The following is a 56,143-nucleotide window of genomic DNA, read 5'->3' on the forward strand; positions in this document are numbered from 1 at the left end:
ACCACCAGCCTCGATCCGATGGCGGCGCGCCTGGTTGGGATGTCGTTTTCCACCGAGAAGGGCGAGGGCGCCTACCTGCCGCTTGCCCATCGTGGTGCGGATGCACCCGATCAGCTGGCAATGGACGAGGTGCTGAAGAAGCTCAAGCCCTGGCTGGAGTCGAACGCGCACGCAAAGGTGGGGCAGAATCTGAAGTACGACGCGCATGTGCTGCTCAACCACGACATTCGCCTTGGCGGCATTACCCACGACACCCTGCTCGAATCCTATGTGCTCGAGAGTGACCGCACGCACGACATGGATTCGCTGGCCAAGCGTCATCTCGGACTGACCACGATTCCGTACACCGACGTATGCGGCAAGGGGGCGAAGCAGATCGGATTCGATGAGGTCGCGGTCGATCGTGCCATCGAATACGCTGCCGAGGATGCCGACATCACCATGCGCCTGCACCGCAAGCTGTGGCCGCAGGTCGAGGCTGCGCCATCACTGGCTGCACTGTATCGGGAGATCGAGCTGCCCACGCTTGAGGTGCTGCTCGACATGGAGCGTACAGGCGTTCTCATCGACCCCTTCCTGCTCGCACAGCATGGCGAGGAACTCGGCCGCAGGCTGATGGTGCTCGAAGGCGAAGCGCACGCGCTCGCCGGTCAGCCCTTCAATCTGGGCTCGCCCAAGCAACTGGGTGAAATCCTGTTCGGCAAGCTCGGTTTGCCTGTGGTCAAGAAGACGGCCACCGGCCAGCCCTCGACCGACGAGGATGTGCTCACCCAGCTCGCTGAAGACTACCCGCTGCCCAAGCTGCTTCTCGAGCATCGCAGTCTGGCCAAGCTCAAGAGCACCTACGCCGACAAGCTGCCGCGGATGGTCAATCCGAAAACCGGCCGCGTTCATACCAGCTTCTCGCAGGCGACTGCCGTCACCGGCCGCCTTGCCAGCTCGGAACCGAACCTGCAGAACATTCCGATCCGCAGCGCCGAGGGGCGCCGCATCCGCGCGGCTTTCATCGCGCCGCGCGATCACCTGATTGTCTCGGCCGACTACTCGCAGATCGAGCTGCGCATCATGGCCCACCTGTCGTCCGACGCCCGTCTGCTCGAAGCCTTTGCCCAAGGTGAAGACGTCCACCGCGCCACGGCGGCCGAGGTCTTTGGTGTGACGCCCGACGAGGTCAGCAGCGAGCAGCGCCGCTACGCCAAGGTGATCAACTTTGGACTGATCTACGGCATGAGCGCCCACGGACTGGCAAAGAACCTCGGCATCGAACGCGCGGCCGCGCAAACCTGGATCGACCGCTACTTTGCCCGCTACCCGGGCGTTGCGGATTACATGGAGCGCATCAAGGCCGAGGCCAAGGACAAAGGCTACGTCGAGACCGTCTTCGGCCGTCGGCTCTATCTTCCCGATATCCGCGCCAGTCAGGCCGGGCGCCGGCAGGCCGCCGAGCGCGCTGCGATCAACGCGCCGATGCAGGGCACGGCGGCAGACCTGATCAAGAAGTCAATGATCGCGGTGCACGCCTGGCTGGCCGGCTCGACCCTCAAGTCACGCCTGGTGCTGCAAGTGCATGACGAACTGGTGCTGGAAGTGCCCGCAGATGAGCTGGATATCATCCGTGCCGAACTGCCGAAGCTGATGGGCGGCGTGGCCGATCTCGCCGTGCCGCTGCTGGTGGAGGTGGGGGCGGGGGATAACTGGGATGAGGCGCATTGATTTGCTCCGGCTTTCGGAGTGCGTCCGGCAGTCGCTCCTATTGAGATGCTGGCTGTGGACGGCTGATACAATTCGCCGCAACTCGTGACCGCGCCTGACTTTCTTGCAACTTGACGACCCGGGCGGTGTGTGAGGCGCGCTTTGTGGAATGCAGAGGGGCTCGCGTCGCGTCCCTATGAACAGGTGAACTGATTTGAAGACAATACTTGTTACCGGTGCCGATGGCTTTATCGGTTCGCACCTCACTGAGACCCTTGTGCGTCGGGGGTTCAATGTGCGGCCATTCGTTCTTTATAACTCGTTCAACTCGTGGGGCTGGCTCGACCATGCAGCGCCCGAGATTCGGGACGAGCTTGATGTTTTTGCTGGCGACATTCGCGATCCAAACGGTGTTCGCACTGCCATGAAAGGATGTGATGCGGTCCTGCATCTTGCAGCGCTCATTGCCATTCCGTACTCGTATCACTCCCCAGATACCTATGTCGACACCAATATCAAGGGTACCTTGAACGTACTCCAGGCTGCCCGCGAACTGGAGCTTTCACGTGTGGTGCACACCTCGACCAGCGAGGTCTATGGGACTGCGCGTTTCGTTCCGATTACTGAAGAGCATCCGCTACAAGGGCAGTCGCCATACTCCGCGTCCAAGATTGGAGCGGATCAGCTGGCCTATTCCTTCCATGCGTCGTTTGGCTTGCCCGTGGTGATCGCGAGACCCTTCAATACCTATGGTCCAAGACAGTCTGCGCGGGCTGTTATCCCAACTGTGATCGCCCAGATTGCAAGCGGCATGCGACGTTTGAAGCTGGGTGCTGTGCACCCCACTCGCGATTTCAACTATGTGGCAGACACAGTCAATGCGTTCATTGCAGCGCTTCAGAGTGATAAGGGTGTAGGCGAGGTTGTGAATTTCGGTTCGAACTATGAGATATCCATAGGTGATACGGTCAAGCTGATTGCCGATGTGATGGGTGTCGAGGTTGAAATCGAGACTGATGATGTCCGTCTGCGTCCGGCAAAGAGCGAAGTGGAGCGACTTTGGGCGGATAACGCCAAGGCGCAGAGTCTCTTCGGTTGGTCTCCGGCGTACGGCGGCATTGAGGGTTTGCGTCGCGGTCTTGCGGAAACTGCCGAGTGGTTCTCTGATCCATCGAATCTTTCCGGCTATAAACCCGGCACTTACAACATCTGACGCGCAGGGTGATGATGAGCGTGACATCTCCCGTGAAAGATTTCGTCGAACGTGTGACCGCAGTGCTCGGGGTCACGGAGGCGCCGCTGGCGCTGCATGAACCCGCTTTTTCCGGGAATGAACTGGCCTACGTCAGGGAATGTCTGGACACAGGCTGGGTGTCGACCGCCGGGAAGTTCGTCGATGAGTTCGAATCAAGGCTTGCAGAGCTGAGCGGAGCGAGACATGCGATTGCCGTGGTGAATGGCACCGCTGGATTGCATGCTGCGTTACACGTTTCGGGCGTGCTCGCCGGCGATGAGGTGCTGGTGCCGACGGTGAGTTTCGTTGCGACGGCAAATGCCGTTTCTCAATGTGGAGCAGTTCCGCATTTCGTGGATTGTGCTCCCGACACCTACGGAATGAGTCCTGCGGCCCTGGCGGAGCATCTGCGACAGGTTGCAGAACCAGCTGGTGGCGGTTTCCGCAACAGGCATACCGGGCGCAGGCTCGCAGCAATCGTGCCGATGCACGTGTTCGGTCATCCGGTGGACATCGAGCCTCTTCTCGACCTCGCTGCCCGCTACCGGATGCCCGTTGTGGAAGACGCGGCCGAAGCGCTTGGCGCCAGGATCGGAGATCGAAGTGCGGGGACGTTTGGTGTAGCCGGGGTGCTCAGCTTCAATGGCAACAAGATCATCACGACCGGCGGTGGAGGTGCGGTGTTGACAAACGATGCCGATGTCGCGCGTCGTCTCAAGCATCTGACGACCACTGCAAAGGCGGCGCATCGATGGGATTTCGTACACGATGAGGTTGCTTTCAACTACCGGATGCCGAATCTGAACGCGGCCTTGGGCTGCGCGCAGCTTGAGCGTCTGCCCGAGATTCTGCGCAGAAAGAAGGGACTGGCAGATGCTTACGCCCATGCGTTTGCGGACGCACCGGATTTCCGGTTCGTCGACGAAGTGCGAGGCCGCTCCAGCAACAACTGGCTCAATGCGATTGAGCTGTCGGCCTCGATGAGCGGTCGGCGTGACGAGTTTCTGGAGGCTGCTCGCGAAGCCGGCTATCAGTGTCGTCCGGTCTGGAGGCTGCTGCACCGGTTGAAGCCCTACGCAGCTTGTCCACGAATGGGTCTGTCGGTAGCCGAGTCCCTTGAGCAACGCATCATCAATCTGCCGAGCAGTCCGCAACTGTTTCGCGAGGTGGCGTAGAGATGTCCTCGCTGGAAGCGATTCTGCTCCTGGGGGCGGGCGGCCACGCAAGGGCATGTATTGACGTGATCGAACAAGAGGGCCGTTTCCAGGTTGCTGGCCTGGTTGGTTTGCCCGAGGAGGTTGGCAGGGAGGTTCTTGGCTATCCCGTGCTTGGTTCGGATGATGATCTACCGGCGTTGCTCGGTCAGTATTCAGCGGGCATCGTGGTGATCGGTCAGATCAAGACGCCAGTGCCGAGAATGGTGCAATTCGCGCATCTCAGGGCTCGTGGGCTGTGCGTGCCTGTCATGGTCTCGCCGCGTGCATATGTTTCCCGCCACGCGCGCGTGGGAGATGGCTCCTTCGTCTTGCATGGTGCGGTGATTAACGCGTCGGCGTCAGTGGGCGAGAACTGCATTGTGAACAGCCTCTCGCTGATCGAACATGACGTTCTGGTTGATGACCACTGCCACATCGCAACTGGAGCCAGAATAAACAGCGGTGTCCGGATTGGCGAAGGAAGCTTCATTGGCAGCGGTAGCCTGATCAGGCAGGGCGTAGTCATCGGGCGCAATTGCATCATTGGCATGGGACAGGTCGTGTTGAAAGACTGCCCCGACGGCACTCAGTTGCCTCAGAGGAGGATAAGTTGAAAACCCTGATCATTGCCGAGGCCGGCGTGAACCATAACGGTGATCTGAACATGGCACGGGCGCTTGTCGATGCAGCCGCCGAAGCGGGTGCAGACCTGGTGAAGTTCCAGACCTTCAGCGCAGATCGTCTTGTGACGACTTCGGCGCGTAAGGCCGACTACCAGATCAAGGCGACGGAGGCCGATGAGTCGCAGTACGAAATGATCCGGCGGCTCGAACTGTCACCGGCAATGCATGCGGATCTGATCGGACACTGCCAGCAGCGAGGGATCGAGTTCTTCTCCACCGCCTTTGATCTTGACAGTCTCGATTACCTGAACGGCCTTGGCATGCCCCGCATCAAGGTGCCGTCCGGCGAAATTACCAATCTGCCCTACCTGCGAAAGGTCGGCGCTTTTGGCAAGCACGTCATTCTGTCGACCGGCATGTCGACGCTGGGAGAGATCGAGGCTGCGGTGGATGTGCTTGAGCGGGCCGGAACATCCCGCGACCGTATTACGGTATTGCATTGCAACACCGAGTATCCGGTGCCGATGGCAGAGGTAAATCTGCGAGCGATGATCTCGATTCGCGAGGCGTTTGGGGTTAAGGTCGGCTTCTCTGACCATACCGAAGGAATCGAGGTTGCGGTCGCTGCCGTTGCGCTCGGTGCGTGCGTCATCGAAAAACACTTCACGCTCGATCGAAACCTGCCAGGCCCTGATCACCGGGCAAGCATCGAGCCTCAGGAGCTTGCGCACCTGATTCGTTCGATTCGGAACATTGAACTCGCAATGGGCGACGGGGTGAAACGCCCCGGTTTGAGGGAGAGTCAGAATATCCCGGTAGTCCGGAAGTCGCTGGTGGCAGTCAAGCAAATTCACGCGGGCGAGCTATTCTCGGCTGAGAATGTCGGCGTCAAACGGCCCGGCACGGGCCTCAATCCCATGCGATGGGATGAGGTCATCGGTCGCCGCTCCGTACGAGACTTTTCCGTCAATGAGTTGATTGAACTATGAGGCGGAAGGTTTGCGTCGTCACTGGTACGCGCGCGGAATATGGACTGCTTCACTGGTTGATGAGGGCCATCAAGGCGGAGCCGTCTCTTCAGTTACAGATCATCGCCACAGGCATGCATTTGTCGCCGGAGTTCGGGCTGACGTTTCGCGAGATTGAGCAGGATGGCTTTGAAATAGATCGAAAAGTCGAGATGCTGACAAGCTCGGACTCCTCCGTCGGCATCGCCAAGTCGATGGGTTTGGGGATGATCGGGTTTGCGGATGCCTTGAGCGAGTTGCGTCCGGATCTGATGGTCGTTCTGGGCGATCGATACGAGATTTTCTCAGCCGTTGCGGCTGCAATGGTTGCACGAATACCCGTGGCGCACCTGCATGGGGGGGAGGCGACGGAGGGTCTTGTCGACGAGGCGATCAGGCACTCGATTACAAAGATGTCTCACTTGCACTTTGTTGCCGCGCAAGAGTACCGGGATCGAGTGATTCAACTCGGTGAGCAGCCGGATTCCGTCCATCTTGTCGGCGGACTGGGCGTCGAGAACATTCGGCGGCTGGAATTGATGTCGCGTGACGAACTGGAGTCGTCCCTGGGCTTGAGATTCGGGCAGCGCAACCTGCTTGTCACCTTTCACCCCGTTACCCTGGAGGAATCGACGGCCGAGGCTCAAATGACGGCACTTCTTCAGGCTTTGGAGACGCTCGACGACACCCGGCTCATTTTTACGCTGCCGAATGCCGATTCGGGCGGGAGAGTCTTGATCGAGATGATCAATGACTATGTGGAGCATCACCCCGAGGCGTATGCCTTCACCTCACTCGGTTATCGCAGATATTTGTCATGTCTGGCCTATGTGGATGGTGTCGTCGGTAATTCGTCGAGTGGACTGACGGAGGTTCCGAGCTTCCGAAAAGCAACAATCAATATCGGTGATCGACAGCGGGGGCGTTTGCAGTCTGCGAGCGTGATTAATTGTGTCCCCGTGAGGATCGAGATCGAACAGGCCATCCGGAGGCTCTATTCCGACGAGTTCGCACAGGTCTTGAAGGGGGCCGTCAACCCCTATGGCGATGGCTGGGTAAGCGACAAGGTAGTCGAGGTTCTGAAGTCGGTCCCTCTTGACGGGCTCTTGAAGAAAAAGTTCTTTGATGTGTGCGTGCCATGAGAATCGTATTCATCGGGACCGTTAACTTTTCGCTGCGCGCACTTGAGCGGCTTTTGGACATTGGCGCAGATGTGGTCGGTGTCTGCACGTCCGTCGATACCGGCGAGAATTCGGATTATGCGGATCTGAGCGAAATCAGCCGTGTCAATCAGGTTCCTTGTCTCCATGTCAGCAATGTGAACTCAGCCGAGACGCTGGAGTGGATTCGCGCGAAGCGGCCGGACGTAATCTTCTGCCTCGGATGGTCCCGGTTGCTGAAACGCGAGTTGCTTGAGTTGGCGCCAATGGGAGTTGTTGGATTTCATCCGGCCTTGCTGCCGGCAAACCGCGGCCGTCACCCGATTATCTGGGCGCTGGTCCTGGGGCTTGAGGAGACTGGATCGTCTTTCTTCTTCATGAATGAAGGCGCTGACAGCGGACCACTGATATCCCGTCGAAGTGTCCCGATTCATTATGAGGATGATGCGGGAAGTCTGTACGAACGAATCACGGCATGCGCATTGAATCAGCTGGAAGAATTCGTCCCGTGTCTGGCAGACCCCGACTTCCCCTTGATGTCTCAAGATGATGCTCTGTCGAACACCTGGCGGAAGCGTGGCGCTGCGGACGGCAGGATCGATTGGCGCATGCCTGCCGAGGGCATCTACAATCTGATAAGGGGGCTGACCAGGCCGTATGTCGGCGCCCATTTCGATATTGATGGCCGGCAGGTGAAAGTCTGGAAGTCAGAGGTTGTGCGTGGCATGCCGAAGAATATTGAGCCTGGAAAAATCGTAGTCAATCCAGCGGCGCCGGGCGTGGTCGTTAAATGCGGCGTGGATGCGATTAGAATAATCGAGATGGAGAGCGGTGTGGACCTGGCCGCGGGGCGCTATCTATGAGAACGCTCGTGGTCGCTCCCCATCCTGACGACGAGATCCTGGGGTGTGGTGGAACCTTGCTGCGGAGAAAGGCCGAGGGCGGCACGCTGGGCTGGCTGATCGTGACGGGAATGACTGCCGAGGCCGGTTGGCCCATCGACCGCATTCAGCAGCGCAACGACGAGATCAAGACCGTCGCTGGGATGATCGGGTTCGACGAGGTGTTCAATCTCGGCCTTCCTCCCGCCGGTCTGGACGCGCTCCCGCTTGGAGATCTGGTGTCTTCCTTCTCGGAGGTATTCAAGTCGTTTGCGCCGGAGGAGGTCTTCGTTCCGCATCATGGAGACGTTCATTCGGATCATCGCGTCACGTTTGATGTCGTGGCGGCGTGCGCGAAATGGTTTCGCTACCCTTCGGTGCGCCGGGTTCTTGCTTATGAAACGGTATCGGAGACTGAGTTCGGGCTGTGCAGAGAAGACGCTTTTCATCCCAATTACTTTGTGGATATTGAGCCCTATCACGAACGCAAGCTGGAGATCATGGGTGTTTACCGCTCGGAGCTTGGCGTATTTCCCTTTCCACGTAGCGTCCGGGCGATGCGGGCCCTGGCGGAATGGCGCGGAGCCTCCGCGGGGTACATGGCCGCTGAGGCCTTTCAACTCCTGAGAGAGCGCCAGTGATGAGAGCCATCAGAGTATCTGAAGGCTGACAACGATGACCAGATCAAATCCTTCTGAACAACCATGGCGCAAGGCCTTGCTGGCAAGCGATGCGAGCTTGCAGCAGGCGATCAGTTGCCTGAATGAGTCGACGTCGCAGATCGTACTGGTCGTGTCGGCCGACGAGCGGCTGATTGGCACCCTCACCGATGGTGATATCCGTCGCGGACTGCTTCGCGGTCTGGGGTTGGACAGCCCGGTCGACTCGCTGATCAATCATGACCCGCTGGTCGTACCGCCGGAATTGGGGCGTGACGCCGTGCTGCAACTGATGCGGGCAAATCGCGTTCATCAGTTGCCGGTGGTCGATACTGACCGGCATGTCGTGGGCTTGCACCTGCTTGATGAGTTGATGGCTCCAAGAAGGCGGCGCAACCTGATGGTCATCATGGCGGGAGGGCAGGGCACTCGGCTGCGTCCGCACACCGAGAATTGCCCGAAGCCGCTCTTGCCCGTGGGCGGCAAGCCGATGCTGGAGCACATCATAGAGCGGGCCAAGAGCGACGGGTTCGGCCATTTTGTGCTGTCAATTCACTACCTTGGCCACATGATCGAAGAGTACTTCGGGGATGGGAGTCGCTGGGGTGTCAGTATCGAGTATCTCCGGGAGGACTCGCCTCTGGGAACGGCTGGTGCGATCAGTTTGCTGAATCCCCGTCCCGAGTTGCCGTTTGTCGTATCCAATGGCGATGTGCTGACCGACATTCATTATGGTGAGTTGCTCGACTTTCATTGTCGTCACGCGGCGAGTGCGACAATGGCCGTAAGGCTTCATGAATGGCAGCATCCGTTCGGCGTCGTGCGCACCGATGGCGTGGATATCGTCGGTTTTGAAGAGAAGCCTATTTCCCGAAGTCATATCAATGCTGGTGTCTATGTCCTTGAGCCTGCAGCGCTTGGATTGCTGAAGCGGGCGGAGCACTGTGACATGCCAACGCTTTTTGCTCGACTCAAGGAAGAGGCTGCGCGAACGATCGTTTATCCGATGCATGAACCCTGGCTTGACGTCGGGCGCGACGATGACCTCAAGCGCGCTCGTGCCGCGCATCCGAGAGCGGAGGGTCAGTGAGAGCGCTCGTCATCGGCTATGGTTCCATCGGGCAGCGACATACCAGGCTGCTCCGCGGACTCTGCTGCGACGTAGCCGTCCTCAGTCGGCGGGAGCTGGATTTTCCGTCCTGCTATACAGACCTGCTGCGGGCGTTGGCAGAGCATCGCCCCGAATATGTTGTGGTGGCGAATCCGACGAGTCTGCATCACGAAACCATCGAGGCACTGGCCGCTGCGGGATTTGCAGGGAAGGTGCTGGTCGAGAAACCCCTGTTCGATCACAGTCGTGCATTGATCGACGCCCCTTTCAGTCATCTCGCCGTCGCCTACAATTTGAGATTCCATCCGGTCATTCAGCGTCTTCGCGGATTGGTCCTCGGGGAGACAGTCATCTCCGTGCAGGCCTACATGGGACAGTACCTGCCGGATTGGCGGCCAGCATCCGACTATCGGCAGTCATATTCGGCGAGTGCCGCGCAGGGTGGCGGCGCACTTCGAGACCTGAGTCATGAACTTGACTATCTGGCCTGGATCTTTGGAGACTGGCAGTCAGTGACGGCGCTGGGCGGTCATCTTAGCGCCCTTGAGATTGACAGTGATGACCTGTTTGTACTGTTGATGCAGATGAGCAGGTGTCCGGTCGTTTCCGTTCAGGTGAGTTATCTCGATAGAACCGCACGCCGATGTATCGTCGTCAATACGGAGCGTCTGACAATAGAGGCTGACTTGATCGCAGGAACGATTTCCTGCGGCAATGAGCTCGAAACCCTGTTGGTAGGGCGCGACTTCACCTACGAGGCGATGCATCGGGCCATGCTTGGCGATGAGAACGCAACACTATGCTCGCTCGACGAAGGTCTGGCGACGCTGCAACTGATTGATGCTGCCGAGCAGGCCAACAGAAACAGGGAGTGGGTCATTCGATGAAGCGACTGTGTACGATTTGTGCCCGGGGAGGCTCAAAGGGCGTCAAGGGGAAGAACCTCAAGGTTCTTCTTGGAAAACCTCTTATTGCCCATAGCATTGATCAGGCACGAGCGTCGGGTCTGTTTGATCTGATTGCGGTAAGCAGCGATTCGGACGAGATTCTCGCAGTTGCTCAGGATTGTGGCGCAGACCTTCTTGTCAAGCGCCCGGACGAGCTCGCGACAGACCAGGCCGCGAAGTTGCCGGTCATCCGCCATTGCGTCGCTGAGGTTGAGCGGCTTACCGGCGATTCGTTCGAAACCCTGGTCGATCTGGACGCAACCTCACCATTGCGAACACCTGAGGATATTCGTGATGCGGTCGAATTGCTTGAGCGAAGTGGTGCGGGAAATGTCATCACGGCAATGCCGGCGCGCCGATCCCCATACTTCAACCTCGTCGAACTCGATCAGGACGGAATTGTTCATCTGTCAAAGTCACCCCGTAACGCAATCGTCAGGCGTCAGGATGCGCCCAAGTGTTATGACATGAACGCCTCGATCTACGTTTGGCGGAGGGCGGCGTTGTTCGGCAATGAGTCCCTGTTCAATCCAGATACCCGACTGCATGTAATGCCTGAAGAGAGGTCGATCGATATCGATTCGGAACTTGATTTTCGTTTCGTCGAGTTCCTGATGGCATCTGGAGTGAATGTAGTCGAGCGTTGAAAAAATGACGATTCAGTGGAGCGCAATGAGCAATAGCTGACCCGTCCCCAGGTTAATAGTATCTCAAGCATCTTGACATCAAGTCAGTGCCGGTCATCGATTCAATCTCCATCGGCCTTGGGTGCAGGCTGCCTGGAATATGTGTAAGGAGGTTGTCAATGCCTGCAGAAATATACAATGTGTTCTATGCAACTGATGAACTGAGTGAGTTGCTTTGCAAACAAATTCGGAACAACTTCTTTTTAAGTGAAAAAGATATAGTTGATGTTTCGTATGCTGTCAAATTGGCCTTGTTGCGGACGAAAAGGTGCTTTATAGAGAATAATAATAAATATTATTGGAGCGATTCTGGTGAGGTTGTATTTAATCCGTTTCATTCAGGACAGTACTCAATATTTCTGTACTTTGCATCGCAAGAGGCGGTGAAGTGCAATAATAGGTCTCTCGCGGATAGAATATATTATCTCAATAAAATGTTAAATGGGTGTGATATTTACTATGAGGTAATGTTGCCGGATGTTTTTTTTCTTGAGCATCCTGTTGCATCCGTTATGGGCAGAGCATCCTATGGAAACTACTTTGTTTTTCAGCAAGGCTGTACCGTCGGTGGTAATCATGGTTATTACCCGAGATTTGGTGAGTTTGTTTGGCTGTTTGCGAATGCGACTGTAATCGGTAATACGAGTATAGGTAGCAACGTATTTGTTTCTGCTGGAGCATTGGTCAAGGATGAGGTTGTTCCGGATAATACGATTGTATTTGGACAGTCGCCAAATCTTATTCTAAAGACGAAGCCTTCTGAGTATTTCTATAAATCAAGTCCTTTTAAAGCCCATAATGAAATTCTTGCTCGGCAATCCTGACCCAGGGTGGTTGCACTCGAAAATCATAACAGATGAATTCTGGGTATTCTGATTAAAATTTATTATGAAAAAGTTCGTAATACGAGCTTCAACCTGCACGGTGAGCCCATCGTCGTCACCATTGACGATGCGGATCGCACGTTCGAGCGCTCGGAGATTGATCATCTTCTCATCGGTGACCACATTCTCCTTTCCAAACGTAAAGGCTGAGTCATGACCGGAGAAGAAGTGCTCGGCGAGCGGCATGAAAGCAAAGTCGTAGTCGTAACGGGCGGTGCGGGGGTAATAGGGTCGAGATTCGTGCGCGCGATTGCCGATAGCGGGGACATTCCCGTTGTCGCCGATATCGATATGATGGCCGCCACGCAGCTAGTGGACTCATTGGCGCCGGAACAAGCTGCACGCGCTTGCGCGGCGCATCTCGATATCACGAGCAAGGATTCGATTACCGCTCTGATTTCGGAGGTGACTGGTCGCTATGGCCGTGTCGATGCAGTCGTCAACAATGCGTATCCAAGGAACCGGAACTACGGGCGCAAACTCGAGGACGTGACCTATACTGATTTCTGTGAGAACGTCGACTCACATCTTGGGGGCTACTTTCTTGTAGCCCAGCAATTCTGTCTGGCATTCCGGGCGCAAGGTGGTGGGAATGTGGTCAATATGTCTTCGATCTATGGGGTGATGGCGCCACGGTTCGAGGTCTATGCCGGGACTGAGATGACCATGCCCGTAGAGTATGCAGCGATCAAGTCTGGTGTTATTCATTTAACCCGCTATTTTGCTCAATACTTCAAGGGGGCGGGAATTCGAGTAAATTGCCTGAGTCCCGGGGGTATTCTCGCGGGGCAGCCTTCAGGCTTTCTTGATGCTTACAAAGAGCGATGTGCGTCGAAAGGAATGATCGACCCGGGTGACGTCGTCGGCGCGTTACTCTTTCTTTTGTCTGATGCATCACGCTACATCACCGGACAGAATCTCGTAGTTGACGACGGTTTTTCACTTTGAGCGTGGTTGAGCGGGGGGCGACCGTCCTGTCGGTCAAGCGTCGGCTTCTATTCTCGGTCGGCGCCAATATGGCGCGCGCTGCAATAAGTCTAATCGCGGGGCTGCTGGTTGCGCGCGGGCTTGGGCCATCGGACTACGGTAATCTTGCGTATCTCCTCGGGAGTTTCTGGGCTATTCGCGCCTTGCTCGACATGGGGTCGGGCAGCGCTTTTTATACCTTTATCGCGCAGCGCCATCGGGGGCGTCTCTACTACCTCGTGTACTTTGGGTGGCTGGGATTTCAGTTCGTTTTTTCAACTGCCCTCGTTATCCAATTGCTCCCGCAGTCGCTCGTCGACCGGTTCTGGCTTGGGCAGTCACGTGACCTTGTCGTGCTCGCCCTGTTGGCCACTTTTCTTCAGAATCAGGTCTGGCAAACGGTTGTGCAGATTCACGAAGCGGCCCGAATGACTGTCCGGATTCAGGTGTCGGGGCTCTTGATCATTTCAACGCATGTCATTTTGGTTTCGGCCATGCTGCTGGGCGACTGGTTGTCAGTCCGCTCGGTCTTGTCGGCCATCATCGTTGAGTATCTGGTTGCTGCCGCGTGGCTTTCCGGCGCACTACGAAGGGGAGTGGTGCGCAATGCTGACGACGGTGGCGCTGCGTCAGTGGGTGGAGTCGTTTCGGAGTATCTTGCGTACTGCAGGCCGATGATGATCATCGCAGTGTTTACGTTCTGTTATGAGATCACAGACCGATGGTTATTGCAGCGTTTCGGCGGATCCAGTCAGCAGGGTTTCTATCAGGTCGCAGCTCAGCTTTCCACCATAAGCCTGCTGGCGACCAGTTCGGTACTCAATATTCTTTGGAAGGAGGTTGCCGAGGCGTGCGCGCGCGGAGACAACGCGCGCGTGATCGTTCTGCATCAGAAGGCGACGCGATTTCTGATGCTATTGGCGTCAGGCGTATCCTGCTTCCTTGCCCCTTGGGCTGAAAACCTTGTCGTTGCCCTGCTTGGTGACGCCTATCATGCTGGATGGCCGGTGTTGTTTCTGATGCTCTTCTACCCGGTTCATCAGACAATGGGACAGATAAACGGGACATTGTTCATGGCAACCGGAAGGACCCATAGTTACATGAAGGTGACTGTTTCCGGTTTGGTTGTGAGCGTTCCAGTTTCGTACCTGCTGATTGGGCCGACCGATGGGGTGTGGGTTTCGGGTATGGGACTAGGAGCTTTGGGGCTTGCGCTCAAAATGGTCTGTCTGAATATTCTGTTCGTCAATATTCAGTCGTGGATGATTTGCCGGCAGTATCTGGCGGCTTTCCGTTGGTACTATCAGTTGCTGCCCATCGTGACCCTTCTGAGTGTGGGCTACGGCTCGATGTTCACCGTTCGGGTTCTTGCTCCTGGTCTGGCTGCTGGCATGGACAAGTCGGAGTTGTTTTTCGGAATGCTGGGAAGCGGATTCTTGTACGCTTTCATATTTGTTACGTTATTGATTTACGCGCCCTCCGTCGTTGGCTTGCGCAAGGATGAGATGGCGCCGGTCATAGAGAAAGTGAAGCATGGTGTGCGTGATATCTTGAGAAAATTGAAATGAACGAGAACTGGATTGTTAAGCAAACTCTGTCTGGTGTATCGCAATTCGATCAGTCAATGGTTAATTCGTACCCTGACTCGAACGAATATTTGCAGAACGCCAGGGCGTATCTGAATACAGTCGGTGAGGTCTGCAACTATGTCGACGCGTCGAAAAAGCTAGATTGGGCGGCCCTGCTGCCGCAGGGGGCCGAAGTGCTCGATCTTGGCTGCGGTGGTGGGTGGTTGACCGCCATGCTGTCGCGCGTTGACTCAGTGAAGACCGTCTATGCCCTCGATTCGAGTCAGCATTTCCTCCATAAATTGCTGCCTGAAGTCATGACTTTAATGGAGGGTAATGCTGAGAAGGTCGTTACGCTTGAGGCCTTGTTTCAACCGCTTCTCTTTGAGGAGTCGTATCTCGATGCAGTTGTGGCGTCTTCTGCGCTGCATCACGCTGATAACCTTGAGTCCGTGCTCAAGGGGATTCGCCGCGCACTGAAGCCGGGCGGCCTGCTTGTCATCCTTAACGAAACGCCACGTACGGGTTTGAGATTTCTCGTATCTGTGTTTGTGGCAAGTCTTCGAATCCTTCGTAACCTGGCTACTCGGCGCTATATGCCGGTTTCTCCCTCGATTTCATCTTCGGGCTATCTTTACGACCCAGATCTCGGTGACCGGGATTATCCGAGTTGGTATTGGCTTGAGGCTTTGAAGCGTGCAGGGTTTGCAGTTGAGGCGGTGATGGACACGGGTATGTCAACTGTGAAGGGGAGCAAGGGGCGACCATTGATTCATTTTGTGTGCAGGGCTGTCTGAGGTGTCATCCTTGGACAGGAGGCAGGAGTTCGAATTGGGCTGTGATGGAAACGTAATCGTTCCTGGATCATCATTCCGGAACGTGTTCATCGTCGACTCCAGAGCCGGCTGGTCGTCGGTAGTGCCCAACTTCGAGCCAGCGCTTGACTTGATCCTGACCTATGACTTTGGCCTGCTGCGGGATGTTCTGGCGCTTGGTGGTGTCGCGTACTACGTGGATCACCTGTGCTCCCAGTCTGTCATGCAGGAAAACAATTTCCTCATGTACAGGTTTTTCCATGACTGGCACCTGGATGAGGAGGGTAAAGACATATTTCGGTACAATGGGGTTGATTTCGGGTTCAGTTTTCGAATTCTGATCTGGAATGACTTTACGTTCTACGTGCGCAGTCGCATGTGTCTTGAGCAGTTGAGAGGCTTTTCCTATCAGAAGCTTTTTGTATGTTCGAATAACGACGTTATTGAGTCTGTCTTGCAGGACATGGCGCTGACTTGGTCGCGTCTTGCAACTGGTGGACGTTCGTCGCTGGATGGATATTTCTTTCCAATTCACCGATGGATGAACGAGCGTGTGCATGTCAGGCGTATCCGGCACCGCGTCCGGGATGCCGTGATTACCGTGCAGGGCATTTTGATGAGTGCCTGGGATAGCGTCGCGGGATGTTTCAGGCAGAGGGACAGGGTATTTGTTCAGGAGTACCATCCGACGCGCAAGTTGATGCAATGCCTGAGCAAGATGCCGGGCGTGCAGGTCCTCCAGGGACATTTTTCGGCCTCGAAAGGGGCTATGAAGTTTCTGCGTGAGCGGCCGATCCCAGTGTACGGGAATGTGGGCCGTTATCGTGGGGCAGCTTCGTCGCTGATATGCTCCTACCGCAAGAAACGTACGGCCCGTCTTGTACTCACGAATGGTGTTGATGTGACTGATGCGGTCAACCGGGCGATTGAAACGCGGATTTCGTCGAGCTTGCCCGAAACATTGCGTGCGCTTGACTGCGTGATTCGCTATCTCGATCGCCACCCCATCCGACTTGAGGTATTGATCGCAAACCTTGGACAGGTTGCAATGCTGGTTGACTGCGTGGCCAAGGCTCGAGGAGTCCCCAGTTATCTGATCATTAACGGGCTTCTGTGCAGCGCGTTTCTCGATGAAGGAAAGTATGCGGATGTGATCAATTCGTATTCTGAGAGTGTTCGGGATCACTATTTCCGTGGAATGAAGAACGTGATTTGTCTGGGCGATCCCCGAATGGACGATTACGCCATGGTGCCGCGGCGGAGTATCAACCGCGAGAATCCTGTCATCACGATTGGCGCATCCGGCTTCAGTAATACAGATCTTAATTCATACCTCGCGGTAGAGTTCGAGTTCCTCAACGACGTGCTTGAAGCGATCTGCAGGCTCAGGTCACGGGGAACGGGTGTCCGTGTGGTGCTGAAGGTGCGCGCCAATGGGTACAAGGAACTGTATCGCCGGTTCTGCGATGAGTATTTCGAAGGGTTGGTCGATAGCATCCTTGATCAGGTCCCGATGCGGGCTGTGTTGGATGAGACCGATTTCTATGTTTCGATCTACTCGCAGACCTTGTTCGAGGCGTCCTGTCTGGGTATCCCCTGCGTCTACCACAAGAACGACAGGCAGATTCTCGACGCGCCGTTCGATGGCAGATCCGAGTTGGTCACGACCCATTCTGCAGACGAACTTGAGGCGGCGATTTCGGACTTCATGCGAGGCGATGACCGGTATGACGCGTTTCTTGATAGAGGAACGATGGAAAGGTACATCGGACCGCTGGATGGTGAGAACCTGAAGCGCAATCTGAAGTTTATCGAAGGGCTGTTGAACGGAGATCGTAAGGAGCCATCCGCATGAGCCGCATCTCGACGTCACTTCGTCGCACTCTTTACGAATTTCGGCTTCGCCGCAGATTTTCCCGCAGTGTCATCCACGGCGGTGCGACGGTCGATGGGGAAAGTAGCCTGGGTGATTACGCGGTCCTTTTCCGGAACGCGAGATTGATCTGTTCCACGCTTGGCTCCTACAGCTATGTGCAGGAGAACACCCTGCTGCTTGGGGCTGAAGTGGGGCCTTTCTGTTCGATTGCTGCGAATGTGACGATTGGGCTTGTTAATCATCCTACGTCGCTCGTGAGTACAAGTCCCGTGTTCTATGACCGGTCGCAGCCGCTCCCCAGATTTTTCGCGAGCCAGAATGCAGCTCACGAGTCGATCCCGCGGACGGTCGTGGGCGCGGATGTCTGGATAGGAGAGCGGGCGATGATTCGGGCGGGGGTCAGTATTGGCGTGGGCGCGGTAATCGGTGCAGGCGCGATGGTGACCCGGGATGTGCCTCCCTATACAATCGCGGCCGGTGTTCCCTGCCGCCCGTTGCGGCAACGTTTTGACGCAACGCTGTGCGCGGGGCTGGCAGACTCTGAGTGGTGGACATTGAGCGAACAGAGGCTCTCAGAGCTTGCACCGTATTTTGCGAGTCCTGAGGTGTTCTTGACGATGCTTCGGAAGCAAGAGTGATGATTGGTCTTGTGCAGCGAATCCTGGCGAAACTGCGTAGTCTCTGGTTCGCATGTGTTCATGCTCCCCGCTTCGGCCGTTGTGGAAGGAATGTGTTGTTGTACGCGCCATTTCGTGTCAATGGGGGAGAACACATTGGCCTTGGTGATCGCACGGTCATGCAGCGTGGCGCCTGGTTGTACTGTGAGCCTTCAGAGGGTCAGTCGGGGCGTCTGCACGTCGGGTCCGGGTGCGTCTTCGGTTACAACAACCACATTACTGCCGTGCGTGACGTCGTCATCGAGGACCATGTGCTTACGGCGAACAACGTTTACATCTCCGATAACCTTCATTCCTATGAGGACGTTGGGGTGCCGATAATGCATCAACCCGTTCGGTTCAAGAACGCCGTGGTGATCGGAGAAGGAAGCTGGATCGGCGAGAATGTGTGCATCATTGGTGCGAGCGTCGGCAAGAACTGCGTTGTCGGCGCGAATTCGGTAGTGACGCATGACATTCCGGACTTTTCTGTAGCGGTCGGAAGCCCTGCGGTGGTCATTCGGTACTACGATCGATCTGCGGGCCGTTGGGAGAGCAAGGGCGTTTTGAGACAGGGCAAGGGATGAGCGGAAGAAAGATACTTGTAACGGGCGGGGCCGGGTTTATCGGATCGGCACTCGTACTTGCGCTGAGCGAGCGCGGGCACGAGGTGACGGTTCTCGACAATCTCGCACCTCAGATCCACGGCGCGGATCCCGAGCAGTCACCGCTTTTCAAGCGACTTGAAGGCAAGGCTCGCTTTGTTCGTGGTGATGTAACGGTCCGGACTGACTTGATGAAAGTTCTTCCGGGGGTGGATACGGTTGTACACCTGGCAGCTGAGACTGGCACAGGGCAGTCCATGTATGCGATCCAGCATTATTCCGAAGTGAATGTTGGGGGTACGGCACTGCTGCTGGACGTGATTGCGAATGATGGCTTCCCGGTAAAGCGACTGGTTGTGGCCTCTTCACGTGCCGTCTACGGCGAAGGTTGTTATCGCTGCGCCGTGCATGGCACCCTCCATCCCGAGGCTCGAAGCGCCGAGGAGATGGTCAAGGGGCAGTTCGAGCATCTCTGTCCCGTTTGTTCCTTGCCGTTGGAGGTGGTGCCGACAGATGAAGGTGCTGCTTTGCATCCCTCTTCCGTCTATGGGGTAACGAAGCTTACACAGGAACAGTTGGTGCTGACGGTGGGGAGGGCCCTGGGGATTTCGGCCCTCGCGTTTCGCTATCAGAATGTTTATGGACCGGGGCAGTCGCTGTCGAATCCCTATACGGGCATCCTCTCGATCTTCTCCACCCGCATTCGGAACGGTAGCCCCATCAATATATTCGAAGATGGTCGCGAGAGCCGCGATTTTGTCTTTATCGGCGATGTGGTTGATGCGACCGTCAAGGGGATCGAGCACCCGGAACCTCTGGTCGACGTCTTCAACGTCGGCTCTGGTGCAGCTACGGATGTGATGACGATTGCGCAAACCCTGCTCCGGCATCTGGGTGGGTGTTCGTCAATCAGCGTATCCGGCCAGTTCAGGATTGGCGACATTCGGCATAACGTTGCGAATCTTGAGAAAGTGAAACGTACCCTGGGATTTGAGCCAAAAGTTGGAATCGACGACGGTTTGAGCGCATTTGTTAACTGGGTGAAGGGCGAACAGATCAGTGGTGACCGCTATGAGGAGAGCCTGAACGAACTGCGTGCAAAAGGCCTGTTCAAATGACGCAGGAATCGGGCGTAGGGGTGGTTAGTGTCGTCGTTGCCAGTTATAACCATGCGGGATTCCTCCCCCGCAGAATGGATAGTCTTCTCGGGCAGACCTACCCGAACACAGAGATTCTGGTGATCGACGACTGTTCTCCGGACAATAGCGTCGACGTTCTCCGCTCGTATGAAGGGCGACCGGGCGTCCGCCTTCTCGTTCGCGATAAAAATGGCGGGTGGGTGGCGGTAAGCAACCAAGGCGTCGAGTTGACGACGGGCGAGTTTGTGCTGTTCGCAAACTGCGACGATGATTGTGATGCGCGCATGATTGAGCGCCTTGTCGATGCGATGAGGCAGCATCCATCTGCTGGCATTGCATTCTGTCGCAGCCTGATGGTTGATGAGGACGGAGCTGTGCTGGGTGACGACTTTTCGATTCGTGAAGATGCGTTCAGGGCCCGGTGTTCCGGCGACGTGTTGCTCCCCGGTTCCGAGGCGTCTCGCTTTCTGATGCACTCATGCGTTATTCCAAACCTTAGCGCTGCGCTTATTCGAAGAGATTGCTTTGACACCGTTGGCTATTTGTCTTCGGAGTACAAGGTTTGTTGCGACTGGGATCTCTTCTTCAGGATTGCCGCTCGCTACGATGTCGCATACGTTGCAGAGCCCCTGAACTATTTTCGTCAGCATCGCAGCACAATTCGAAGCGTCACAAAGGACCGGGTCGTCTTTGAAGAGTATTTCAGGTTGTTGCTGGGGCAGGTACGGACGCTTGAGCTGACTTCCTTTGAGAGAATGCGGTATCGAACCCATGTGATGTACCTGTGGGCTGTGCACGTGCTTTCTCCCTCTGCGAACGGCGTGTCTAATATCCCATACCACCTGAAGCGGATCATCCAGCTGGATCCTCCGGCCCTGGTTTTTGCGATCCCTGGAGGTGTCCTCAGGCTCGCTGAGTTGATGTTCAAGGCCCCCCGAAAACTGATTGGCTTACTTGGGACACGATAAGAACGATGACTAAAAAGATATTGGTGACTGGCGGGGCCGGCTTTCTTGGCTCTCACTTGTGTGAACGCCTTCTCGAAGCGGGACGCGATGTACTCTGCGTGGATAATTTCTTCACCGGTAGCAAGGATAATATTGCCCATCTGATGGGCAATCCCTACTTCGAGGTCATGCGGCATGACGTGACTTTTCCGCTCTACGTCGAAGTAGACCAGATCTACAATCTGGCTTGCCCAGCGTCTCCCGTTCACTATCAGCACGATCCGGTTCAGACGACGAAGACGAGTGTCCATGGTGCGATCAACATGCTTGGATTGGCAAAGCGAGTACAGGCGCGAATCCTGCAGGCGTCGACAAGCGAGGTTTACGGAGACCCCGAGGTGCACCCGCAGGTCGAGTCGTACTGGGGCAAGGTCAATCCTATTGGTATCCGGAGTTGTTACGACGAAGGAAAGCGTTGCGCTGAAACGCTCTTTTTCGATTACTGGCGCCAGCATCAACTGCAGATCAAGGTCGTACGTATTTTCAATACCTATGGTCCGCGCATGCACCCCAACGACGGTAGAGTGGTCAGTAATTTCATCGTTCAGGCGCTGAAGGGTGAGGACATCACGATCTACGGGGATGGCCAGCAGACCAGAAGCTTCTGTTATGTCGACGACCTGGTAGAAGTCATGATTCGCATGATGGACTCGGCTCAGGATTTTGTCGGACCTGTGAATATTGGGAATCCCTGTGAGTTCACGATGCTGGAACTGGCTGAGCAGGTTGTTCGGCTGACGGGTTCGAAGAGTCGGCTGATCTTCAAACCGCTGCCAGCCGATGATCCGAAGCAACGGCAGCCGGATATTTCCTTGGCGAAGCAGGTGCTTGACTGGGAGCCGAAAGTCGATCTGGCAGATGGACTGAAGGAAACGATCACCTATTTTTCGACGCGTCTGAAGGTCGCGTGAGTGGTGAGTAAGGTATTGGCAAATCCGCGGGTGACCGTCGTCATCCCCACATACAACCGCGCGGATGACCTCAGGCGGTGCCTCGACTCGCTGGCGCTGCAGACTCTGGACAACTTCGAGGTACTGGTCTGTGACGACGGGTCAACGGATCATAGTGCAAGCGTTGCGGACGAGTTTTCGGGGCGACTGAGTCTCCGCTTCGATACCGCGGACAACTTTGGCGGGCCGGCGCGGCCGCGCAATCGTGGTGTTTCCGGGGCCAGGGCTCCATATATTGCCTTTCTTGACTCTGACGACTGGTGGACGCCTGCCAAGCTGGAGAAGAGTGTGGCCGCACTCGACGCAGGTGCAGATCTCGTTTACCACGATCTGTTTATCGTTCGCGATACCGCTCAAACGGTTTTCAGCGAACGGATCGTATCGACGGAGCCCAAGCACCCCATGTTCAAGGCCTTGCTCTGCACCGGCATGTCTGTGCCCAATTCCAGTGTTGTCGTGCGCAGAGCGCTTATCGAACAGTTGGGCGGAATCACGGAAAACCGGGAACTCATTTCCGTGGAAGATTACGATACGTGGGTTCGGATTTCGAGACTGACTGAGCGCTTTGTCCGACTGCCCGAATGCCTCGGTTATTACTGGCTTGGTGGTGGGAACATATCGGCTGCTTCACCAAAGCAGATATCGCGCATTCGCACCTTGTATGCGCAGTATATTGATGAATTGCCGTTGGCTGACCGCCGCCGCGCAGAGGGATTTCTGGCCTACCGGAGCGGGCGGATTGCTCAGATGCATGGTGATGTCACGGGAGCACGTCGCAGTCTCCTGCGCGCACTTGTCCAACCACTCGACCTGAGCTATCGACTCAAGGCCGCCTATTTTCTGGCGCGCAGCATCTTGCCATGAGTCCAGTTCCACACCGAGTCAGCGTAGTCATCCCCTGTTACCGGGATGCTGCAACCTTGGGCCTCGCTCTTGCTTCGCTTCATGGGCAGACACGCCAGGTCGAAGAGATCATCGTGGTCAATGACTGCTCGCCCGAGACAGACCGTATTGAAGCCGTTCTGCAACGCTATCCTCAGGTTGTTTACATCAGGAATGAGCGCAATCTTGGGCTGGCCGCGTCGCGAAATGTTGGCCTGAACGCTGCCACGGGAGATGTGATTTCGTTTCTTGACGCCGATGACGAACTGCATCCGCAGAAAATCGAGTTTCAGCTTCGGGTTTTTCGACCGAAAATTGCCGTGACGTGTCAGGTCAGGCGCATAGGTGACAGCTGTGAGCTTGCCGAGACCGCCCACTGTGATAACGAATTCAAGGTGCGTGAGGTAGCGGAAAGCGACTCAATAGTCATGCGTAACAGTCTCACTGGCGCAGCGCTCATGATCTCCAGAGAGCTGTTGACAGAGTTTGGCGGCTATGACGAAAGTCTGCGTTCTTGCGAGGACTTTGATCTGTGGCTTCGGCTCCTCGATGGGGGGGTTAGTGTTGTCGACATCCAATTGCCACTGTATCTATATCGCCACAACGAATCCGGATTGTCGCGCAACAACCTCAATGTGTCGCGCTGGGAACTCCAGGTGCTCAGAAAGTACTTCGAGCGGCATGGGCAGCCTTTTCTTGGTACGCGTGCGGATGCACATATTTGGGCATTCTGGTTGCTCAAGCATCTTCTTCGATATGAGCGCTGCAGGGAAAGCGCGCTGAGGATGGAGGTTAGGCGCAATATCCAGCTGCTGTCGAAATACCCCGTTCTCGCTGCCCTGCTTGCATGCACTGAGCGCTTTCGCCTGCTACGGCCTGTTGTCGCAGTTGCTGACTTGCGCAGAGTGCTTTCGCGCGGATTTGCCTTCAATCGCCACCCGGTTTGAGATCATGAGCTCTAGATCGGATATGAAGTCTGAACTCGTTGAGCCACGCCTTCGCCGCGGGCTTTCATCAACGCGAATCCTCTTTGGGCTTCCGCATGAGCACTGCTGATAACCGAAAGAAGGTGGCGCTGGTCGCGGCGTCGGATATGACCGTGATTGCTTTTCTCCGTGCGCATATCGTGGCGCTTGCCGCAGACCACGACGTGACCGTGATTACCAATACGGCTGATCCTGAACGTATTTCTGCGGATGTTCGCGGCGTGCGGGTGATCTCAATCCCGTTTGCACGCCCAATCGCGCCGATGTTGGATCTTCAATGCCTGGCCCGCCTGACGCGTGTTTTCCATCGTGAGCGATTTGATCTTGTCTTTTCCGTAACCCCCAAAGGGGGGCTAATGGCGATGGTGTCGGGTTGCCTCGCGCGCGTGCCGTCTCGGATACATATGTTCACCGGGCAGGTATGGGCCACCCGGACCGGACTTGGGCGCACGTTGCTGAAAATGGCTGACCGGCTTATTGCAAGGTGTGCAACGCATGTTCTCGCTGACAGTGCGTCCCAGCGACAATTTCTGATTGATCAGGGCATTACGAACGATAAGCGCTCGGCGGTTTTGGCGAGTGGGTCGATCTCGGGAGTTGATGCCGTCCGTTTCAGGCCTTCGGTGGAAGCAAGGCAGGCGGTGCGCCGCTCTTTGGGCGTTGCAGAGGATGCGGTGGTTCTGCTGTTTGTTGGCCGCTTGAACCGCGACAAGGGCGTGCTCGATCTGGCCGCTGCGTTTTCTGCGCTGTCTGCGTCAATACCGGGTTGTGTGCTGTTGGTCGTGGGGCCCGACGAGGCCGGATTGCGGCACGAGGTCGAAGTGCTTGTTGGCGCCGCGGCTACGCTCCATTTTGTGGATTTTACCGACCATCCCGAGCACTTCATGGCCGCGGCTGATGTGTTTTGCCTGCCCAGCTATCGCGAGGGTTTTGGCACCGTCATCATCGAAGCAGGCGCCTGTGGTCTGCCGGTTGTGGCATCCCGGATCTACGGATTGACGGACGCCGTCGTGGAGGGGGAGACCGGCTTGATGCATGAGGCAGGAGATGTAGGCGGGCTGGTTGATGTGCTTGCACAATTGGTTCGTGACGCAGACCTTCGTGCACGTATGGGCAGGGCAGGGAGGGGGCGTGCGACAAACGAGTTCTCGGCAATGGTTGTAACGGGGGCGCTAACAGCTTTTATTGGAAGCCTGTTGCGCTCGGGTGCGGAGGGTCAGCATGAAACGCGCGTTTGATCTGACCATGGCCCTTCTCGCTATCATGCTGCTTTGGCCAGTGATGCTGCTGCTTGCGCTGATTATCTGGCGCTGTCTCGGAGCGCCGGTTCTTTTTCGACAGCTCAGACCAGGTTTGCATGGGCGGCCTTTCACTTTGTACAAGTTCCGGTCGATGTCGGATAAACGTGATGCCTCCGGCCGCTTGCTGCCCGACGAGGCGCGGCTGGGGGCCGTTGGACGGACGATTCGCAAGCTCAGCCTGGACGAGCTTCCTCAGTTGTTCAATGTCCTCAGGGGCGACATGAGTCTGGTCGGACCGCGCCCGCTATTGATGGAGTACATGTCACTTTATTCCCCGGAACAGGGGAGGCGGCATGAAGTTCGGCCCGGGATTACCGGTTGGGCCCAGGTTAACGGGCGAAATGCGCTATCGTGGGACGAGCGCTTTCGCCTCGATGTCTGGTACGTGGATCACCGTTCATTTGCGCTTGACTTGAGAATTCTGTTGATGACGATTGGGAGGGTGCTTGGCCGTCATGGCGTCAGCGAACCCGGGCGGGAAACAATGACTCCGTTTACCGGTAGCCAGCAGAAGGGGCGCAACGGTGAGTAGGAGGCTTGTCATTTTCGGGGCTGGAGGTCACGCAAAAGTCGTGGTGGACGCGATCGTGCAGCAGGGCGATTCCGTCGCGGGTGTTTTTGATGGTGATGCTGGGCGCCACGGTCAGGAATGGTTTGGATATACCGTACTCGGCGGTCTGGATGCGATGATTGATTTTGCTGCAAGTGAAGGCGTTGATGCGGTTGTCGTCGCGATTGGCGACAATCGAATCCGGTCAATGATGGGCGCTCGTATTGCCGAACGTGGTCTCCGCTTCGATTCTGTCGTGCACCCACGCGCCGTCGTATCTCCTTCGGCCCGGATCGGTGCAGGCTGCGTGGTGATGGCGGGGGCCGTTATCAACGCTGATGCGGTGATCGGAGAGCACGCGATCATCAATACCTGCGCCTCGGTTGACCATGACTGCTGGGTGGCAGAGGGTGCCCATATCGGACCAGGAGCAAGGCTATGCGGCGGCGTCAAGGTCGGACGGCGAGTGTTGTTCGGTGCTGGCGCGGTTGCGATTCCAGGGTTTTCAGTCGGCGATGATGCGATTGTTCCGGCCGGGGGCGTCGTGAGGGGAGATGTCCCCGCGCGAACCCGTCACCCCGACAAGATCAGGTCGTCGCAAAGCAATGAAGGTGAGTGAGTCAATGAGACGGTGTTCCGAGAAGGCCGGAGAGGCTGATGGTGTCATCGAGTTCGCCCCGTGGCCGCATTTTTCCGAGGACGAGATCGCTGCGGTCGGCAAGGTTTTGCGCTCCGGGCAGGTGAACTACTGGACTGGAAACGAGGGGCGCCAGTTCGAGGACGAGTTCGCCCGATGGGCTGAGTGTCAGTATGCGGTTGCGCTTGCTAACGGTACTGTCGCTCTTGATCTTGCACTCAAGGCGCTGGGTGTCGGGCCGGGTGATGAGGTCGTCGTGACCGCTCGTACTTTTCTGGCTTCGGTTTCCTGCATCATCACAGCAGGTGCGACGCCGGTTTTTGCGGATGTTGACCGTGACAGCCAGAACCTTACCGCCGATACGGTGCGAAGGGTGCTCACCGCTCGCACTCGAGCAGTGATCTGCGTGCATCTGGCAGGTTGGCCGTGTGACATGGATCCGATCATGGCCCTGGCTCGTGAGCATGACCTTGCCGTGATCGAAGACTGTGCCCAGGCTCACGGTGCCCGCTACAAGGGGCATCCCGTTGGGAGCATCGGCCACGTCGGTGCGTGGTCTTTCTGCCAGGACAAGATCATGACGACTGGTGGAGAAGGTGGCATGGTTACGACCAACGACCATGAGTTGTGGTCCCGGATGTGGTCTTACAAGGACCATGGAAAGTCCTGGGCCGCAGTCTACGAACGCGAACATGAACCCGGGTTTCGTTGGCTTCACGAGCAGTTCGGTACCAATTGGCGTATGACCGAAATGCAGGCGACAATCGGGCGCATTCAGTTGCGCAGGATGGCAGAGTGGTCGCGGCTGCGAAATCGTCACGCGCAAACGATATGGGATTGCGCGAAGACCGTTGATGGCCTCAGAGTCCCGGTGCTCCCGGAAGACTGTCGCCATGCTGCATACAAGTGCTATGTTTTTGTTGATCCTGCCCGCCTTGCTGCTGGATGGGGCCGCGACAGGGTTCTTGCGGAGATCAATGCGCTTGGAGTGCCCTGTCTTGTCGGGTCCTGTCCCGAGGTCTATCTTGAGCGGGCGTTTGATGCTACCGGATGGCGGCCATCCGTCCGTTTGCCTGTTGCAAAAGAGTTGGGTGAAACGAGTCTGATGTTTCTTGTGCATCCGACGCTTGATGAGGCCTCCGTCGAACAGACCTGCAACGCGCTCCGATCCGTGATGCAGGCCGCCACCCGCGAGGGCTGAAACGGCCGACGCTGTTAAGCGGCGTATTCCTTTCCTGCCCTGAACAGAATGTGTTTTTGCCGTTGCCGGAGGATGCTTGCCAATCTCAGGCCGGTTCGTTCATAAAAATATGATCCGATTCTTGCGCTCTGCGCTCGTATTTCTCTTCGACCTGTTTGCTGTCGCCATTGCGTGGTGCGGCGGCCTGCTGCTGCGGTTCAATTTCGACCTCCCCTCCGAGTATGTCAGATTGGCCTTCCTTGGGTTGGGTGGCTTGCTCGTCGTCCACGCCGTGGCTTGCCGCTGGGCTGGGCTTTATCGTGGCATGTGGGTATTTGCCAGCCTTCCCGACTTGAAACGGGTGCTAAAAGCGGTCGCTGTCTCTGGCGTGGCACTTTTGGTGTGGGTGGCGCTGGACAGGGGGGGCACAGCGATTCCGCGCTCAATGATCGTTCTTTACCCGGTGTTGCTGCTGCTTGTGATGGGTGGGGGGCGTGCGGCATGGCGGATGTGGAAGGAGCATCGGCTGTATGGTGGGTTGATAGCGCAAGGCAAGCCTGTTGTCATTGTCGGCGCAGGTCGGGGTGGCGCCATGCTGATGCGTGAACTCGAGCGAAGCCCGGACTGGCGTGTGGTTGCTCTGGTCGATGACGATTTGGGTAAATGGGGTATGGAGTTGTTCGGTATTCCCATCGTGGGCGGGCTGGGTGCCTTGCCCGAGGTATTGCGCGAATTCAAGGCCAGTCATGTGATTCTTGCCATGCCCTCGGCTGCGACCGAAACGTTGCGACGGGCAACGGATATCGGTGTGCGTGCCGGTGCGCATGTATTCACCGTTCCGGGGCTCGAAGAGTTGATGAATGGCCGGGTTTCGATCAGCGCCATGCGGCCGGTCGAGATCGAGGACCTGCTCGGTCGCGAACCGGTCAGCATCGATACCGAGAATGTCCAGGCGATGCTTGCAGGCCGGACCGTGCTTGTCACCGGGGCTGGTGGCTCTATAGGCAGCGAATTGTGCAGACAGCTTTCCCGGTTTGAGCCTGGCATCTTGATCCTGCTCGAGTCGAGCGAATTTGCTCTCTACTCGGTGGAGCAATGGTTCGCCAGAAACCGCCCGGATGTGCGGGTTGTGCCCCTGGCCGGCGACGTGAAGGACGGCGTGCGGCTGGAGGAGGTATTTTCGGCCTGGGCGCCACAGATCGTGTTCCATGCGGCGGCCTACAAGCATGTTCCGCTGATGGAGGTGGGTAACGCGTGGCAGGCGGTGCGAAACAATGTCCTGGGGACCCTTCAGGTAGCTACTCATGCGGAGCGCTATGGCGCTGAGCGTTTCGTCTTTATTTCCACGGACAAGGCCGTCAACCCGACCAACGTCATGGGAGCAACGAAGAGGCTGGCCGAGATGGTCTGTGAGGCGCTGCACAGCTTTGGCACGAAAGCGACGCAATTCGAGGTCGTCCGCTTTGGGAATGTCTTGGGTAGCACCGGCAGCGTGATTCCGAAGTTTGCCGAGCAGATTGCACACGGTGGTCCCGTGACTGTGACGCATCCTGAGATCAATCGCTACTTCATGTCCATCCCGGAGGCTGCCCAGTTGGTGTTGCAGGCTTCCGCAATGGGCCATGGGGGCGAGGTGTTCGTGCTCGATATGGGCGAGCCAGTCAAGATAGTGGACCTTGCGCGGAACATGATTCGATTGTCCGGCTACTCTGACGACGAGATCCGGATCGAGTTTACTGGTCTCAGGCCTGGTGAGAAACTGTACGAAGAGTTGCTCGCTGATGCAGAAGCGACGATGGAGACGCCTCACCCGAAACTGAGAATTGCGCGGTCAAGATCGGTTCCGGAAGCATTTCTGGACGAAGTTCGGGAATGGCTGAGTCAGCCGGCCCCCGTCTCTGACGACGATGTCCGGTCCGGGCTGAAACGCTGGGTGCCAGAGTATGTGCCGGCAAACCATGGTGTGAAGAGCGTCGAGTCGGGGCAGGCCCAGGTTCGCGAGCAGGTATAATCGTGCGCTTCTGATTGGCCCGTCGCTTCGAGGCCTTTCTCCGTATTCGAGGTTCTATACGTGGCGCTTACCATTCTCGGCCTTTCCGGCTCCCTGACGCACGACCCTTCCGCTGCGCTCTACATCGACGGCAAGCTCATCGCTGCCGCAGAAGAAGAGCGCTTCGTCCGCGACAAACATGCCAAGAACCGCATGCCCTACGAGGCTGCGAAGTTCTGTCTCGAATTTGCCGGGCTCAAGCCGGCGGACGTGCAGGTGGTGGCGATTCCGTTTGCGCCGATCAGCATCACCGAGAAGGCGCGGTGGCATTATGCCAAGCGTTACTGGTATGCGCCTGATCGCGGTCTTGATGCGATCCTGATGGGCAACCGCCGCTACTACCGTTACAAGCGGCGCATCGAATGGACCTTGCTGCAGCTTGGCTTCGATCTGAAAAAGGTCGAGATCGTGCCGGTGGAGCACCACCTTTCGCATGCGTCGAGTGCCTATCACTGCTCGGGCTTCAGCGAAAAGACGGCGATCATGGGGATCGACGGCAAGGGCGAGTACGCCACGACCTTCTTCGGTTACGGTGAGAACGGCAGGATCCACAAGATCAAGGAATTCTACGATCCCGATTCGCTCGGTGGTCTGTACGGTGCGATCACCGAATACCTCGGTTTCGAGATGCTCGATGGCGAATACAAGGTCATGGGCATGGCGCCCTATGGCGACCCGGACAAGTACGATTTTTCGCGGCTGGCGAAGTTCGAGAACGGCGAACTGGTCATCAATACCGACTACGCGAACGTGATCGGCTTCCGGCGCTACAAGGAAAAGGGCAAGGGCTATTACTTCTCACCCAAGCTGATCGACTGGCTTGGCCCGATGCGTGCGGGCGATGTGGCGGACGAGCCCTACATCCATTACGCGGCGAGCATGCAGAAGCTGTTCGAGGATCTGTCGCTGCAGATGATGGACTACTACCTGGGCGACATCCTGCGCGACACCGGAAAGCTGGCGTTTGCCGGCGGCGGCGCGCTCAACGTCAAGCTCAACCAGAAGATCATCGCGCGCCCCGAGGTGAAGGAACTCTTCGTGCAGCCGGCGTCAGGCGATTCGGGAACGGCCGTGGGTGCGGCGTCCTACGTGTCCGCTGCGCGCGGCGTGCCGGTCGAGAAGATGGAGCATGTCTATCTAGGACCGTCCTACTCCAATCAAGATGTGATCGCGGCCTGCGCCCGCCACCCTTCCAAACCGGAGTGGGTGCAGATCGATGACGTGCCGCAGCGCATCGCCCAGATACTTGTCGACGGCAATCCGGTGGCCTGGTTTCAGGGGCGCATGGAGTTCGGGCCGCGGGCGCTTGGCGGGCGTTCCATTCTGGGGTGCCCGAGTGCCGAGGGTGTGGCGGATCGCATCAACGAGCAGATCAAGTTCCGCGAGCGCTGGCGCCCGTTCTGCCCGAGCATGATCGACACGGTCGGGCCGCAGATGCTGCAGACAGACCACCCTGCGCCGTTCATGACCTTTACCTTCGAAGTTTCCGAGGAATGGAAGTCGCGCGTGCCCGAGGTCGTGCACGAAGACGGCACCTCGCGTGCACAGGTGCTCAGGCGCGAGTTCAATCCGCGTTATTACGATCTGATGCTCGAACTCGAGAAACTCACCGGGAACGGTGTGGCACTGAACACGTCACTCAACCGTCGCGGCGAGCCAATGATCTGCTCGCCGACCGATGCGTTGAACATGTTCTACGGTTCGGATCTCGAGTATCTGATCATGGAAGACGTGCTGGTGGTGAAGAAGGCCGGCTGAGCCGGTACGTGTTCAGACGCCCCAGACGACAGGCACTTTTTCCTTCTGTGCCTGTTGCAGCATGTCGAGCAGCGGCCATGCGCGCTGGGCGAGGCTGACGGGCGCGGCCATGCCGGTGCGGCCTTCCTCGCGGTCGGCTGCTTCTTCTGCTTCGGTGCGTTCGGTCTGACGGGCGCGATCTTCTTCGATCGCAGCCTGCAGGCTGGTGATGGCTGCGGGCAGCTGCTCCACGGTGACGATGCCCTTGGCGTCCGCTGGGTCCTTGCCCATCGCCGCGATGACCTGCTTGCCGGCGTCGCCAAGCATGATGACATCGGCGCTGGCGTCGGATTTGAAGATGATCAGCATGGTGTCGCTCCTCAGAGTCCCTTCACGGCGTAGATGCCCGGGGCATTGCGCCAGTATCCCTTGTAATCCATTCCGCACCCGAACAGGAAGCGGTCGGCGATGTCGAGGCCGCTGAAGTCGGCGCGCATGCCGGGATAGGCCTTGCGGTCGTGTTCCTTGTGCACCAGCACGGCCGACAGCACCTCGCTTGCGCCTTCGGCCTTGAGGTACTCGATGATGGCGTTGAGCGTATGGCCTTCGTCGAGGATGTCGTCGAGGACGAGTACCGTCCGGTTGCGCAGGTCCTGCGTCGGGCGCACGCGCCAGTCGAGCAGGGTGCCCTGGGTGGCATGTCCGTAGCGGGTCGCGTGAAGGTAGGCCACTTCAAGCGGGAAGGGCAGGCGCGTCAGGATGCGCCCGGCCAGAATCAGGCCGCCATTCATGACGGTGTACACCAGCGGGTTGCGGTCGGCGAGCCTTGCCGTGATCTCGGATGCCATGCGATCGAGTGCGCCTTCGACCGCCTCCTCATTGGCCAGACAGTCGGCTTCCTCACGGGCGCGTCGGATTTCATCCATGTTCATGGCGGTCTGCTTCTCTCTTGTTTGTGATGGCCGCGGGCGGCAATAGCAGGGGATTTTATCGCACTGGGGCCGCATCGCCCGACTGATGGACAAACTTGAAGGTAAACTGTCGCCTACTCCCTTCGTCTCAGGATTCTTCATGCCCGTCCACCAGATCAATCACCCCCTGGTCCGCCACAAGATCGGACTGATGCGGGAAGGCGACATCAGTACCAAGAAGTTTCGTGAACTCACAGCCGAACTGGCCCGTTTGCTTGCCTACGAGGCGTGCAAGGACTTTCCGCTCGAATCGGTGACCATCAATGGCTGGGCGGGGCCGGTAGAGGTTGAGCAGATCAAGGGCAAGAAGGTGACGGTCGTGCCCATCCTGCGTGCAGGGCTGGGGATGCTCGATGGGGTGCTGGACATGATCCCCAGCGCAAAGGTCAGCGTCGTAGGGATCGCACGTAATGAGGAAACCCTGCAGCCGGCGCCGTACTTCGAGAAATTCGTCGGACATCTCGGCGAACGCATGTCCCTGATCATCGATCCGATGCTCGCCACCGGTGGGTCGCTTGCGGCGACCGTGGACATGCTCAAGCGCAACGGTTGTGGCCAGGTGCGTGCTTTGGTGCTGGTTGCCGCGCCCGAGGGCATTGCGCTGATGCAGGAGCGTCATCCAGACGTCGAGATCTACACCGCGAGCATCGACAGTCACCTCAACGAGCACGGATACATCATTCCGGGGCTTGGTGACGCGGGCGACAAGATCTTCGGTACCAAGCACAACTGATCAGGCGCATTGTCCGCAGCCATGCCGGCGTCAGACCGGCGCTGTGTGACGATGCCGCGGCAAGTACTAAGGTAGTGACCGCAGCCGGTCTGCATGGCCGGCGCGCAAGGAGAATGGTAATGCGTGAAGTTCCCATCGAGTCTGCCGACCCATTGTGGCGGCAGGCGGTTTCTGGTGCCCAGATTCTTTTCGTGGCGTTTGGCGCGCTGGTGCTGGTGCCGCTGCTGACCGGCCTCAACCCCAGCATGGCCCTGCTTGGCGCGGGTGTCGGGACGCTCCTGTTTCAGCTCGTCACCGGGCGGCAGGTGCCTATTTTCCTTGGCTCCAGCTTCGCCTTCATCGCGCCGATCATCTACAGCATGCAGACCTGGGGTCTGCCTGCCACCATGGGTGCGCTGGCCTGCGTGTCGCTGGTGTATTTCGTTTTCTCCGGGCTGGTGTGGCGGCACGGTGCAGAGATTGTGCATCGATTCATGCCGCCGGTGGTGATCGGTCCGATCATCATGATCATCGGCCTGTCGCTTGCTGCTGTCGCGGTGAACATGGCGATGGGGCGGACGGGAGACGGCAAGGTCGAGCTCGTGCCGTATGGCACGGCGATGATCGTGGCCACGGTCTCCTTCGGGGCGACGGTGGTCGCTGCCGTTTTCGGGCGGGGCCTCGTGCGCCTGGTACCGATTCTGGTCGGTGTTGGCACGGGCTATGTGCTCGCTGCCGTGCTGGGGCTGGTCGATTTCGGCAAGATCGCCGCTGCGCCGTGGGTGGCGATGCCCGATTTCGTTGCGCCGACCTTCGAATGGGCTGCAATCCTGTTCATGATCCCGGTTGCGCTGGCACCGGCCATCGAGCACGTCGGTGACGTGGTTGCAATCGGGGGGGTGACGGGCAAGGACTATACCGACAAGCCGGGTCTGCATCGCACCCTCGCCGGCGACGGACTGGGCGTGCTGTTTGCCGGTCTGATCGGCGGGCCGCCGGTGACGACCTATTCTGAGGTGACGGGCGCTGTCACGCTGACCAGGAGCTTCAACCCCAAGGTGATGACCTGGGCTGCGGTGTTCGCGATCGTGATGGCCTTCTTCGGGAAGTTCAACGCCTTGCTGCAGTCGATCCCGGTCCCGGTGATGGGCGGCATCATGATGCTGCTCTTCGGCTCGGTTGCCAGTATAGGCCTCAAGACCCTGATCGCCGACCGCACCAACCTCGACGAGCCACGCAATCTCGTGATCGTTTCAGCGGTGCTGGTGTTCGGTATCGGCGGACTGGCGCTCAATCTTGACGGATTCAGCCTGCAAGGTGTGAGTCTGTGCGGCGTCGCTGCGATCCTGCTCAACCTGCTTTTGCCCAAAACCCGCGCGCAGTCCTGATACTCCAGCTTCGTCGGTGGCCGTGTCAGGCGCGGCTGCCGGCGAAGCTGCGCAACATGCGTTCGAGCAGGCGGCGTGCAAGCGGAAGTGCAAGCAGGCTGACCCGCGCGCCGGATCCGCCCTGCATGCGCCGGTACATCAGCCAGGCGATTCCAACCCGCTTGGCCAGCCGCCATGCCTGGCGTGGTCTGGTCGCAATCAGCAGCAACGCAGCGCCGGACAGGATCGGTGCCTGCTTGCGCGCCCAGCCTACGCCGTCGCGAACTTCGTCGACGGTATCGAGAATCGATTCGACGCCTTCGAGATGTCGCACCATATTGTCGCGCTGGCGCTCCGCATTGATCTGCAGGCGTTGCTTGCGCAGCGCAAATTCGATCAGCCGCGGGTTCATTCGTCGTCGCGGCGCAAGGCCGCGCGGTCGCGGGCCAGTTCGGCCAGACTCGATGCAAAAAGCCGTGAGCCGCGCCTGATCTCGCGTGCGGCATTGCTCGCCGTCAGCAGCGCAGCACCGATGCAGACGGCGGTGGCAATGCCCAGCGCGAGCAAGCGGTGCTCCTCCCAGAACAGCACGGTGAGAAACACCAGCAGGAAAACGATTCCAAAGGCCAGCAGCAGCGCAGAAACCACGATATTGAGCAACAGACCGCTGAGGCGAAGCTTTTCCTCCTGCACCTCAAGCGCGAGCAGCTCGAGTCGCGTCTGCGCCGTCTCCAGCCCGTGATCCAGAAAGCCGCGCAGGCTGTCCGCCAGGCGCGGTCTTCGTTTCTCGCTCACTGCGCCGGCTTACCTGCGGCCAGCCAGCAGGCCGAGCAGGAAGGCGACGCCCGCCGCGACGCCAACGGATTCCCATGGGTGGGCATGCACGTAGTCATCGGTCGCGTGTGCAGCCTTCTTCGTCTTGTCGAGAATGGCGGCTTCTGCATCGGCGATTCTGCCCTTGGCGTCGGACAGACGGTCAGTGAGGCGACTGCGCACATCGCCAATCTTGTCACCCGCCTGGCCCGCCGTTAGCTTCAGCAACTCCTCGGCGTCGGATACCACCAGCTTCAGGTCGGAAACGAGTTTGTCTCGTGAGGGATGCGTCGTGTCGGTCATTCTTTGCCTCCTTGCGAACTATGACGAATGCGCGGTTGCGCGGTGATGAGTCCACGCTATTCCGTTTCCGGCGAGATGGCAAATCGATTGGAAACGGGGAGTGTGCGGGGCGTCACACGACATGCTGTCCAGCGCTCGCCCGAAGCCTGATCGCTGTTTGTCGCCGCTTCGCCAGGCGGGGCTCTTCGTTGAGCCGCCTGGCATGACCGGCGTCAGAGGATCCAGTCGTAGTCGACGGTGAGCGGTGCGTGATCGCTGAAGCGCGCCTCCTTGTATACCGCGGCAGATCTGGCCTTTTCCGCAATGCCGGTGGTCGCGATCTGATAGTCGAGTCGCCAGCCCACGTTCTTGGCCCAGGCCTGTCCGCGGTTCGACCACCACGTGTAGCAGGTCTCTCCGGCGTCCGGATACAGGTTGCGATAGACATCGACCCAGCCCTGTTCGTCGAACAGCCGGCTCAGCCAGGCGCGTTCTTCCGGGAGAAAGCCGGAATTCTTCTGGTTACTCTTCCAGTTCTTCAGATCGATCTCCCTGTGAGCGATGTTCCAGTCGCCGCAGATCACGACTTCGCGACCGCTTGCGCGCAGGGCGGCGAGGTGGGGCAGGAAGCGCTCCATGAACGAGAACTTGATCTGGAGGCGGTCTTCCGAACTGGAACCCGATGGGAGGTACAGGGAGATGACCGAAAGGGCGCCGAAGTCGAGTTGCAGGTAGCGGCCTTCGGCATCAATGTCGGCAATGCCGAGGCCCTCCACGACGCGGTCCGGTGCGTGGCGGCTGTAGATGCCGACCCCGCTGTAACCTTTCTTTTCAGCGTAGTGAAACCATCCACTGAGTGGGGCTGGATTCCGCATCTGATCGCTCAGGTCTGGCTCCTGGGCCTTCAGTTCCTGCAGACAGACGATGTCTGCGTCCTGTTTTGCGAGCCAGTCGAGAAAACCTTTGCTGGTTGCAGAGCGGATGCCGTTGAGGTTGGCAGAGATGATGCGTAACATGGGCAGACTTCCAGTCATGTTGCAATGCAGGATTCGAATCGTGGATTTTAGCCGGGAATTCATTGCCCTCGCCTGTGAAAAGGGCGTGTTGCGTTTTGGGTCATTCGTGACCAAGGCGGGGCGTAACTCGCCCTATTTTTTCAATGCCGGCCTGTTTGACGATGGCGTGTCGTTTCGTGCCCTGTGCGGATACTACGCACATGCGATTCGTGACGCCGGCGTCGCGTGCGACATGTTGTTCGGTCCCGCGTACAAGGGTATCCCGCTGGTGGCGGGTACGGCGATCCGGCTCGCGGAAGATGGCGTCGGGCTGCCGTTCGCATTCAATCGCAAGGAGGCCAAGGATCACGGTGAGGGGGGAACGCTCATTGGCGCGCCGCTGGCCGGCCGCGTGCTGATCCTCGACGATGTGATCTCGGCGGGTACGTCGGTGCGTGAATCGGTCGAGATCATTCGTGCGGCCGGCGCCACGCCGGCTGGGGTCGTGATTGCGCTTGACCGCATGGAACGCGGCAAGGGCGTGCTGTCTGCAGTGCAGGAAGTGCAGGAGACCTTCTGCATCCCCGTGATTGCGGTAGCGACGCTCGATGACCTTATCGGCTATCTGGCCGACAGCCCCGACCTCGCTGCCAATCTTGATGCGGTCAAGGCCTACCGGGAAGCGTATGGCGTCGGCTCGACTCGTTGAACTCGTGCTTCTGACCGCGCTTGCCGCGCCTTTGGCCGCGGCGGCGCAGGGACGGACCATCTACTGCTGCGATGTGGGCGGTAGCCCTGTGTGCGGGGATATCCTCCCGGCTGCATGTTACGGACGAGGCTATCGTGAGCTCAGCACGAGCGGCACGCTGCGGCGTTACGTACCTCCGCCGCTGACGTCAGAGGAGATCGCCGAGCGCGACGAGGACGCGCGTCGTCGCAAGGAGGCCGAGGCCGCTGCGCTCAAGCAGCGACGGCTGGATCAGGCATTGCTGGAGACCTACCCCAGCGTCAAGGCGATCGCCGATCGTCGCGATCGCGCGCTGGCCGACATGGATCGCACGATTGCAGACTTGCGCGTGCGTGAGAAGGCGCTGATCGCGCGCAAGGCGCGCTTTGCGCAGGAGGCCGAGTCCTATCGCGGCCAGAACGTGCCGCCAGACCTCGCGGAAGATCAGCGCAACGTCGATGGAGAGATCGCTGCCCAGCGCTCGATCATCGACGCCAAGTTGCGCGAACGCGAGTCTCTCCGCCTGCGCTTCGAGGAAGATCGCCGTCGCTACCTTGAACTGACGGCCCCTGCATCCCGCCCGCGCTGACATCGCGCGGATTGCGCCCACGGAGGTCCAGATGAGCGCCATCGATTCCAAGGTGGTGAAAGCCGCCTGTCCACATGATTGCCCGGATACCTGTGCGATGGAGATCACCGTCGAACAGGGCAGGGCTGTGCGCGTTCGTGGTGCTGAGAAGATGCCGTTCACCAATGGCTCGCTGTGCACCAAGGTGTCGCACTATCTGGAACGTGTGTATTCCGACCAGCGTCTGCTGTATCCGATGAAACGTATCGGGCGCAAGGGTGAGGGGCGTTTTGAGCGCATCACCTGGGACGAAGCCCTGAACACCATTGCGGCGAAGTTCCGCGAGATCGCCGCCGACGATCCGCGCGCGATCCTGCCCTACAGTTACGCCGGCACCATGGGGCTGGTGCAGGGCGAGAGCATGGACCGTCGCTTCTTCCACCGTCTTGGCGCCTCGCTGCTCGATCGCACCATCTGCGCCTCGGCCGGCGCCGCTGGCTGGAAGGCGACGGTCGGTGCGGCCGTAGGGGCTGATCCCGAAGCACTGGTCGATGCCAGGCTGATCCTGATCTGGGGGGGCAACCCGGTGGTGTCGAACGTCCATGGCTGGCGTTACATGCAGGAGGCCAAGCGGCGTGGTGCGCGTTTGATCTGCATCGACCCCCGGCGCACCGATACCGCGAAAAAGTGTCATCAGCATGTCGCGCCCCTGCCCGGGACGGACGGCGCACTGGCGCTGGCAATGATGCAGGTGCTGATCGCCGAGAACCTGCTCGACCATGACTACATTGCGCAGCACACGATCGGCTTCGATGCGCTGGCCGAACGTGTTCGTGAACATACGCCCGAATGGGCGGCGTCAGTCACCGGTCTGGATGCAGAGGTAATCCGCAGCCTTGCGCGCGAATATGGGCGCGCGCAGCCGTCAATGATTCGTCTCAACTATGGCCTGAACCGCTGCGCGGGGGCTGGAATGGCGGTGCGCAACATCGCCTGTCTTCCCGCCCTGACCGGCGCCTGGCGACATGCTGCGGGCGGGGCGCTGCTCTCCGTTTCCGGAAACTTTCCCAAGGATGTGCGCGCCCTGGCGCGGCCTGACCTGTATCCGGATGCAGAGCGCTTTCCGCCGCGCACGATCAACATGTCGAATATTGGCGAGGCCCTGCTCAAAGCCGGCGAGCCGCCGCTGCGGGCCATCTACGTCTACAACTCGAACCCGGTGGCGGTTGCGCCCAACAGCAATGAAGTACGGGCAGGTTTCGCGCGTGAGGACTTGTTCTGTGTGGTGCACGAGCTGTTCCAGACCGACACCGCCGACTACGCGGATATCCTGCTGCCCGCCACCAGCCAGCTCGAACACCGCGATGTGCATGGCAGCTACGGACACGCCTACGCAGTGTCCAACGAGCCTGCGATTGCGCCGCTGGGTGAGGCGAAGCCGAACACCGAGGTGTTCCGCCTGCTGGCGGCGCGGATGGGGTTCTCCGAAGCGCTGTTTTCCGAAACCGACGACGAGCTTGCGTCCCAGGCCTTCAATCGCGACGATCCGCGCGCATTCGGGGTGACGCCGGAAGCGCTGAAAGCACAAGGCTGGGTCAGGCTGAATCTGCCCCGCCCCAGTGTGCCGTATGCCCAGGGCGCCTTCAGGACGCCATCGGGCAAGTGCGAGTTTTACGCCGAGACGCTCGCTGCGCAGGGGCATGACCCGCTGCCGGCCTGGACGCCGCCGGCCGAGTCCGTGTCGAGCAATCCTGCGCTCGCCCAACGCTACCCGCTGGCATTGATCACGCCGCCGGCCCGCAATTTCCTGAATACCAGTTTTGCCAATCTGCCCCGCTTCGTACAGCAGGAAGGCTCGCCGAAGCTCGAGATTCATCCGCAGGATGCCGCGAAGCGCGCTATCAGCGATGGGGACCGGGTGCGCATCAGCAATGATCGTGGTGCCTTTCACGCCCGCGCAGTGGTCACCGAGGACATCCGGGCTGGTGTCGTCGTGAGTCCGTCCGTGTGGTGGCAGAAGCTCTCTGGCGATGGAGAGAACGCAAATGCGGTGACCTCGTCGGCACTGACGGACATGGGGGGCGGGCCGATTTTTTACGATTGTCTGGTTGAGGTCTTGCCTGTATGACGGTTTCGTCAAGCACGAACGCTGATATTGATGCGGTTGCAGCGCTGCTGAAGCACGCTGAGCGCGTGTTGTTCATTACTGGGGCAGGCATTTCCGCCGACTCCGGACTCCCCACTTATCGTGGCATTGGCGGCCTGTATCATGAGCGCCTGACGGCCGAAGGGCTGACGATAGAAGAGGCGCTTTCGGGCGAGATGATGGCGCAACGGCCCGACATCTCGTGGCGTTACATCGGGGAGATCGAATCCAATTGCAGGGGAGCGAAGCCGAGTGCGGCGCACTTGCGCATTGCCGACCTCGAGGCGGAAAAGCCGGGGGTCTGGGTGCTGACGCAGAACGTCGACGGCTTGCACCGCATGGCCGGATCGGAGAAGGTGATCCAGATCCACGGCACGGTGCATCACCTGCGCTGCACAGAGTGTCCGCATCAGCGTAGCGTGCACGATTTTGCCGGGCTTGATCTGCCGCCCGCGTGTCCGGTGTGCGGCGGCGTGCTGCGTCCGGATATCGTGCTGTTCGGCGAGATGTTGCCGCAAAAGGGGCTGGATCAGCTTACCCATGTGCTCGAGTCGGGGGTCGATCTGATCGTATCCATCGGCACCACAAGCGTCTTTCCGTACATTTCGGGGCCGGTGTGGTGGGCACAGCAGAACGGGATTCCATCGGTTGAAATCAATCCGGGTGACACCGAGGTCAGCGATATTGTCGACTATCGCCTGCGCATGGGCGCTGCGGACGCTATGACGCAGTTGTGGGCGCGCATGCACGAACTGCCCTGATCGCGACGCGACAGGCCACAGAAAAAAGGGCGCCAGTGGCGCCCTTTTCCGTTGCTGGTGCCGCTGCTTACAGCAGCACGCGTTCAATGCCGCCCTTATTGGCCTTGGCGACGTAATCGGGCAGCCAGTTCTCTCCCAGCAGGTGCTTTGCGAGTTCGACCACGATGTAGTCGGGCTCGATGCCGCCGGCGTCGTCTGCGTAACGGCTCAGCCCCTGCAGGCAACTGGGGCAGGAGGTGAGGATCTTGGTCGGGGCGTTGGGGCTGGCTTCCTGCATCAGCGCCACACCCTTCTCGATCTCCTCCTGCTTGCGGAAGCGCACCTGGGTGGAAATGTCCGGACGTGAAACCGCCAGGGTGCCCGACTCGCCGCAGCAGCGGTCCGAAAGGTCCACTCGTGTCCCCATCAGCTCGTTGGCCACCTTGATGCCGGAATGCACCTTCATCGGGGTGTGGCAGGGCTCGTGATACATGTAGTTCACGCCCTGCACGCCTTCCAGCTTCACGCCCTTTTCCATCAGGTACTCATGGATGTCGAGCAGGCGGCAGCCGGGGAAGATCTTCTCGAACTCGTACTTCTGCAGCTGATCCATGCAGGTGCCGCAGGACACGATCACCGTCTTGATGTCGAGATAGTTCAGCGTGTTGGCAACGCGGTGGAAGAGCACCCGGTTGTCGGTGGTGATCTTCTGTCCCTTGTCTTCCTCGCCGGCGGCCGTCTGCGGATAGCCGCAGCACAGGTAGCCCGGCGGCAGCACGGTCTGTGTGCCGACGTGGTAGAGCATGGCCTGGGTGGCCAGACCGACCTGGCTGAACAGGCGCTCCGAACCACAGCCCGGGAAGTAGAACACGGCGTCGGTGTCGTGGCTGCCCTTCTGCGGGTCGCGAATCACCGGGATGACCTTGTCGTCCTCGATGTCGAGCAGGGCGCGGGAGGTCTTCTTCGGCAGATTGCCAGGCATCGGCTTGTTGATGAAGTGAATCACCTGCGCCTTGATCGGGGCCTTGTGCAGCGTGGCTGGCGGCGCCTTCACCTGGGACTGGATGAGGCCGAAGCGCTTGCCCATTGTGTAGGCGAAACGCTGTGCCTTGTAGCCCCACTCGATCATGCCGGTGCGGATCACCTTGATCGTGGCCGGATCCTTGACGGTAAGGAAGGCCATCGCCGCGGCCTTGCCCGGGTTGAAGGACTTCTTGCCCTGCTTGCGCAGCAGGTTGCGCATCTTGATCGAGACGTCGCCGAAGTCGATGTCGACCGGGCACGGTTTTTCGCACTTGTGGCATACGGTGCAATGGTCGGCCACATCCTCGAACTCGGCCCAGTGTGCCAGCGATACGCCGCGCCGCGTCTGCTCTTCATAGAGCATCGCCTCAATCAGCAGCGAGGTGCTGAGCACCTTGTTGCGCGGGCTGTAGAGCAGGTTGGCGCGCGGGACATGGGTCGAGCATACCGGCTTGCACTTGCCGCAACGCAGGCAGTCCTTGATATCGTGCGCAATCTCGCCGATCTCGGTCTGCTCCATGATCAGCGATTCGTGGCCCATCAGGTTGAAGCTGGGCGTGTAGGCGTTGTCGAGGTTGCCGCCCCGCATCAGCTTGCCACGGTTGAAGCGGCCCTCGGGGTCCACTCTGGACTTGTAGTCCCAGAAGGAGGTCATCTCCGCGTCAGTCAGATAGTCGAGCTTGGTGATGCCGATGCCGTGCTCGCCGGAAATCACGCCATCAAGCGAGCGCGCCAGCGCCATGATGCGGTCGACCGCGCGGTTGGCGGTCTGCAGCATGTCGTAATTGTCGGAGTTCACCGGAAGGTTGGTGTGGACGTTGCCGTCTCCGGCGTGCATGTGCAGCGCCACAAAGACACGCCCGCGCAGCACCTGCGCATGCAGCGCCTCGATCCGCTCGAGAACCGGGGCGAAGATCGTGCCGTCGAAGATCTTGTTCAGATGCGGCTTGATCTCGGTCTTCCACGACACCCGGATGGAGTAATCCTGCAAGCGATGAAACAGCTTGGGGTCGGCGGCACGATTGCTCAGCTCGCCGGCCTGCACGCCATAGGTGGCGAACTCGCGCTCGGCTTCGGCCAGCGGCATGTCGAGGTTTTCCAGCAGCCATTCCCAGCGCTTGCGAACCGCCTCGATGTAGTTCAGAGCGGCTTCGCGGCGGTCACCAATCAGTTCATCGGCGGCAAGGTTCGCATCGCCCTGATCCAGGGGCAGGTCGCCACGCAGAAACTCGGCGAGGGTGTCGCACAATTCAAGCTTGTTGCGGGTGGACAGCTCGATGTTGATGCGCTCAATGCCGTCACAGTAGTCGCCCATGCGTGGCAGCGGGATGACTACGTCTTCGTTGATCTTGAAGGCGTTCGTATGGCGGGAGATGGCTGCCGTGCGTGAGCGCTCCAGCCAGAAGCGCTTGCGCTGCTCGGGCGATACCGCAATGAAACCTTCAGCACCGCGGGTGTTGGTCATGCGCACCACATCGGATGCTGCAGCCATCACCGCGTTCTCGTCGAAGCCGACGATGTCGCCGATCAGAACCATCTTCGGGCGGCCGTGGCGCTTGGCCTTGGTGGTGTAGCCCACCGCCTTCACATAGCGCTCGTCAAGGTGCTCGAGCCCCGCCAGCAGCACACCGGCGGCATTGCCGGCGCCACCCGGCTTGAAGTAGTCGGTGATCTCGACGATGGCGGGCACGGCTTCGCGAACCTGGCCGAAAAACTCGAGACAGACGGTGCGGGTGACCGGCGGCATCTTGTGCAGCACCCAGCGCGAGGCCACGATCAGGCCGTCGGTGCCTTCCTTCTGCACGCCCGGAATGCCGCCGAGAAATTTGTCGGTGACGTCCTTGCCCAGTCCGTCCTTGCGGCAGTGCGCGCCGGGCATCGAGAGCACCTCTTCTCCGAGTGGGGCGTAGGTGAAGCCGTCGAAGCGACGCAGACGGAACCGTGCGATGTGCTGCTCGTGGATCTTGCCGAAGTTGTGGTCGAGGCGCTCGACCTCAAGCCAGTTGCCGTCCGGCGTGACCATCTTCCACCACGCCAGGTTGTCGAGCGCAGTGCCCCACAGCACGGCCTTCTTGCCACCGGCGTTCATGGCGATGTTGCCGCCGACACAGGATGCGCTGGCCGAGGTGGGGTCGACCGCGAACACGCGGCCGGCCAGGCTTGCCGCCTCCGACACGCGATCTGTGACAACGCCGGCGCCGGTGCGGATGGTGGCGTAGGGCGAGTCCATCGGATTGCCGTCGGCGCCGGGCAGGACCATCTCTTCCACAGGGCCGATGGTGATCAGCTTCTCGGTATTGATCACCACCGAATTCGCGTCGAGGGGCACGGCTCCGCCCGTATAGCCGGTGCCGCCGCCGCGCGGGATGATGGTCATGCCGAGTTCGATACAGGCGCGTACCAGCGGTGCCATTTCCTCTTCGGTGTCGGGGTAGAGTACGACGAAGGGGTACTCGACGCGCCAGTCAGTTGCGTCGGTGACGTGCGATACGCGGGCGTGTCCGTCGAAACAGACATTGTCGCGTGCAGTGTGACGCGTGAGCGTCTTCAGCGCAGCCTTGCGCTTGCGCGCAGTGACATCGAACCAGCGCTCGAAATCGGAAACGGCCTGACGCGCACGGGCAATCAGCAGTGCGACGCGGTCGTTACCCTGCCGGCGCTTCTCCACCTCATTGACCCGGTGGTCGAGGGCGTTGATCAGCGCCTCGCGCCGCTCGCGGCTGGCGAGCAGGTCGTCTTCAAGGTAAGGGTTGCGGCGAACCACCCAGATGTCGCCGAGGACTTCGTACAGCATTCGCGCCGAACGGCCGGTAACCCGCTCTGCACGCAATTCGTCGAGAACGGACCACGCGTCTGCACCGAGCAGGCGGGTCACGATCTCGCGGTCGGAGAACGAAGTGTAGTTGTACGGAATTTCTCGCAGGCGTTGGGTCATTAGTGCACCGAGGTGGCTGCTGCAGGGGAACCTGCGATTTTAACGAACCGCAGTGCAACATGCATCAAAAAACAAGACCTTATGCGAAGTGTGGAATCAGACACTGCGCTACAGGGGTGGACGCCACGGGTAACGAAGGGTTCCGGCAGGGCCGGTGCTTCAAGCCCTTCAGGCGACAGCGGCGGTGATCGCGATTTCGACCCGCCAGCCGGGTTGCGCCAGCGCAACGACCTGGAGGCAGGCACGGGAAGGGGCTGTGCCCGCCGGCACCCAGGCATCCCACGCCGCATTCATGCCGGCATAGTCGGCCATGTCGGTGAGGTAGATGCTTGCGCTGAGGATGCGCGAGGTACTGCTGCCAATGTCTTCGAGCTGTCGTGCCAGGCTGTCGAGGATCTCCTGGGTCTGGCTGCCGATGTCGCCATCGGTCGAGGTCGGGACTTCGACAATGTAGGCGACACCGTTGTGGACCACGGAGTCGGAGTAACGGGCAGTTGTGCCCTTGCGCTGTATCGATTGCATGAGAAGGCCGGATGAGATCGCAAGGCGCACGATTATACCGCCCGTACTCAGTACACGGCGGATGCGATTGCGAGGTATCGCAGCCCTTTGCCCAGCGCCATCCAGCACAGGCACGCAAACCAGTTCAGGCGAAGTACGCCGGCAGCCGCGCACAAGGCGTCTCCAATGACCGGGACCCAGGACAGCACAAGGCTTGCGCTGCCGTAGCGTTGCACCTGGCGCAGGCGCTGTGGCAGCTCCTTGCGCGGCAGGAGGCGTGCGATTGCATAGGTGCTCATGCCTCCGAGGGTGTTTCCGACGGTTGCGAGGATCAGGGCCGAGACGAGTTGCCCGGGGTACTGGTGAAGGATGCCAGCAAGTACGAGCTCGGAGCCGCCAGGCAGAACGGTCGCTGACAGGAAGGCCGAAACGAACAGCCCGCCAAGCGCGGCGCTGACCCCGTCAAGCACGGGCGGATACCCGCCAGTTTGCATGCCGGAGCATCTGCCGGTATGCGTCCTTCAGCTTCTCAAAGTTGACGTTTGCATATGACAAGTGGGAGTATGGCGGCGCTTTTCTCATGTTGATGACCAAGGAGTTGTGTGATGAAAGGATTGATTCTGACGACTGCTGCCGCCACCTTGCTTGCCACATTATCCCCTGCCGAGGCCTGGGCAAATCCGCAGCACGAACGGATGAAGAACTGCAACCAGGAGGCGCGGACAAAGGCACTGAAGGGAGATGAGCGCAAGCAGTTCATGAGTGCGTGCCTGAAAGGCAAGCATGCGGCGACGGCAGCGACGGCTTCTACGGCCGCGCCACCCGCTTCCAGGGCTGCTGAGCCAGGAAAGGCCAAAGCACAGGACGCGTCAGCCACGCCTGCAAGTGCCGGAGCGCTTCAGGCAGCCCAGAAGGAAAAGATGAAAGGGTGTAACCGGAATGCGACCGAGAAGGCGCTCAAGGGCAATGAGCGAAAGGTCTTCATGAGCGAGTGCCTCAAAGGGTGAGTGCGCTCAACCCCTGAGAGTGCGGGGCGAGAAGGGGGGGCGGCGCCGGCCGAACCCCCTTCAGTGATTCAGTATGCGTCCGCCGCGAAGTGCTTCCGTTAGGGCCTGGGCGTTGGCTTTGCGGACGGTCTTAAACGATGTCGAAAAAAACCAGGTCGCGCTCGATTTCCTTGGATGAAAACCCGCAACCAATGCGTCCCGAGCCAGTGAGGGAGAGCTCTGCGCCCTTGATGCAGCGCTCATCGTCGCCGTCGATGGAGACGTGGCAGCCGTTGGAGCTCTGGTCGATCAGGACAAAGCCGTCCCTTCTGCGCTCGATGCGCGCGTGCTGACGCGATGCCCTGGCGTCGATGATCACGACATCGTTGCCCAGTTCGCGCCCGAGCAGCACGATGGGGCGGTGCTCCTCGACGAACATCACCTCTTCCTGGTGGCGCAGTCGCAGGCGCTGGGAGAGCTTCGCGTTCGGCGGCAATGACGTCACCACACCGACGCGGTGGCCGATGGTGAATACCTGCCATTCCAGCCCGCTCTGTGCTTCCGACTGAAACGCCTCTGCGCCGGCAAAGTGCCGGGCCGAGGGGGTTAGCAGCATGACCGCAGTGCTGCTTGCCAGTGCTTGTCCGGGGCGGCAGGTCTGTGCCAGCCGATGTGCGCCGTCGACCCCTTCTCCGCCCGAACCGGCATCGGCGAGACCATAGTGGATGCCGATCCGGATCTTCAGTTGCGTGCCGCTGACGGGCGGAAGGCTCAGCACGCGCTCAAGCATTTCGCAGGCTGCGACAACGCCCGAATCGCAGCGCTCGAAGCTCGCCGTCATGGTGCTTTGCGTGCGTTCAAGAACACTGCCGCTATTGCCACCCACCGCACGGTCAATACGGTTCAGGCAGCGGTCGACTGCGCGGTTTGCCTCATCCTTGCCGAGGCGTGTAATGAGGTGGTCCCCCCCGATGACTTCGGCCACGAGCACACACAGGTTTTTTCGATCGGACATATTATTGATTTACCGCGGTGATTGTCCGGCGGCAGGCATTCGCCGCGCTCGGGTCAATAATGATCAAAGGCCGAAAGCGATGCAAGCCTTCCGGTGATGCCTGCCGGATATTTTATTGCCCTGAAAAAAGCCGGATCACTCCTCCGTTCCCCTCAGGAATGGGCTGGGGATCGAACGCGATATCACCTTCGTCCAGTGTTGTATTTCGGTCGACACCGACGAAATCAAACAGCTTCTGGTCGGCCAGATGCGACGGAACGACATTCTTGAGCGAGGTTGCGAGCGACTCGATGCGTCCGGGATGTTCGCGTGCCCACGACTGGAGCATGGCCTTGATGTGTTTGCGCTGCGCGTTCTCCTGCGAGCCGCAGAGGTTGCACGGAATGATTGGAAAATCCATGCTGCGGGCAAAGCGGGCGATATCGCTTTCGGTACAGTACGCCAGCGGTCGGATCACCATGTGCTTGCCGTCGTCGCTCACCAGTTTGGGCGGCATGGCCTTGATCTTCCCGCCGAAGAACATGTTCAGGAACAGCGTTTCCAGCATGTCGTCACGATGGTGTCCAAGCGCGATGCGGGTGGCGCCGATCTCGGCCGCGGTGCGGTAAATGATGCCGCGGCGAAGGCGGGAGCACAGGGAGCAGGTGGTCTTGCCCTCAGGGATCTTGTCCTTGACGATCGAGTAGGTGTCCTCGGTGACGATCCGGTACTCGACGCCGATGGACTCGAAGTAGGCGGGCAGGATGTGGTCGGGAAAGCCGGGCTGTTTCTGATCGAGGTTCATTGCCACGATGCGGAAATCAACCGGCGCACGCTCGCGCAGCGCCAGCAGGCAGGAGAGCAGGGTGTATGAATCCTTGCCGCCAGACACGCAGACCATCACCGTATCGCCATCGCCGATCATGTTGTAGTCACCGATCGCTTCGCCGACGCTACGCTCGAGCTTCTTCTTCAGGCGCAGAAAGGTATTGGAGTGGCGGTTTTCGGCTTGTTCGATGGCGGCTTGGGGCGTAACGCTATTCACGATGGGGCTCAGTAAAAAAGTCTTTCCGGATTATACACTTGCATTGCAGCGGGCGATCAGAGGTGCGCGCTGCGGCCGCCGTCCACGGCCAGGATCTGACCGGTGATGTAGGGGGCGTCGACCAGCAGGAAGCGCACTGTGCGGGCGATGTCGGTCGGGCTGCCTTCGCGCTGCAGCAAGGTGTGGCGGACGATCTCTTCGCGCTCGTCGCTTGCGATCTGCCCATCTTCAGGCCACTCGATCGGCCCCGGAGAAACGCCGTTTACCCGCACTTCGGGCGCCATCTCGAGCGCGAGCGCGCGGGTCAGTCCTGCCAGCCCGGCCTTTGCCGCGCAGTACAAGGCGTAATGTCGCAGGGGGCGCTCAGCGTGGATGTCGACAATGTTGACCACGGCGCCACGTGACGCCTTGAGCGCCGGCGCGAGTGCCTGGGTGAGGAACAGCGGACCCTTGAGGTTGGAACCGACGAGATCGGCCCATGCGCTTGAGTCGATCTGCCCCAGCGGCGTGGGGAAGAAGCTCGACGCGTTATTGACGAGTCCGTCGAGTCGGCCAAAGTGGGCCAGGACCCGGTCTGCAAGCGCTTCGGGCACACCATCGGCACCAAGGTCTCCGCCAACGGTCATGGCCGATCCCGGGCGGATGGCGAGAAAGCTCGCCGCGAGCGCCTCGGCCTCTTCCCGGCTGCTGCGATAGTGCAGCGCGATGCGAGCGCCGCCGGCGTGAAGTTCGCGCGCAATCGCAGCGCCGACTCTGCGCGCGGCGCCGGTGACGAGAATGACAGGCTCGATGGTTTGTTCGTTCATGGTGCTGTTTTGGGTTGTCGAGAGTTGTTGATTGGCGCGGTTCCTGGGGGCCGCGGTGCAGTTCATCCTGCGCGCTCGGCTACAATGCCGCGTCCCCAACCTTTGCCGCCGCCATGTCTTCCTTGCCTCAGCCTTCCGCAGAAGCCCTTGACCAGAGCAATCGGCTGACCGCCCTGCTGCAATCCGAAATCCGCGCCGCGGGGGGCTGGATGCCGTTTTCCCGTTACATGGAACTGGCACTTTACGCGCCCGGGCTGGGGTATTACAGCGGCGGCGCGAGAAAGTTCGGGCCGGGGGGCGATTTCATCACGGCGCCTGAGCTGACGCCCCTGTTTGGCCAGGCGCTTGCAAGTCAGGTTGAGCAGGTGATGCAGCTCAGTGCGATGCAGGTGATCGAAGTCGGTGCCGGGACCGGACTGCTTGCGGCCGATCTGCTGCTTGAGCTTGAGCGTCGAGGTGCGCTCCCGCTCAGCTATGGCATCCTCGAACTCTCGGCCGAACTCAGGGAACGCCAGTTTGACACCCTCGCGCAACGGGCACCGCATCTGGCTGCGCGCGTTCAGTGGCTGGATGCGCTGCCCGCGCAGTTCTCCGGTGTGGTGGTTGCGAACGAAGTGCTCGATGTGATGCCGGTGCATCTGGTCGTGTCGCGCGCCGACGGCGTGTTTGAGCGCGGTGTCGTGCTGACCGAGAGCGAATATGGGGCGGTGTTTCGCTGGGGTGACAGTCCGGCCGAGGGGGCGGTGCTCGAAGCGGCCCGCGCGCTGGAACTGCCGGCGCCCGCAGAGGGCGAATACCTGACCGAGATCAACCTGGCCGGGCAGGCCTGGATGGCCTCATGGGCAGACCGCTTGCAGCAGGGGGCGATGCTGCTGATCGATTATGGCTATCCGCGTGCCGAGTACTATCTGCCGTCGCGCTCGAACGGCACCTTGCTGTGCTACTACCGCCATCATGCGCACGCCGATCCCTTCCTGTGGCCGGGGCTGAACGACATTACCGAATTCGTGGATTTCACGGCGATGGCTGAGTCGGCGTACGACGCCGGGCTGGAGGTGCTGGGCTACACCAGCCAGGCACAGTTTCTGTTCAATTGCGGGGTGCTCGACTGTCTGGCACGACGCGGCCCCGAAGGGTCGGCCGACTATGTTCGCGCGGCGCGCGCAGCGCAACGGCTTACCACGCCGCAGGAGATGGGCGAGTTGTTCAAGGTGCTTGCCGTCGGCCGGGGCATCGACGTACCGCTGCTCGGTTTCGCTCGCGGCGACCGTCTGCATACGCTCTGATACGCTGCGAGCGGGTACTGCCTGTCGGATGCCCGGCGTTTCGGCTGGTCAAGCGCCCTGGCGACTCATTGCGTTCAGGAGCGCTTCGATGTCGCGCGGCGGCGGCATGTTGCGCGCCGGCTGACTGAAGTCAATTTCCTGCAGCTGAAGGGCTGCTTCGGGGAGAGGACGCCTGGTGGTGCCAAGGACTTCCTTGTCAATCCTGCCGGCTTCCCGAATTTCCTTGCCGGTTTGCATGTCCATGTAGATCACCATGATGGCCTCCGCAAAGTGACCGGATATCCCGGTCTCCTGATTTCATTAACGGCCGCTTTCTGGCGGGCTTGAATCGAAGATTGGGACCGATGGTGCAATGTTCAAGACGTGGTGTTCGCGTCTTTGAGCAAATCATGACAATTTGGCGACCGGCTGGCGAGGAAAAAAAGCACGGGGTGTGGCTTTTTTGCCGCAGCAGGTCGCCGTCAGCCAAGGGATTTAAAGCGATTGCGACTCGAGCCACTCGGCGATGCGCTTCGCGACGCCTTCCCAGCCGTGTTCCAGCATCATCCCGTGGCCGATATCGTCAAAGATTTCGGCAGTTAGTCCGTAGGTGGTGGCGGTCATATGCACCTGATCGGGCGGAATGAGCTGATCGTGGCTCGCGCCGAGGATCAGCATTGGGACGTCGTGCATCTGCGCAGGCTGGGGCAGGTTGAACAGGGTCATGTCCCAGATCGCGCGGTGCGACTCTGCCTGGCTCAGCGCGTAGTAGCGGCGCAGCGTTGCTTCATCGATCGGTTGATGGAAAAGGGCTTCGCGCAGGCTCTCCAGTTGGGCCTCGCCTGCGTTCATCAGGCGATTGAGGTCAGCCAGCAGGTGCGGCTTCTTGAACATCAGCCCGAAAGCCGACCCCATCAGGCCCTGTGGCGGTACCGAAGCCATCAGCACTGCTGCCGGTGCTTTCGCCCGTTCGAGGTATTTCTGCACCACCATGCCACCCATTGAATGGCCGATCAGCACTGGCGCACTCGGCAGGCGCTCAATCACCTGGGTCAGGTCGCGGACATAGTCGTCGATCGACAGTGAGTCGAGGTGGTCGTGGTGCAGGCTCTTTCCATGTCCTGACAGGGACACTGCGTAGGCTGTCCACCCCTTGGCTGCGAACCAGGGCAGGAAATGCTCTTCCCAGCACCAGGCGCCGGTATAGGCGCCGTGGACGAAAAGCAGCGGGGTGGGGTGGGGCGTGCCCTTCCCGGGGCTGTGACAGAGGACTTCAAGGTCGCCGAAGCGTGATGCTGCATTCATTGGGGAATCTCCATGCCGCGCTGCACTGCCGGGCGTGCAGCCATGGCTTGTGACCAGCGCTGCACCTCGGGGAATCGGGCAAGGTCGATACCTTGCCACTCGTGGCGGGCAATCCAGGGGTAAGTCGCAATATCTGCGATCGAGTAGGTGCTGCCGGCCAGCCAGTCGCGGCCCTTGAGGCGGGTGTTGAGCACGCCGTAGATACGCGCGCCCTCTCGCGAATAGCGGTCGATTGCGTAAGGGATGACATCCGGCGCAAAGCGCAGGAAGTGGTGGATCTGTCCAAGCATGGGCCCGACGCTGCCCATCTGGAACATCAGCCACTGCAAGGCCTCGCTGCGCTCGCGCGCATCGGTGGGTAGCAGTCGGCCACATTTTTCGGCGAGGTAGATCAGGATTGCCCCGGACTCGATCACCGTGAACGGATGACCGTCGGGTCCTTCGCTGTCGACGAGCACGGGAATCTTGTTGTTGGGGTTGAGCGCAGCGAAGTCAGGCGCAAACTGGTCTTTCCGGGTGATGTCGATTGCCCGGGTTTCGTAATCCAGTCCGAGCTCTTCCAGCGCGATCGATACTTTTCGACCGTTTGGCGTGGCCCAGGTATGGAGGGTGATCATTTCTTGTTGGCTCTGTTGGTTGCGGTGTTCGCCCCTGAAGGGGTCTAATCCGGCATCTTTGCGTGGAGTGGTTGATGCTCAAGTGGATTGTGGTGGTCATGCTGATCGTGGTTCTCACCGGCCTGATCCAGCCCGGCACGGCTCAGCGCCTGCGTCTTGGCCACCTGCCCGGAGATGTTGCATTCCGTTTCAGGGGCAAAGCTTATCACTTCCCCTTCACCACGACGGTGTTGCTGTCCCTGCTTGCCTGGCTCATCTTGCGCGCGATCTGAACTCGTGACCGTGCGATGATGCTCAGTCAGCGGCGGAAGTCTCTGCACGAACTGCCTTGACCGCAGCCAGGCGTGCGCAATGGATGCGCTCAGGAATCTGTGCTTTGTTTGTGCATTCGCGGGCGATCCTGCCGGCGTCGATGGCGCGCATGCGGTCGAGCATCTGCTGCCAGCGTATGCCCGGCTGCCACGGTGCTGCACGCTCGCCACCCCGGCCCCGATAGTCGCAGGCTGCGGCATCGAGCATCAGCCTGAAGCGCTCTGGGCGTCGCAGCGCATCGCAGCGTTCGATGACCTTGACGACGGTTTCGGCGCGCAGGATGTCGATCTGGCCAAGAATGCCGTGCTCGCGCGCCACCATCACCGCCAGGTCGCGGCACTCGGTCGGTGCCTTCAGGCGTTCCGATACCGCGCGTGCCATGTGCTCGCCACGTGCTTCATGACCGTAGTGATGGGGCAGGATGGCTTCCGGAGTGGTGCCCTTGCCAAGATCGTGCAGCAGACAGGCCCAGCGCACCGCAAGGGGGTGCCCGCCGCGGGCCGATGCGTCGATGACCATCAGCACGTGCTCGCCGGTGTCGATCTCCGGGTGGTGCTGCTCCGGTTGCGGCACGCCGAACAGGGCGTCCACCTCGGGCAGAATGCGCGCCAGTGCGCCGCACTCACGCAGGATGCGGATCATCCGCGACGGCGTGTCTTCCATCAGGCCGCGGGACAGCTCCTGCCAGACGCGTTCAGGCACGAGGTGATCGACTTCGCCCGCGCTGACCATGTTCTGCATCAGCGTGAGCGTCTCGGGCGCGAGGCTGAACTCACTGAACCGCGCTGCAAAGCGGGCGACGCGCAGGATGCGCACCGGGTCTTCGGCAAACGCCGGGCTGACGTGGCGGAAGATCCTCGCATTCAGATCGGCAACGCCGCCATAGGGGTCGGTCAGCTTGCCCTCTGCATCACGCGCAATCGCGTTGATGGTCAGGTCGCGACGCAGCAGGTCCTGTTCGAGGGTGACGTCAGGTGAGGCATGGCACACGAATCCGGTATAGCCCCGCCCGCTCTTGCGTTCGGTGCGGGCGAGGGCGTACTCCTCGTTGCTGGCCGGGTGCAGAAAGACCGGGAAGTCCTTGCCCACCGGCCGGAAACCACGCGCAAGCATGGCTTCCGGCGTTTCTCCCACCACGACCCAGTCGCGATCCTTTACCGGGAGTCCGAGCAGGGCGTCGCGCACTGCGCCGCCAACAACGAATGCACGCATCAGCCGTAGAGATCCTCTGACGCAATGGACTCGGTTTCGGCCAGTGCCGCAGTCTCCCATTCACGCATGTGCGGATTGGCGAGCATGGTGGTCAGGTACTCCGCGGCAGCGCCTTCCGGCTTCACGCCGTAGGTCTTGAAGCGGTAGCAGACCGGGGCGAAGGCCGCATCGGCAATGCTGAAGCGGCCGAACAGGTAGGGGCCATCCTTGCCGAAGCGTGCACGGCAGTCGTTCCAGATTGCCGCCACGCGGGCGATCTCGGCGTCGACCTCCGGGGTGTGCCCCTTGCCGGTGTAGTCCTTGCGGATGTTCATCGGCATGTGTTCGCGCAGGTGCGCAAATCCGGAATGCATTTCGGCGCTTACCGCCCTCGCGACGGCACGCGCTGTGACCTCGGCCGGCCACAGCTGGGGGTTCTTCTCCGCCAGGTATTCGCCAATCGCGAGCGAATCCCAGACCACGAAACCATGGTCGATGAGGCAGGGAACCTTGCCCGACGGCGAATGCGACAGGATGTGCTCACGGCTGCCCGGAATGAACAGCGGGATGCGGATCTCCTCGAAGGTGAATCCTCCGGCACGGGCTGCCAGCCAGGCGCGCAGGGACCAGGACGAGTAGTTCTTGTTGCCGATGATCAGTTTCATCAGTGACTCCGTCAGAGGGAAGGATTAGCGACGCGCGTGGCGGCGCAGGGGGTTATACAGGGCGCGTTGCGTTGCCTTGCCCAGCCATCCCGGCACCACCGACTCGATCGCGGTCGGGACCAGGCCAAAGGGCAGGGGCGCGCCGCTGGCGATGTTGTCAGCACGCATCGAGCGCACGTTGTCACGGCTCATCAGGGGCTGCGGCGCGAGCTCCATCAGCCTGGCCTGAAACATCGCGAGGCCCTCTGGAAGCGGAATGACCGGGCGCGGGTGCCCGACCAGCGCGGAGACGTACTCGACCAGTTGGCGCAGCGTGTAGACGCTTGGCCCGGCAAGTTCCAGCGTCTGGCCGTTGGCCGAAGGGGCGGTGAGGCAGCGCCACACCACCTCGGCAACGTCTTCCACATAGACCGGCTGAAAGCGGGCGTTTGCGCCGCCAAGCGGCAGGACGGGGAAGACTGAGGCCAGCTTCGCGAACAGGTTCAGAAAGCTGTCGTCGCGGCCGAAAATGACTGACGGCCGCAGGATGGTCCATTCGACCTCGGGCGCGGCGGCGCGGATGGCGAGTTCGCCTGCGGCCTTGGAGCGCTGGTACTCGGAGGGGCCATCGGCATCGGCGCCGAGCGCGCTGACGTGAATGAGCCGTCGCACACCAACTGCCTTGCAGGCGGCTACGATCTTTTCCGGGAGTTCGACATGGGCGCGGGCAAAGTCGGGCCCGTAGGGCGACGCACTGCGCGAGTGCAGGATGCCGACGAGGTTCACCACGGCATCGGCGTCGGCAAACAGGCTGGAAAGGGTTGCCTCGTCATGGCAGTCGGCCTCGATCACCTCGACGTTGGGCAGGAGCAATACACGCCCTGCGCGACTGCGCCGGCGCGTCGGAATCAGCACGCTGACGCCGGCTTCAGCCAGCCTGTTGGCGATGGCGGTGCCGAGAAAACCGGTACCGCCGATCAGAACGACACGTTGTGGAATCATCGTGATTGTTGCTCCGGCGCGTGGTGCATGAGTTTAGCGACTAATGTGAATGGGGTCATTGTGCGTCCGGCCGCGGTGCAATGGTGCCAAGTCGCGCCTTGAGCGACTGTGGCTGGCCGTCGAGCATGGCTGCATAGATCACGGTATTCGCCATGACCTTCTTTACATAGTCGCGGGTTTCGTCGAAGGGAATGGTTTCGACATAGATTGCACCTTCCAGCGGACGCGCGTCGCGCCAGCGCTTGGCGCGTCCCGGCCCGGCGTTGTAGCCCGCACTGGCCAGCACCGGATGATTGTCGAGATCTTCAAGGATGAGGCGCATGTAGCTGGTGCCGAGCTGCACGTTGGTGTTGGGCTCGGACAGCAGGCCCTGATGGTAGCCGCTCATGCCGATCTTGCCTGCGACCCACTTGCCCGTGGCCGGCATCACCTGCATCAGGCCTTGTGCACCGGAACTCGAGCGCGCGGGGACGACAAAGCGGCTCTCCTGGCGCATCAGGCCGTAGACCCAGTTCATGTCCAGGCCCTGGCTGCGGACCTGCGGTTCGATGAGATCCCGATACGGGGTAAGAAAGCGCAGATCAAAGGCGCCTTTCGGATTGGCGAGTTCGGCGGTGTTGATGGCGCGGTCGAAAATATCGTACTTGAGGGCGAGGCGGGAGGCTGCGAGCCGGAATACCTCGTCCTGTCCGCGCAAGGACCAGTTCCACTCGCGTACGGCCTCGGTCCGCATGTCGAGCTGGAACAGGGCAATGGCGCGGCGCAGACCGGGGTCGTCCTCGGCGAGGCGAAGCTGTTCCGCGCTCAGTGCCGTGGCATGAGGCGAAACAACAAAGGGGCGGCCGAGTTCATCGCCCGCGAGCATGCCGTAGAAGTGCGGTTCGCCTGCTAGGCGCGCATAGAGCGCTTCGGCCTCGGCACGACGGTTGAGGCCGGCAAGGCTGCGGGCGCGCCAGTAGATCCACTCGGATTCCTGCTGTTCGTCGGCGTTCAGCCGCTCGATTGCCCCGAGCACTGCCTTCCAGTCGTTGTCGCGCAGTGCGGAACGAACGCGCCACGCGCGCTGTTCGGCCGTCATCGGGATGTCGCCGGCGGCGCCGAACCAGTCTCTGGCCATTCTGTCCTGCGCCCACGATGCGCGCAGCGCGAGGGCCGAATAGACATAGGCGCGGTCATCGGCGCCGAGCCGGTCCTGCAGGCGGATCAGACGC

Annotated in this window: 58 protein-coding genes (2 of these 58 only partly in view); 39 read left to right on the forward strand and 19 right to left on the reverse strand. The window is 59.7% G+C overall.

Features of this window, described 5'->3' with window-relative positions:
* From polA to CEW83_RS20020, 30 genes are all read left to right on the forward strand, one after another.
* Positions 1–1,713 carry the 3' portion of a DNA polymerase I gene (polA, locus tag CEW83_RS19875; RefSeq protein ID WP_108950903.1) on the forward strand. The gene continues 1,038 nt to the left of window position 1, outside the view, so 1,713 of the gene's 2,751 nt are visible here — the last part of the coding sequence; its start codon lies off the left edge, out of view; it ends in the stop codon at positions 1,711–1,713.
* A gap of 193 nt (positions 1,714–1,906) precedes the next feature.
* Positions 1,907–2,905, forward strand: coding sequence for an NAD-dependent 4,6-dehydratase LegB (locus tag CEW83_RS19880; protein ID WP_108950904.1), 999 nt, complete (start codon positions 1,907–1,909; stop codon positions 2,903–2,905).
* Positions 2,906–2,937: 32 nt separating this feature from the next.
* On the forward strand, positions 2,938–4,101 hold the full coding sequence (locus CEW83_RS19885) for a LegC family aminotransferase (RefSeq protein WP_199915166.1): 1,164 nt from the start codon (positions 2,938–2,940) through the stop codon (positions 4,099–4,101).
* Between the two features lie 2 nt (positions 4,102–4,103).
* The gene (locus CEW83_RS19890; protein ID WP_108950906.1) at positions 4,104–4,736 is read left to right on the forward strand and encodes an acetyltransferase; all 633 of its coding nucleotides are present in this window, start codon (positions 4,104–4,106) and stop codon (positions 4,734–4,736) included.
* Complete coding sequence (neuB, locus tag CEW83_RS19895) at positions 4,733–5,734, forward strand: N-acetylneuraminate synthase (RefSeq protein ID WP_108950907.1); 1,002 nt, start codon at positions 4,733–4,735, stop codon at positions 5,732–5,734. The genes CEW83_RS19890 and neuB overlap by 4 nt, the downstream gene beginning before the upstream one ends.
* A gap of 59 nt (positions 5,735–5,793) precedes the next feature.
* Complete coding sequence (gene neuC, locus CEW83_RS19900) at positions 5,794–6,894, forward strand: UDP-N-acetylglucosamine 2-epimerase (protein WP_234418922.1); 1,101 nt, start codon at positions 5,794–5,796, stop codon at positions 6,892–6,894.
* On the forward strand, positions 6,891–7,775 hold the full coding sequence (locus CEW83_RS19905; protein ID WP_108950909.1) for a methionyl-tRNA formyltransferase: 885 nt from the start codon (positions 6,891–6,893) through the stop codon (positions 7,773–7,775). Before neuC ends, CEW83_RS19905 begins: the two co-directional genes overlap by 4 nt.
* A gap of 8 nt (positions 7,776–7,783) precedes the next feature.
* Complete coding sequence (locus CEW83_RS19910; protein ID WP_199915167.1) at positions 7,784–8,434, forward strand: PIG-L deacetylase family protein; 651 nt, start codon at positions 7,784–7,786, stop codon at positions 8,432–8,434.
* Positions 8,435–8,468: 34 nt separating this feature from the next.
* Positions 8,469–9,542, forward strand: coding sequence for a nucleotidyltransferase family protein (locus tag CEW83_RS19915; protein WP_108950911.1), 1,074 nt, complete (start codon positions 8,469–8,471; stop codon positions 9,540–9,542).
* Positions 9,539–10,450: a Gfo/Idh/MocA family protein gene (locus tag CEW83_RS19920; protein ID WP_108950912.1), complete on the forward strand. Its 912-nt coding sequence runs from the start codon at positions 9,539–9,541 to the stop codon at positions 10,448–10,450. The genes CEW83_RS19915 and CEW83_RS19920 overlap by 4 nt, the downstream gene beginning before the upstream one ends.
* Positions 10,447–11,157, forward strand: a complete 711-nt coding sequence (locus CEW83_RS19925; RefSeq protein ID WP_108950913.1) for a cytidylyltransferase domain-containing protein — start codon at positions 10,447–10,449, stop codon at positions 11,155–11,157. The genes CEW83_RS19920 and CEW83_RS19925 overlap by 4 nt, the downstream gene beginning before the upstream one ends.
* Positions 11,158–11,315: 158 nt before the next feature.
* On the forward strand, positions 11,316–12,020 hold the full coding sequence (locus CEW83_RS19930; protein ID WP_108950914.1) for a transferase: 705 nt from the start codon (positions 11,316–11,318) through the stop codon (positions 12,018–12,020).
* Positions 12,021–12,140: 120 nt separating this feature from the next.
* Positions 12,141–12,230, forward strand: coding sequence for a hypothetical protein (locus CEW83_RS21805; RefSeq protein ID WP_420094107.1), 90 nt, complete (start codon positions 12,141–12,143; stop codon positions 12,228–12,230).
* Between the two features lie 3 nt (positions 12,231–12,233).
* Positions 12,234–13,028: an oxidoreductase gene (locus CEW83_RS19940; protein ID WP_108950915.1), complete on the forward strand. Its 795-nt coding sequence runs from the start codon at positions 12,234–12,236 to the stop codon at positions 13,026–13,028.
* A gap of 68 nt (positions 13,029–13,096) precedes the next feature.
* Positions 13,097–14,614 carry a lipopolysaccharide biosynthesis protein gene (locus CEW83_RS19945; protein ID WP_234418924.1) on the forward strand — a complete coding sequence of 506 codons (1,518 nt, stop codon included), beginning with the start codon at positions 13,097–13,099 and terminating at the stop codon, positions 14,612–14,614.
* On the forward strand, positions 14,611–15,411 hold the full coding sequence (locus tag CEW83_RS19950) for a class I SAM-dependent methyltransferase (RefSeq protein ID WP_108950917.1): 801 nt from the start codon (positions 14,611–14,613) through the stop codon (positions 15,409–15,411). Before CEW83_RS19945 ends, CEW83_RS19950 begins: the two co-directional genes overlap by 4 nt.
* Before the next feature lie 82 nt (positions 15,412–15,493).
* A complete protein-coding gene (locus tag CEW83_RS19955; protein WP_159099513.1) occupies positions 15,494–17,284 on the forward strand; it encodes a hypothetical protein in 1,791 nt (596 codons plus the stop codon).
* A complete protein-coding gene (locus CEW83_RS21810) occupies positions 17,281–17,943 on the forward strand; it encodes a CatB-related O-acetyltransferase (protein ID WP_108950919.1) in 663 nt (220 codons plus the stop codon). Before CEW83_RS19955 ends, CEW83_RS21810 begins: the two co-directional genes overlap by 4 nt.
* On the forward strand, positions 17,943–18,548 hold the full coding sequence (locus CEW83_RS21555; protein ID WP_108950920.1) for an acyltransferase: 606 nt from the start codon (positions 17,943–17,945) through the stop codon (positions 18,546–18,548). The genes CEW83_RS21810 and CEW83_RS21555 overlap by 1 nt, the downstream gene beginning before the upstream one ends.
* A complete protein-coding gene (locus CEW83_RS19970) occupies positions 18,545–19,684 on the forward strand; it encodes an NAD-dependent epimerase/dehydratase family protein (RefSeq protein WP_108950921.1) in 1,140 nt (379 codons plus the stop codon). Before CEW83_RS21555 ends, CEW83_RS19970 begins: the two co-directional genes overlap by 4 nt.
* The gene (locus CEW83_RS19975) at positions 19,681–20,673 is read left to right on the forward strand and encodes a glycosyltransferase (protein ID WP_108950922.1); all 993 of its coding nucleotides are present in this window, start codon (positions 19,681–19,683) and stop codon (positions 20,671–20,673) included. Before CEW83_RS19970 ends, CEW83_RS19975 begins: the two co-directional genes overlap by 4 nt.
* Before the next feature lie 5 nt (positions 20,674–20,678).
* Entirely contained in the window at positions 20,679–21,623 is a 945-nt protein-coding gene (locus CEW83_RS19980; protein WP_108950923.1) for a UDP-glucuronic acid decarboxylase family protein, read from the forward strand.
* A gap of 30 nt (positions 21,624–21,653) precedes the next feature.
* The gene (locus CEW83_RS19985) at positions 21,654–22,526 is read left to right on the forward strand and encodes a glycosyltransferase family 2 protein (RefSeq protein WP_234418925.1); all 873 of its coding nucleotides are present in this window, start codon (positions 21,654–21,656) and stop codon (positions 22,524–22,526) included.
* Positions 22,523–23,491 (forward strand): glycosyltransferase family 2 protein, encoded by a 969-nt coding sequence (locus CEW83_RS19990; RefSeq protein WP_108950925.1) that lies wholly within the window; start codon positions 22,523–22,525, stop codon positions 23,489–23,491. The genes CEW83_RS19985 and CEW83_RS19990 overlap by 4 nt, the downstream gene beginning before the upstream one ends.
* 38 nt (positions 23,492–23,529) lie before the next feature.
* The gene (locus CEW83_RS19995) at positions 23,530–24,768 is read left to right on the forward strand and encodes a glycosyltransferase family 4 protein (protein ID WP_159099515.1); all 1,239 of its coding nucleotides are present in this window, start codon (positions 23,530–23,532) and stop codon (positions 24,766–24,768) included.
* Positions 24,752–25,363 (forward strand): sugar transferase, encoded by a 612-nt coding sequence (locus CEW83_RS20000; protein ID WP_108950927.1) that lies wholly within the window; start codon positions 24,752–24,754, stop codon positions 25,361–25,363. Before CEW83_RS19995 ends, CEW83_RS20000 begins: the two co-directional genes overlap by 17 nt.
* Positions 25,356–26,000 carry an acetyltransferase gene (locus tag CEW83_RS20005; protein WP_108950928.1) on the forward strand — a complete coding sequence of 215 codons (645 nt, stop codon included), beginning with the start codon at positions 25,356–25,358 and terminating at the stop codon, positions 25,998–26,000. The genes CEW83_RS20000 and CEW83_RS20005 overlap by 8 nt, the downstream gene beginning before the upstream one ends.
* A gap of 4 nt (positions 26,001–26,004) precedes the next feature.
* Entirely contained in the window at positions 26,005–27,219 is a 1,215-nt protein-coding gene (locus tag CEW83_RS20010) for a DegT/DnrJ/EryC1/StrS family aminotransferase (RefSeq protein WP_108951548.1), read from the forward strand.
* 76 nt (positions 27,220–27,295) lie between these two features.
* The gene (locus tag CEW83_RS20015; protein ID WP_332871094.1) at positions 27,296–29,209 is read left to right on the forward strand and encodes a nucleoside-diphosphate sugar epimerase/dehydratase; all 1,914 of its coding nucleotides are present in this window, start codon (positions 27,296–27,298) and stop codon (positions 29,207–29,209) included.
* A 60-nt stretch (positions 29,210–29,269) separates the two neighbouring features.
* The gene (locus tag CEW83_RS20020) at positions 29,270–31,006 is read left to right on the forward strand and encodes a carbamoyltransferase (RefSeq protein ID WP_108950930.1); all 1,737 of its coding nucleotides are present in this window, start codon (positions 29,270–29,272) and stop codon (positions 31,004–31,006) included.
* A gap of 12 nt (positions 31,007–31,018) precedes the next feature.
* Here CEW83_RS20020 and CEW83_RS20025 read toward each other — a convergent pair whose 3' ends face one another.
* Both CEW83_RS20025 and CEW83_RS20030 read right to left on the reverse strand, forming a co-directional pair.
* Positions 31,019–31,354: a DUF1840 domain-containing protein gene (locus CEW83_RS20025; RefSeq protein WP_108950931.1), complete on the reverse strand. Its 336-nt coding sequence runs from the start codon at positions 31,352–31,354 to the stop codon at positions 31,019–31,021.
* A gap of 11 nt (positions 31,355–31,365) precedes the next feature.
* Positions 31,366–31,917, reverse strand: coding sequence for a hypoxanthine-guanine phosphoribosyltransferase (locus CEW83_RS20030; RefSeq protein ID WP_108950932.1), 552 nt, complete (start codon positions 31,915–31,917; stop codon positions 31,366–31,368).
* Positions 31,918–32,056: 139 nt separating this feature from the next.
* On the opposite strand from CEW83_RS20030, the gene upp reads away from it, so the two are divergent.
* Together upp and CEW83_RS20040 are read left to right on the forward strand one after the other, a co-directional pair.
* Positions 32,057–32,689: a uracil phosphoribosyltransferase gene (gene upp / locus CEW83_RS20035; protein WP_108950933.1), complete on the forward strand. Its 633-nt coding sequence runs from the start codon at positions 32,057–32,059 to the stop codon at positions 32,687–32,689.
* Between the two features lie 119 nt (positions 32,690–32,808).
* Entirely contained in the window at positions 32,809–34,056 is a 1,248-nt protein-coding gene (locus tag CEW83_RS20040; protein ID WP_108950934.1) for a uracil-xanthine permease family protein, read from the forward strand.
* A 25-nt stretch (positions 34,057–34,081) separates the two neighbouring features.
* On the opposite strand, the gene CEW83_RS20045 is transcribed toward CEW83_RS20040, so the two are convergent.
* The 4 genes from CEW83_RS20045 to CEW83_RS20060 form a co-directional block, all read right to left on the reverse strand.
* Positions 34,082–34,447, reverse strand: a complete 366-nt coding sequence (locus CEW83_RS20045; RefSeq protein WP_108950935.1) for a YqjK-like family protein — start codon at positions 34,445–34,447, stop codon at positions 34,082–34,084.
* Positions 34,444–34,830 carry a phage holin family protein gene (locus CEW83_RS20050; RefSeq protein WP_108950936.1) on the reverse strand — a complete coding sequence of 129 codons (387 nt, stop codon included), beginning with the start codon at positions 34,828–34,830 and terminating at the stop codon, positions 34,444–34,446. The genes CEW83_RS20045 and CEW83_RS20050 overlap by 4 nt, the downstream gene beginning before the upstream one ends.
* 9 nt (positions 34,831–34,839) lie before the next feature.
* Positions 34,840–35,151, reverse strand: a complete 312-nt coding sequence (locus CEW83_RS20055) for a DUF883 family protein (RefSeq protein ID WP_108950937.1) — start codon at positions 35,149–35,151, stop codon at positions 34,840–34,842.
* 212 nt (positions 35,152–35,363) lie between these two features.
* Positions 35,364–36,146, reverse strand: a complete 783-nt coding sequence (locus tag CEW83_RS20060) for an exodeoxyribonuclease III (protein ID WP_108950938.1) — start codon at positions 36,144–36,146, stop codon at positions 35,364–35,366.
* 37 nt (positions 36,147–36,183) lie between these two features.
* On the opposite strand from CEW83_RS20060, the gene pyrE reads away from it, so the two are divergent.
* From pyrE to CEW83_RS20080, 4 genes are all read left to right on the forward strand, one after another.
* On the forward strand, positions 36,184–36,834 hold the full coding sequence (gene pyrE, locus CEW83_RS20065) for an orotate phosphoribosyltransferase (RefSeq protein WP_420094108.1): 651 nt from the start codon (positions 36,184–36,186) through the stop codon (positions 36,832–36,834).
* The gene (locus CEW83_RS20070) at positions 36,812–37,441 is read left to right on the forward strand and encodes a hypothetical protein (RefSeq protein ID WP_108950940.1); all 630 of its coding nucleotides are present in this window, start codon (positions 36,812–36,814) and stop codon (positions 37,439–37,441) included. The genes pyrE and CEW83_RS20070 overlap by 23 nt, the downstream gene beginning before the upstream one ends.
* A 97-nt stretch (positions 37,442–37,538) precedes the next feature.
* Positions 37,539–39,548, forward strand: a complete 2,010-nt coding sequence (locus CEW83_RS20075; protein ID WP_420094109.1) for a molybdopterin-containing oxidoreductase family protein — start codon at positions 37,539–37,541, stop codon at positions 39,546–39,548.
* A complete protein-coding gene (locus CEW83_RS20080; RefSeq protein WP_108950942.1) occupies positions 39,545–40,327 on the forward strand; it encodes an NAD-dependent deacylase in 783 nt (260 codons plus the stop codon). Before CEW83_RS20075 ends, CEW83_RS20080 begins: the two co-directional genes overlap by 4 nt.
* Before the next feature lie 67 nt (positions 40,328–40,394).
* Here CEW83_RS20080 and CEW83_RS20085 read toward each other — a convergent pair whose 3' ends face one another.
* The 3 genes from CEW83_RS20085 to CEW83_RS20095 form a co-directional block, all read right to left on the reverse strand.
* Entirely contained in the window at positions 40,395–44,264 is a 3,870-nt protein-coding gene (locus CEW83_RS20085; protein WP_108950943.1) for a DUF3683 domain-containing protein, read from the reverse strand.
* Positions 44,265–44,432: 168 nt separating this feature from the next.
* A complete protein-coding gene (locus tag CEW83_RS20090; protein WP_108950944.1) occupies positions 44,433–44,786 on the reverse strand; it encodes a RidA family protein in 354 nt (117 codons plus the stop codon).
* A gap of 47 nt (positions 44,787–44,833) precedes the next feature.
* Positions 44,834–45,259 carry a YqaA family protein gene (locus CEW83_RS20095; protein WP_199915169.1) on the reverse strand — a complete coding sequence of 142 codons (426 nt, stop codon included), beginning with the start codon at positions 45,257–45,259 and terminating at the stop codon, positions 44,834–44,836.
* Between the two features lie 111 nt (positions 45,260–45,370).
* Here CEW83_RS20095 and CEW83_RS20100 point away from each other — a divergent pair, with 111 nt between their 5' ends.
* On the forward strand, positions 45,371–45,772 hold the full coding sequence (locus tag CEW83_RS20100; protein ID WP_108950946.1) for a PsiF family protein: 402 nt from the start codon (positions 45,371–45,373) through the stop codon (positions 45,770–45,772).
* Between the two features lie 130 nt (positions 45,773–45,902).
* Here CEW83_RS20100 and CEW83_RS20105 read toward each other — a convergent pair whose 3' ends face one another.
* From CEW83_RS20105 to CEW83_RS20115, 3 genes are all read right to left on the reverse strand, one after another.
* A complete protein-coding gene (locus CEW83_RS20105; RefSeq protein ID WP_108950947.1) occupies positions 45,903–46,766 on the reverse strand; it encodes an FHA domain-containing protein in 864 nt (287 codons plus the stop codon).
* A 112-nt stretch (positions 46,767–46,878) separates the two neighbouring features.
* A complete protein-coding gene (ttcA, locus tag CEW83_RS20110) occupies positions 46,879–47,790 on the reverse strand; it encodes a tRNA 2-thiocytidine(32) synthetase TtcA (RefSeq protein WP_199915170.1) in 912 nt (303 codons plus the stop codon).
* 56 nt (positions 47,791–47,846) lie between these two features.
* Positions 47,847–48,596 (reverse strand): pteridine reductase, encoded by a 750-nt coding sequence (locus CEW83_RS20115; protein WP_108950949.1) that lies wholly within the window; start codon positions 48,594–48,596, stop codon positions 47,847–47,849.
* Positions 48,597–48,709: 113 nt separating this feature from the next.
* Here CEW83_RS20115 and CEW83_RS20120 point away from each other — a divergent pair, with 113 nt between their 5' ends.
* The gene (locus CEW83_RS20120; RefSeq protein ID WP_108950950.1) at positions 48,710–49,882 is read left to right on the forward strand and encodes a class I SAM-dependent methyltransferase; all 1,173 of its coding nucleotides are present in this window, start codon (positions 48,710–48,712) and stop codon (positions 49,880–49,882) included.
* Positions 49,883–49,930: 48 nt separating this feature from the next.
* Here the strand turns inward: CEW83_RS20120 and CEW83_RS20125 are convergent, their stop codons facing one another.
* The 3 genes from CEW83_RS20125 to CEW83_RS20135 all read right to left on the reverse strand — a co-directional run bounded on the left by CEW83_RS20125 (position 49,931) and on the right by CEW83_RS20135 (position 51,783).
* Positions 49,931–50,137 carry a hypothetical protein gene (locus CEW83_RS20125; protein WP_108950951.1) on the reverse strand — a complete coding sequence of 69 codons (207 nt, stop codon included), beginning with the start codon at positions 50,135–50,137 and terminating at the stop codon, positions 49,931–49,933.
* A gap of 219 nt (positions 50,138–50,356) precedes the next feature.
* Positions 50,357–51,166, reverse strand: a complete 810-nt coding sequence (locus CEW83_RS20130; RefSeq protein ID WP_108950952.1) for an alpha/beta hydrolase — start codon at positions 51,164–51,166, stop codon at positions 50,357–50,359.
* The gene (locus tag CEW83_RS20135) at positions 51,163–51,783 is read right to left on the reverse strand and encodes a glutathione S-transferase family protein (protein WP_108950953.1); all 621 of its coding nucleotides are present in this window, start codon (positions 51,781–51,783) and stop codon (positions 51,163–51,165) included. Before CEW83_RS20135 ends, CEW83_RS20130 begins: the two co-directional genes overlap by 4 nt.
* Positions 51,784–51,857: 74 nt before the next feature.
* Between CEW83_RS20135 and CEW83_RS20140 the strand changes: the two genes are divergently transcribed.
* The gene (locus CEW83_RS20140) at positions 51,858–52,055 is read left to right on the forward strand and encodes a DUF2905 domain-containing protein (RefSeq protein ID WP_108950954.1); all 198 of its coding nucleotides are present in this window, start codon (positions 51,858–51,860) and stop codon (positions 52,053–52,055) included.
* Positions 52,056–52,077: 22 nt separating this feature from the next.
* Here the strand turns inward: CEW83_RS20140 and CEW83_RS20145 are convergent, their stop codons facing one another.
* The 4 genes in view from CEW83_RS20145 to CEW83_RS20160 are tightly spaced (at most 55 nt apart) and all read right to left on the reverse strand, a layout consistent with a single transcriptional unit that may run on beyond the window.
* Positions 52,078–53,307, reverse strand: a complete 1,230-nt coding sequence (locus CEW83_RS20145; RefSeq protein WP_108950955.1) for a multifunctional CCA addition/repair protein — start codon at positions 53,305–53,307, stop codon at positions 52,078–52,080.
* Positions 53,307–53,951: a glutathione S-transferase family protein gene (locus CEW83_RS20150; RefSeq protein ID WP_108950956.1), complete on the reverse strand. Its 645-nt coding sequence runs from the start codon at positions 53,949–53,951 to the stop codon at positions 53,307–53,309. The genes CEW83_RS20145 and CEW83_RS20150 overlap by 1 nt, the downstream gene beginning before the upstream one ends.
* A 24-nt stretch (positions 53,952–53,975) precedes the next feature.
* The gene (locus CEW83_RS20155; RefSeq protein ID WP_108950957.1) at positions 53,976–54,932 is read right to left on the reverse strand and encodes a complex I NDUFA9 subunit family protein; all 957 of its coding nucleotides are present in this window, start codon (positions 54,930–54,932) and stop codon (positions 53,976–53,978) included.
* 55 nt (positions 54,933–54,987) lie between these two features.
* Positions 54,988–56,143 carry the 3' portion of a lytic transglycosylase domain-containing protein gene (locus tag CEW83_RS20160; RefSeq protein ID WP_108950958.1) on the reverse strand. The gene runs 764 nt beyond the window's last position, so 1,156 of the gene's 1,920 nt are visible here — the last part of the coding sequence; the start codon falls outside the window, past its right edge; its stop codon occupies positions 54,988–54,990.

The sequence above is a fragment of the Parazoarcus communis genome, from assembly GCF_003111645.1.
Classification (GTDB): domain Bacteria; phylum Pseudomonadota; class Gammaproteobacteria; order Burkholderiales; family Rhodocyclaceae; genus Parazoarcus; species Parazoarcus communis_A.

Excerpts from the sequence above, each read along its gene's own strand:
- CEW83_RS19890 (WP_108950906.1), top strand. The coding sequence starts at position 4,104 with ATGTCCTCGCTGGAAGCGATTCTGCTCCTGGGGGCGGGCGGCCACGCA.
- neuC (WP_234418922.1), top strand. The coding sequence starts at position 5,794 with ATGAGGGCCATCAAGGCGGAGCCGTCTCTTCAGTTACAGATCATCGCC.
- CEW83_RS19905 (WP_108950909.1), top strand. The coding sequence starts at position 6,891 with ATGAGAATCGTATTCATCGGGACCGTTAACTTTTCGCTGCGCGCACTT.
- CEW83_RS19915 (WP_108950911.1), top strand. The coding sequence starts at position 8,469 with ATGACCAGATCAAATCCTTCTGAACAACCATGGCGCAAGGCCTTGCTG.
- CEW83_RS19925 (WP_108950913.1), top strand. The coding sequence starts at position 10,447 with ATGAAGCGACTGTGTACGATTTGTGCCCGGGGAGGCTCAAAGGGCGTC.
- CEW83_RS19930 (WP_108950914.1), top strand. The coding sequence starts at position 11,316 with ATGCCTGCAGAAATATACAATGTGTTCTATGCAACTGATGAACTGAGT.
- CEW83_RS19940 (WP_108950915.1), top strand. The coding sequence starts at position 12,234 with ATGACCGGAGAAGAAGTGCTCGGCGAGCGGCATGAAAGCAAAGTCGTA.
- CEW83_RS19945 (WP_234418924.1), top strand. The coding sequence starts at position 13,097 with ATGGCGCGCGCTGCAATAAGTCTAATCGCGGGGCTGCTGGTTGCGCGC.
- CEW83_RS19950 (WP_108950917.1), top strand. The coding sequence starts at position 14,611 with ATGAACGAGAACTGGATTGTTAAGCAAACTCTGTCTGGTGTATCGCAA.
- CEW83_RS21810 (WP_108950919.1), top strand. The coding sequence starts at position 17,281 with ATGAGCCGCATCTCGACGTCACTTCGTCGCACTCTTTACGAATTTCGG.
- CEW83_RS21555 (WP_108950920.1), top strand. The coding sequence starts at position 17,943 with ATGATTGGTCTTGTGCAGCGAATCCTGGCGAAACTGCGTAGTCTCTGG.
- CEW83_RS19970 (WP_108950921.1), top strand. The coding sequence starts at position 18,545 with ATGAGCGGAAGAAAGATACTTGTAACGGGCGGGGCCGGGTTTATCGGA.
- CEW83_RS19975 (WP_108950922.1), top strand. The coding sequence starts at position 19,681 with ATGACGCAGGAATCGGGCGTAGGGGTGGTTAGTGTCGTCGTTGCCAGT.
- CEW83_RS19980 (WP_108950923.1), top strand. The coding sequence starts at position 20,679 with ATGACTAAAAAGATATTGGTGACTGGCGGGGCCGGCTTTCTTGGCTCT.
- CEW83_RS19990 (WP_108950925.1), top strand. The coding sequence starts at position 22,523 with ATGAGTCCAGTTCCACACCGAGTCAGCGTAGTCATCCCCTGTTACCGG.
- CEW83_RS20000 (WP_108950927.1), top strand. The coding sequence starts at position 24,752 with ATGAAACGCGCGTTTGATCTGACCATGGCCCTTCTCGCTATCATGCTG.
- CEW83_RS20010 (WP_108951548.1), top strand. The coding sequence starts at position 26,005 with ATGAGACGGTGTTCCGAGAAGGCCGGAGAGGCTGATGGTGTCATCGAG.
- CEW83_RS20025 (WP_108950931.1), bottom strand. The coding sequence starts at position 31,354 with ATGCTGATCATCTTCAAATCCGACGCCAGCGCCGATGTCATCATGCTT.
- CEW83_RS20030 (WP_108950932.1), bottom strand. The coding sequence starts at position 31,917 with ATGAACATGGATGAAATCCGACGCGCCCGTGAGGAAGCCGACTGTCTG.
- upp (WP_108950933.1), top strand. The coding sequence starts at position 32,057 with ATGCCCGTCCACCAGATCAATCACCCCCTGGTCCGCCACAAGATCGGA.
- CEW83_RS20040 (WP_108950934.1), top strand. The coding sequence starts at position 32,809 with ATGCGTGAAGTTCCCATCGAGTCTGCCGACCCATTGTGGCGGCAGGCG.
- CEW83_RS20045 (WP_108950935.1), bottom strand. The coding sequence starts at position 34,447 with ATGAACCCGCGGCTGATCGAATTTGCGCTGCGCAAGCAACGCCTGCAG.
- CEW83_RS20055 (WP_108950937.1), bottom strand. The coding sequence starts at position 35,151 with ATGACCGACACGACGCATCCCTCACGAGACAAACTCGTTTCCGACCTG.
- CEW83_RS20060 (WP_108950938.1), bottom strand. The coding sequence starts at position 36,146 with ATGTTACGCATCATCTCTGCCAACCTCAACGGCATCCGCTCTGCAACC.
- CEW83_RS20070 (WP_108950940.1), top strand. The coding sequence starts at position 36,812 with ATGGCGTCGGCTCGACTCGTTGAACTCGTGCTTCTGACCGCGCTTGCC.
- CEW83_RS20075 (WP_420094109.1), top strand. The coding sequence starts at position 37,539 with ATGGAGATCACCGTCGAACAGGGCAGGGCTGTGCGCGTTCGTGGTGCT.
- CEW83_RS20080 (WP_108950942.1), top strand. The coding sequence starts at position 39,545 with ATGACGGTTTCGTCAAGCACGAACGCTGATATTGATGCGGTTGCAGCG.
- CEW83_RS20085 (WP_108950943.1), bottom strand. The coding sequence starts at position 44,264 with ATGACCCAACGCCTGCGAGAAATTCCGTACAACTACACTTCGTTCTCC.
- CEW83_RS20090 (WP_108950944.1), bottom strand. The coding sequence starts at position 44,786 with ATGCAATCGATACAGCGCAAGGGCACAACTGCCCGTTACTCCGACTCC.
- CEW83_RS20095 (WP_199915169.1), bottom strand. The coding sequence starts at position 45,259 with ATGCAAACTGGCGGGTATCCGCCCGTGCTTGACGGGGTCAGCGCCGCG.
- CEW83_RS20100 (WP_108950946.1), top strand. The coding sequence starts at position 45,371 with ATGAAAGGATTGATTCTGACGACTGCTGCCGCCACCTTGCTTGCCACA.
- CEW83_RS20105 (WP_108950947.1), bottom strand. The coding sequence starts at position 46,766 with ATGTCCGATCGAAAAAACCTGTGTGTGCTCGTGGCCGAAGTCATCGGG.
- CEW83_RS20115 (WP_108950949.1), bottom strand. The coding sequence starts at position 48,596 with ATGAACGAACAAACCATCGAGCCTGTCATTCTCGTCACCGGCGCCGCG.
- CEW83_RS20120 (WP_108950950.1), top strand. The coding sequence starts at position 48,710 with ATGTCTTCCTTGCCTCAGCCTTCCGCAGAAGCCCTTGACCAGAGCAAT.
- CEW83_RS20125 (WP_108950951.1), bottom strand. The coding sequence starts at position 50,137 with ATGGTGATCTACATGGACATGCAAACCGGCAAGGAAATTCGGGAAGCC.
- CEW83_RS20130 (WP_108950952.1), bottom strand. The coding sequence starts at position 51,166 with ATGAATGCAGCATCACGCTTCGGCGACCTTGAAGTCCTCTGTCACAGC.
- CEW83_RS20135 (WP_108950953.1), bottom strand. The coding sequence starts at position 51,783 with ATGATCACCCTCCATACCTGGGCCACGCCAAACGGTCGAAAAGTATCG.
- CEW83_RS20140 (WP_108950954.1), top strand. The coding sequence starts at position 51,858 with ATGCTCAAGTGGATTGTGGTGGTCATGCTGATCGTGGTTCTCACCGGC.
- CEW83_RS20145 (WP_108950955.1), bottom strand. The coding sequence starts at position 53,307 with ATGCGTGCATTCGTTGTTGGCGGCGCAGTGCGCGACGCCCTGCTCGGA.
- CEW83_RS20150 (WP_108950956.1), bottom strand. The coding sequence starts at position 53,951 with ATGAAACTGATCATCGGCAACAAGAACTACTCGTCCTGGTCCCTGCGC.
- CEW83_RS20155 (WP_108950957.1), bottom strand. The coding sequence starts at position 54,932 with ATGATTCCACAACGTGTCGTTCTGATCGGCGGTACCGGTTTTCTCGGC.